General features: G+C 63.0%; 44 protein-coding genes and 1 tRNA gene (2 of these 45 only partly in view). 29 read left to right on the plus strand and 16 right to left on the minus strand.

Annotated features, from left to right (window positions below; all coding sequences use genetic code 11):
• Nucleotides 1-101 carry the final stretch of a hypothetical protein gene (locus MUO32_RS18770; RefSeq protein ID WP_257949883.1) on the plus strand. Its footprint begins 430 nt before the window's first position, so 101 of the gene's 531 nt are visible here — the last part of the coding sequence; its start codon lies off the left edge, out of view; its stop codon occupies nucleotides 99-101.
• A gap of 40 nt (nucleotides 102-141) precedes the next feature.
• Here the strand turns inward: MUO32_RS18770 and MUO32_RS18775 are convergent, their stop codons facing one another.
• On the minus strand, nucleotides 142-951 hold the full coding sequence (locus tag MUO32_RS18775) for a WecB/TagA/CpsF family glycosyltransferase (protein WP_257949884.1): 810 nt from the start codon (nucleotides 949-951) through the stop codon (nucleotides 142-144).
• A gap of 536 nt (nucleotides 952-1,487) precedes the next feature.
• On the opposite strand from MUO32_RS18775, the gene folD reads away from it, so the two are divergent.
• Nucleotides 1,488-2,387, plus strand: a complete 900-nt coding sequence (gene folD / locus MUO32_RS18780) for a bifunctional methylenetetrahydrofolate dehydrogenase/methenyltetrahydrofolate cyclohydrolase FolD (protein ID WP_257949885.1) — start codon at nucleotides 1,488-1,490, stop codon at nucleotides 2,385-2,387.
• Between the two features lie 37 nt (nucleotides 2,388-2,424).
• Here folD and MUO32_RS18785 read toward each other — a convergent pair whose 3' ends face one another.
• A complete protein-coding gene (locus MUO32_RS18785) occupies nucleotides 2,425-3,453 on the minus strand; it encodes a substrate-binding domain-containing protein (protein ID WP_257949886.1) in 1,029 nt (342 codons plus the stop codon).
• Between the two features lie 325 nt (nucleotides 3,454-3,778).
• On the opposite strand from MUO32_RS18785, the gene MUO32_RS18790 reads away from it, so the two are divergent.
• From MUO32_RS18790 to MUO32_RS18815, 6 genes are all read left to right on the plus strand, one after another.
• Entirely contained in the window at nucleotides 3,779-5,119 is a 1,341-nt protein-coding gene (locus MUO32_RS18790) for an ABC transporter substrate-binding protein (RefSeq protein ID WP_374708685.1), read from the plus strand.
• Nucleotides 5,120-5,294: 175 nt separating this feature from the next.
• Nucleotides 5,295-6,302 carry a carbohydrate ABC transporter permease gene (locus MUO32_RS18795; protein ID WP_257949888.1) on the plus strand — a complete coding sequence of 336 codons (1,008 nt, stop codon included), beginning with the start codon at nucleotides 5,295-5,297 and terminating at the stop codon, nucleotides 6,300-6,302.
• Nucleotide 6,303: 1 nt separating this feature from the next.
• Nucleotides 6,304-7,449 carry a carbohydrate ABC transporter permease gene (locus tag MUO32_RS18800; protein ID WP_257949889.1) on the plus strand — a complete coding sequence of 382 codons (1,146 nt, stop codon included), beginning with the start codon at nucleotides 6,304-6,306 and terminating at the stop codon, nucleotides 7,447-7,449.
• Nucleotides 7,450-7,529: 80 nt separating this feature from the next.
• Entirely contained in the window at nucleotides 7,530-9,185 is a 1,656-nt protein-coding gene (locus MUO32_RS18805; RefSeq protein ID WP_257949890.1) for an alpha-glucosidase, read from the plus strand.
• Nucleotides 9,186-9,218: 33 nt separating this feature from the next.
• The gene (locus MUO32_RS18810) at nucleotides 9,219-10,310 is read left to right on the plus strand and encodes an ABC transporter ATP-binding protein (protein WP_257949891.1); all 1,092 of its coding nucleotides are present in this window, start codon (nucleotides 9,219-9,221) and stop codon (nucleotides 10,308-10,310) included.
• Between the two features lie 100 nt (nucleotides 10,311-10,410).
• Entirely contained in the window at nucleotides 10,411-10,821 is a 411-nt protein-coding gene (locus MUO32_RS18815) for a hypothetical protein (RefSeq protein WP_257949892.1), read from the plus strand.
• A 34-nt stretch (nucleotides 10,822-10,855) separates the two neighbouring features.
• Here MUO32_RS18815 and edd read toward each other — a convergent pair whose 3' ends face one another.
• The 5 genes from edd to MUO32_RS18840 all read right to left on the minus strand — a co-directional run bounded on the left by edd (nucleotide 10,856) and on the right by MUO32_RS18840 (nucleotide 17,897).
• Nucleotides 10,856-12,676, minus strand: a complete 1,821-nt coding sequence (gene edd, locus MUO32_RS18820; RefSeq protein ID WP_257949893.1) for a phosphogluconate dehydratase — start codon at nucleotides 12,674-12,676, stop codon at nucleotides 10,856-10,858.
• Nucleotides 12,677-12,798: 122 nt separating this feature from the next.
• A complete protein-coding gene (pgl, locus tag MUO32_RS18825) occupies nucleotides 12,799-13,497 on the minus strand; it encodes a 6-phosphogluconolactonase (protein ID WP_257949894.1) in 699 nt (232 codons plus the stop codon).
• Between the two features lie 9 nt (nucleotides 13,498-13,506).
• Complete coding sequence (zwf, locus tag MUO32_RS18830) at nucleotides 13,507-14,979, minus strand: glucose-6-phosphate dehydrogenase (RefSeq protein WP_257949895.1); 1,473 nt, start codon at nucleotides 14,977-14,979, stop codon at nucleotides 13,507-13,509.
• A 96-nt stretch (nucleotides 14,980-15,075) separates the two neighbouring features.
• Nucleotides 15,076-16,359, minus strand: a complete 1,284-nt coding sequence (locus MUO32_RS18835) for an FAD-binding oxidoreductase (RefSeq protein ID WP_257949896.1) — start codon at nucleotides 16,357-16,359, stop codon at nucleotides 15,076-15,078.
• A 98-nt stretch (nucleotides 16,360-16,457) separates the two neighbouring features.
• Nucleotides 16,458-17,897, minus strand: a complete 1,440-nt coding sequence (locus MUO32_RS18840) for a glutamine synthetase family protein (protein ID WP_257949897.1) — start codon at nucleotides 17,895-17,897, stop codon at nucleotides 16,458-16,460.
• A gap of 168 nt (nucleotides 17,898-18,065) precedes the next feature.
• Here MUO32_RS18840 and MUO32_RS18845 point away from each other — a divergent pair, with 168 nt between their 5' ends.
• The 3 genes from MUO32_RS18845 (at nucleotide 18,066) to MUO32_RS18855 (ending at nucleotide 22,306) form a co-directional block, all read left to right on the plus strand.
• Complete coding sequence (locus MUO32_RS18845; RefSeq protein ID WP_257949898.1) at nucleotides 18,066-19,247, plus strand: NAD(P)/FAD-dependent oxidoreductase; 1,182 nt, start codon at nucleotides 18,066-18,068, stop codon at nucleotides 19,245-19,247.
• A gap of 163 nt (nucleotides 19,248-19,410) precedes the next feature.
• Nucleotides 19,411-19,545, plus strand: a complete 135-nt coding sequence (locus MUO32_RS18850; protein WP_257949899.1) for a hypothetical protein — start codon at nucleotides 19,411-19,413, stop codon at nucleotides 19,543-19,545.
• Between the two features lie 238 nt (nucleotides 19,546-19,783).
• The gene (locus tag MUO32_RS18855; RefSeq protein ID WP_257949900.1) at nucleotides 19,784-22,306 is read left to right on the plus strand and encodes a methyl-accepting chemotaxis protein; all 2,523 of its coding nucleotides are present in this window, start codon (nucleotides 19,784-19,786) and stop codon (nucleotides 22,304-22,306) included.
• A 7-nt stretch (nucleotides 22,307-22,313) separates the two neighbouring features.
• On the opposite strand, the gene MUO32_RS18860 is transcribed toward MUO32_RS18855, so the two are convergent.
• On the minus strand, nucleotides 22,314-22,766 hold the full coding sequence (locus tag MUO32_RS18860; protein WP_257949901.1) for an Lrp/AsnC family transcriptional regulator: 453 nt from the start codon (nucleotides 22,764-22,766) through the stop codon (nucleotides 22,314-22,316).
• A 118-nt stretch (nucleotides 22,767-22,884) separates the two neighbouring features.
• Here MUO32_RS18860 and MUO32_RS18865 point away from each other — a divergent pair, with 118 nt between their 5' ends.
• Nucleotides 22,885-23,859 (plus strand): nucleoside recognition domain-containing protein, encoded by a 975-nt coding sequence (locus MUO32_RS18865; protein WP_257949902.1) that lies wholly within the window; start codon nucleotides 22,885-22,887, stop codon nucleotides 23,857-23,859.
• A 70-nt stretch (nucleotides 23,860-23,929) separates the two neighbouring features.
• Here the strand turns inward: MUO32_RS18865 and MUO32_RS18870 are convergent, their stop codons facing one another.
• Both MUO32_RS18870 and aceA read right to left on the minus strand, forming a co-directional pair.
• Nucleotides 23,930-24,169, minus strand: a complete 240-nt coding sequence (locus MUO32_RS18870; protein WP_023516665.1) for a hypothetical protein — start codon at nucleotides 24,167-24,169, stop codon at nucleotides 23,930-23,932.
• 48 nt (nucleotides 24,170-24,217) lie between these two features.
• Nucleotides 24,218-25,507: an isocitrate lyase gene (aceA, locus tag MUO32_RS18875; RefSeq protein ID WP_257949903.1), complete on the minus strand. Its 1,290-nt coding sequence runs from the start codon at nucleotides 25,505-25,507 to the stop codon at nucleotides 24,218-24,220.
• Nucleotides 25,508-25,726: 219 nt separating this feature from the next.
• Between aceA and MUO32_RS18880 the strand changes: the two genes are divergently transcribed.
• From MUO32_RS18880 to MUO32_RS18900, 5 genes are all read left to right on the plus strand, one after another.
• Entirely contained in the window at nucleotides 25,727-27,142 is a 1,416-nt protein-coding gene (locus MUO32_RS18880; protein WP_257949904.1) for a helix-turn-helix domain-containing protein, read from the plus strand.
• 169 nt (nucleotides 27,143-27,311) lie between these two features.
• On the plus strand, nucleotides 27,312-28,421 hold the full coding sequence (locus MUO32_RS18885) for a polyamine ABC transporter substrate-binding protein (protein ID WP_374708686.1): 1,110 nt from the start codon (nucleotides 27,312-27,314) through the stop codon (nucleotides 28,419-28,421).
• Between the two features lie 81 nt (nucleotides 28,422-28,502).
• Nucleotides 28,503-29,645: an ABC transporter ATP-binding protein gene (locus MUO32_RS18890; protein ID WP_257949906.1), complete on the plus strand. Its 1,143-nt coding sequence runs from the start codon at nucleotides 28,503-28,505 to the stop codon at nucleotides 29,643-29,645.
• Between the two features lie 3 nt (nucleotides 29,646-29,648).
• Nucleotides 29,649-30,560, plus strand: a complete 912-nt coding sequence (locus MUO32_RS18895) for an ABC transporter permease subunit (RefSeq protein ID WP_257949907.1) — start codon at nucleotides 29,649-29,651, stop codon at nucleotides 30,558-30,560.
• A 4-nt stretch (nucleotides 30,561-30,564) separates the two neighbouring features.
• The gene (locus tag MUO32_RS18900) at nucleotides 30,565-31,383 is read left to right on the plus strand and encodes an ABC transporter permease (RefSeq protein WP_257949908.1); all 819 of its coding nucleotides are present in this window, start codon (nucleotides 30,565-30,567) and stop codon (nucleotides 31,381-31,383) included.
• A 24-nt stretch (nucleotides 31,384-31,407) separates the two neighbouring features.
• Here the strand turns inward: MUO32_RS18900 and MUO32_RS18905 are convergent, their stop codons facing one another.
• Nucleotides 31,408-33,255 carry an AsmA-like C-terminal region-containing protein gene (locus MUO32_RS18905; RefSeq protein WP_257949909.1) on the minus strand — a complete coding sequence of 616 codons (1,848 nt, stop codon included), beginning with the start codon at nucleotides 33,253-33,255 and terminating at the stop codon, nucleotides 31,408-31,410.
• A 181-nt stretch (nucleotides 33,256-33,436) separates the two neighbouring features.
• On the opposite strand from MUO32_RS18905, the gene MUO32_RS18910 reads away from it, so the two are divergent.
• Nucleotides 33,437-35,389: an acetoacetate--CoA ligase gene (locus MUO32_RS18910; RefSeq protein WP_257949910.1), complete on the plus strand. Its 1,953-nt coding sequence runs from the start codon at nucleotides 33,437-33,439 to the stop codon at nucleotides 35,387-35,389.
• A gap of 248 nt (nucleotides 35,390-35,637) precedes the next feature.
• On the opposite strand, the gene MUO32_RS18915 is transcribed toward MUO32_RS18910, so the two are convergent.
• Together MUO32_RS18915 and MUO32_RS18920 are read right to left on the minus strand one after the other, a co-directional pair.
• Nucleotides 35,638-37,215 (minus strand): iron ABC transporter permease, encoded by a 1,578-nt coding sequence (locus MUO32_RS18915; RefSeq protein WP_257949979.1) that lies wholly within the window; start codon nucleotides 37,213-37,215, stop codon nucleotides 35,638-35,640.
• A 271-nt stretch (nucleotides 37,216-37,486) separates the two neighbouring features.
• Nucleotides 37,487-41,080, minus strand: coding sequence for an ATP-binding protein (locus MUO32_RS18920; RefSeq protein ID WP_257949911.1), 3,594 nt, complete (start codon nucleotides 41,078-41,080; stop codon nucleotides 37,487-37,489).
• Nucleotides 41,081-41,324: 244 nt separating this feature from the next.
• Here MUO32_RS18920 and MUO32_RS18925 point away from each other — a divergent pair, with 244 nt between their 5' ends.
• Nucleotides 41,325-41,774, plus strand: coding sequence for a phasin (locus MUO32_RS18925; protein ID WP_257949912.1), 450 nt, complete (start codon nucleotides 41,325-41,327; stop codon nucleotides 41,772-41,774).
• Between the two features lie 146 nt (nucleotides 41,775-41,920).
• Nucleotides 41,921-41,997, plus strand: a tRNA-His gene (locus MUO32_RS18930).
• Nucleotides 41,998-42,113: 116 nt separating this feature from the next.
• Here MUO32_RS18930 and MUO32_RS18935 read toward each other — a convergent pair.
• Nucleotides 42,114-43,061: a hypothetical protein gene (locus tag MUO32_RS18935; protein ID WP_257949913.1), complete on the minus strand. Its 948-nt coding sequence runs from the start codon at nucleotides 43,059-43,061 to the stop codon at nucleotides 42,114-42,116.
• Nucleotides 43,062-43,241: 180 nt separating this feature from the next.
• On the opposite strand from MUO32_RS18935, the gene MUO32_RS18940 reads away from it, so the two are divergent.
• From MUO32_RS18940 to bcsN, 6 genes are all read left to right on the plus strand, one after another.
• Nucleotides 43,242-43,811, plus strand: a complete 570-nt coding sequence (locus MUO32_RS18940) for a TetR/AcrR family transcriptional regulator (protein WP_257949914.1) — start codon at nucleotides 43,242-43,244, stop codon at nucleotides 43,809-43,811.
• Entirely contained in the window at nucleotides 43,808-44,734 is a 927-nt protein-coding gene (locus MUO32_RS18945) for a DMT family transporter (RefSeq protein WP_257949915.1), read from the plus strand. Before MUO32_RS18940 ends, MUO32_RS18945 begins: the two co-directional genes overlap by 4 nt.
• A 158-nt stretch (nucleotides 44,735-44,892) precedes the next feature.
• The gene (gene bcsA / locus MUO32_RS18950; protein ID WP_257949916.1) at nucleotides 44,893-47,154 is read left to right on the plus strand and encodes a UDP-forming cellulose synthase catalytic subunit; all 2,262 of its coding nucleotides are present in this window, start codon (nucleotides 44,893-44,895) and stop codon (nucleotides 47,152-47,154) included.
• Complete coding sequence (locus MUO32_RS18955; protein WP_257949917.1) at nucleotides 47,147-49,507, plus strand: cellulose biosynthesis cyclic di-GMP-binding regulatory protein BcsB; 2,361 nt, start codon at nucleotides 47,147-47,149, stop codon at nucleotides 49,505-49,507. Before bcsA ends, MUO32_RS18955 begins: the two co-directional genes overlap by 8 nt.
• Entirely contained in the window at nucleotides 49,504-51,474 is a 1,971-nt protein-coding gene (locus MUO32_RS18960) for a hypothetical protein (protein ID WP_257949918.1), read from the plus strand. The genes MUO32_RS18955 and MUO32_RS18960 overlap by 4 nt, the downstream gene beginning before the upstream one ends.
• A gap of 7 nt (nucleotides 51,475-51,481) precedes the next feature.
• Nucleotides 51,482-52,393, plus strand: a complete 912-nt coding sequence (gene bcsN / locus MUO32_RS18965; RefSeq protein WP_257949919.1) for a cellulose biosynthesis protein BcsN — start codon at nucleotides 51,482-51,484, stop codon at nucleotides 52,391-52,393.
• A 3-nt stretch (nucleotides 52,394-52,396) separates the two neighbouring features.
• Here the strand turns inward: bcsN and MUO32_RS18970 are convergent, their stop codons facing one another.
• Nucleotides 52,397-53,278 (minus strand): LysR family transcriptional regulator, encoded by an 882-nt coding sequence (locus MUO32_RS18970; RefSeq protein WP_257949920.1) that lies wholly within the window; start codon nucleotides 53,276-53,278, stop codon nucleotides 52,397-52,399.
• A 103-nt stretch (nucleotides 53,279-53,381) separates the two neighbouring features.
• Here MUO32_RS18970 and MUO32_RS18975 point away from each other — a divergent pair, with 103 nt between their 5' ends.
• The 3 genes from MUO32_RS18975 to MUO32_RS18985 all read left to right on the plus strand — a co-directional run bounded on the left by MUO32_RS18975 (nucleotide 53,382) and on the right by MUO32_RS18985 (nucleotide 57,192).
• Nucleotides 53,382-54,878 carry a CoA-acylating methylmalonate-semialdehyde dehydrogenase gene (locus MUO32_RS18975; protein ID WP_257949921.1) on the plus strand — a complete coding sequence of 499 codons (1,497 nt, stop codon included), beginning with the start codon at nucleotides 53,382-53,384 and terminating at the stop codon, nucleotides 54,876-54,878.
• Nucleotides 54,879-55,019: 141 nt separating this feature from the next.
• Nucleotides 55,020-56,111, plus strand: coding sequence for a YjgN family protein (locus MUO32_RS18980; protein ID WP_257949922.1), 1,092 nt, complete (start codon nucleotides 55,020-55,022; stop codon nucleotides 56,109-56,111).
• Between the two features lie 7 nt (nucleotides 56,112-56,118).
• A complete protein-coding gene (locus MUO32_RS18985; protein WP_257949980.1) occupies nucleotides 56,119-57,192 on the plus strand; it encodes a M48 family metallopeptidase in 1,074 nt (357 codons plus the stop codon).
• A gap of 74 nt (nucleotides 57,193-57,266) precedes the next feature.
• On the opposite strand, the gene MUO32_RS18990 is transcribed toward MUO32_RS18985, so the two are convergent.
• Nucleotides 57,267-57,671: the end of a Fe(3+) ABC transporter substrate-binding protein gene (locus MUO32_RS18990; RefSeq protein WP_257949923.1), read on the minus strand. The gene runs 639 nt beyond the window's last position; only the last 405 of its 1,044 coding nucleotides appear in the window; its start codon lies beyond the right edge, outside the window — the gene reads right to left on this strand; its stop codon occupies nucleotides 57,267-57,269.

Raw genomic sequence — 57,671 nt, forward strand, 5'->3', positions numbered from 1 at the left:
CCACCGCATCCATCGAGGATCCGGCACCCAAGAAGGGCGTTACGCTTCTCAAGGGCGATGTGCCGGAGGTCAAGCCGGCAGAAAAAAGCGGCGGACACTAGGCCGCCGCTGAGGTGAGACAGTCTCTGAGAAGCCGGCCGCTCAATGTGTGCCGGCTTCTGCCGTTTCATCATGAGCGCGCTTCACCACCATGCCAGACAGTTTGTAGCGCAAGACGTGGTAGAGGAAGAGCGGATTGCCGATCACGTAGCGCCGCCACAGGCGCTTGGGCTCCTGCACGAGCCGGTAGAGCCATTCGAGACGCAGCTTGCGGATGCCGAGCGGCGCACGGCGCACGTCGCCGGCCACGAAGTCGAACAGCGCGCCGACGCTCAGCACCAGCCGCGCATGGCCGGGGCCGACATGGCGGTCGATCCACTTTTCCTGCGCCGGGCTGCCCATGGCGACCAGCAGGATATCGACATTGGCCTCGCGCACCCGTTCCATGATCTCGTCGGATTTCGCTCTGTCGAAGAAGCCGTCGGAAATCGGAATGAATTCATGCCAGGGGGCGTGGCGGCGGAAGTTTTCCGTCGCGCGCTTCAGCGTCGAGGGCAGCGTGCCGATCAGAGCGACGCGCATCGGCCTGGTGATGTAGGTCAGCAGCGCCGGCACGAAATCCGTACCGTTGAGGTTCGCCGGGAATTTGCGGCCGTGGAAGACCATGGACGCGATATCGACGCCATGGCCGTCGGGGAAAACGACCTGGCGTTCGAGCACGGCGCGATAGTCCCCGTCGCGCATCATCAGGTTCGCATTGTTGGCGTTGATGAAGGCGATCACGGTCTGGCCGAACGGCATTGACGCGACCTCTTCGGCGAAGGCGAAGGCGTCCGCCCAGCCGAGGTCGCAGACCGGAAGGCCCAGAATGTCGCGTTGGGCGCTGACGATGTTGCCTGACACGAGGTTCATGACAGGGCTCCTTGTGCGCCAACACCGCGCGTTGTGCGGCCGGACCGGCCGGCCGTCATGGCCTGGCGGCTGGCGCATTCGATGGGGAATGTGGGAAAGGGCTTCATGCTGCTCCCGCAATACTTGTGTTGCTGGAAGCCGGTGTAACAAGCGCGCCTGAAAGGGCTTTTAAGGAATTCCCTAGAAGGCGGCCCGATGCTTTTATGTTTTGCTAACCATAGGCTCTTCGGGGATGCTATCTCTATAAAAACATTTGATTTTTTCCGCTTCAAAGCAGTGGCGTTTCTGGCTTCCCGGCAAAAATATTTGCAGAGGGTGCTTCAAAAAAGGACTTTTCCGGATGGCTGACGGGTTCCCTCATGCCGCCAAAAGCGCCTTTCACGGCTGACAGGAAAACGGGTGTTAACGAATTGGGCCGGGTGTTTCCGAAACGGACGCTTGAAATTATGTGTTTTGGACAGCATAGGGCGTTAAGAGGCCATCCCATTTCGCGGACGCGCTCCTAAAGTGGGCGCAATTCATTCAGGGAGAGTAATGTGACCACCATTATCGATGGGAAGCAGGTTGCCGCTTCCGTGACCGACGCGGTGAAGTCCGCGAGCGCGACGCTGGAAATGGATGCCGGCTTTAAGCCCGGACTTGCGGTCGTCATCGTCGGCGAGGATCCGGCGAGCCATGCCTATGTCTCGGCGAAAAGCCGCATGGCCAAGGAATGCGGTTTCAACTCCATCCAGCACACGCTGCCCGAGACGACGACGCAGGAAGAGCTTGCGGCTCTTGTCGAGACGCTGAACGCCGACGAGAGCATCCATGGCATCCTCGTCCAGCTGCCGTTGCCGAAGCATTTGAATTCCGACCCGATCATCCAGTCGATCAAGCCGGAAAAGGATGTCGACGGCCTGCATGTGGTCAATGCCGGCAAGGTTGCGACCGGCGATCTCGATGGCGGTCTCGTTTCTTGCACGCCGGCCGGCGCCATGGTGTTCGTGCGCCGTACGCATGGCGAAGACCTTTCGGGTCTCAACGCCGTGGTGGTTGGCCGCTCCAATCTCTTCGGCAAGCCGATGTCGGCGCTGCTGCTTGCCGCCAATGCGACGGTGACGACGGCCCATTCGCGCACCAGGGACCTCGCGGGCGTCTGCCGCAACGCGGACATCCTCGTTGCCGCCGTCGGTCGTCCGCAAATGGTGAAGGCCGATTGGGTCAAGCCCGGCGCCACCGTCATCGACGTCGGCATCAATCGTATTCCCGCGCCTGAGAAGGGTGAGGGCAAGTCGCGCCTCGTGGGTGACGTCGCTTATGACGAGGTTGCCAGGGTTGCCGGCGTGATCACGCCGGTTCCGGGTGGTGTCGGTCCGATGACGATCGCCATGCTGATGGCCAACACCGTCATCGCCGCCTATCGCAAGGCCGGCAGGACGCCGCCGAAGTTCTGACGGCTCGAATGCGAAAGGCGCCCCGCGGGGCGCCTTTTTATTTGCCCGAGGGCGCGGGGCCGGTCGAGGCGCGCACGATGAGATCGGTCTTCCAGAGCTCCTGCTGCGGCAGGGTCTCCAGTTGAAGGATATCGGCGATCAGTCGGCGGGCGATGCGCTGGCCGGCGGCGCGCAGCGACGAGCGCGTCGTCGTCAGCGGCACCATGAAATTCTCCGGCTTCAGCATCGGCAGCACGTCGTCATGGGCAATCAGCGAGATGTCGGAGCCGAGCTTCAGTCCCGCCTGGTTGATCGCCCGCACGGCGCCGAGCGCCAGAACCGTACTGGAACAGAGTACGGCCGTCGGAGGCATTTCGAGTTGCAGGAAGCGCTCCATGGCGCGAAAACCATGCTCGTCGGTCATCTGCGAATTGGAAACGCATTCATCGCGCAGAACAAGGCCGTGTTCGGCCAGCGCCCGCACCGTGCCCTTTGTCCGCCGCTTCGAGAAGGTGAGATAGTCAGGGCCGTTGATGAGGGCGACGTGCCGGTGGCCGAGCTGCGCGAGCAGGCGCGCGGCATCATAGAAGGCACCCGTATTGTCGATATCCAGATAGGGATAGTCCGTCGCGATGCCCATCGAGCGGCCATGCACGACGAAGGGCGTCTTCAGCGACTTCATCATGGCGATGCGCGGATCCTGCTCGCGCATATAGGCAAGGAACAGCGCATCCACATTACCGCTTGCCACCAGGCGCCGGCAGGTCGCGACTTCGTCTTCCGGGTGGCTCGGATTGATGACGAAGTGGAAGTCGTGCTTGACCGCCTCGTCGCCAAGCCCGGCCAGGAACTCGCCGAAATGCACGTCGGACTCGATGCCGTCGGCTGTCGGCATGACGAGGCCGATCGAGCCGGCGCGGCCCGTCGCAAGGCGTTGCGCAGCCCGGTTCGGGCGGTAGCCCGTCTCCCGGACGGCGTCGAGCACCCGTTGGCGCGTCTCGGCATTGACCTCCGGATAACCGTTCAGCGCCCTGCTGACGGTTGTCTGCGAGAGGCCCAGCAATTGCGATAACTGCTTGAGATTCACATGCTTAGCTTTCTTGAAACATTAAAAGCGCTTTGGATATTTGTTCTGACGGTCCCCTGGATTTTCCCAAAGCGTTTTGGCATCTAACATCAGCCGTTCCAGCAGGAAAAGCGGATTTGGGCATTTTGCGGCGCGAAACTACGCTGCACTGCATCAAAAGCGGCGTTTTTATTTGAAATGATTTGGGGGTACTTGACGAAGGTGAGGGGGAGATGGGATGAAAGGAAATCCAAAGCGCTTTGAATTTTGGGGTATTTTAGAGAATGCCTGCCCCGGGAGGGCGGGTTTGCTATGGGAGGCAAATCACGTGAAAAAGACATTGCTGATGACAGCTGCGCTGGCACTTCTGATGGCGGGCGGCGCTGCCGCTGCCGATTTGAAGTTCAAGCCCGGTGAAGATTCCAAGTTCAACTGGCAGAGTTTTGAAGATTTCAAGAAGGGTCATGACCTCAAGGGCCAGACGCTGACCATCTTCGGTCCCTGGCGCGGCGAAGACGAGGCGCTCTTCAAGAACGTCTACGCCTATTTCGTCGAAGCGACGGGCGTCGACCTGAAATACTCCTCCTCCGAAAACTACGAGCAGCAGATCGTCATCGACACGCAGGCCGGCAGCCCGCCTGATGTCGCCATCCTCCCGCAGCCGGGCCTCATTGCCGACCTCGCGTCCAAGGGTTACCTGACGCCGCTCGGCGAGGAGACCCAGAAATGGCTTCTCGACAACTATGCCGCCGGCCAGTCCTGGGTCGATCTTTCGACCTACAAGGGCAAGGACGGCACCGCCGCGCTTTATGCCTTCCCCTACAAGATCGACGTGAAGTCGCTCGTCTGGTACGTGCCTGAGAACTTCGAGGACGCCGGCTACGAAGTGCCGAAGACCATGGAAGACCTGAAGGCGCTGACGGAAAAGATCGTCGCCGACGGCGGCACGCCCTGGTGCATCGGCCTCGGTTCGGGCGGCGCGACCGGCTGGCCGGCGACCGACTGGGTCGAAGACCTGATGCTGCGCACCGCAACGCCGGAAACCTACGACAAGTGGGTCAAGAACGAGATCCCGTTCAATGATCCCGCCGTGATCGGCGCGCTCGATGAATTCGGCTGGTTCGCCAAGAACGACAAGTTCGTCGATGGCGGTGCCGCGGCCGTGGCCTCCACCGACTTCCGCGACAGCCCGAAGGGCCTCTTCGCCTCGCCGCCGAAGTGCTATCTGCACCACCAGGCATCGTTCATCCCGTCCTTCTTCCCGGAAGGCACCGTGGTCGGCGAAGACGCGGACTTCTTCTACATGCCGCCCTATGCCAGCAAGCCGGAACTCGGCAACCCGGTCCTGGGTGCCGGCACGCTTGCCATGCTCACCAAGGACACGCCGGCTTCGCGCGCCTTCATCGAGTTTTTGAAGACGCCGATCGCGCATGAACTCTGGATGGCGCAGACCAGCTTCCTGACGCCCTACAAGAGCGCCAACAAGGAAGCCTATGCCAACGGCCCGATGAAGAAGCAGGGTGAAATCCTGCTGAATTCGACGACCTTCCGCTTCGACGGTTCCGACCTGATGCCGGGCAAGATCGGCGCGGGCGCGTTCTGGACGGGCATGGTCGACTTCGTCGGCGGCAAGTCCGCGGCCGATGTCGCCGGCGGCGTCCAGAAGGCCTGGGACGCAATCAAGTAACATCCTGGCGAACCGGCGGGTTTTGGCCCGCCGGTTTTCCCAAGCATGCCGACGTGCAGCCGGACCATGCGGTGCAAGCCGCGTGAACGATTCTCGCACCTCAAGTGCCTGATCTCCGTTCGGAATTGCGCGTGGAAAAGAGCGTCAGGGGAAGCATTCCTGGGGAGGAACTGCCATGCAGCAATTGTTATTCGCCATTTTCACGATGGTAGGGGGCGTGCTCGCCTGCGCCGCCTATTTCTTCGGTACGAACTGGCTGCTCGACACGATTTTCCCCTCCAAGGGGCTGACGGGCGCGCAGGCTTCCAGGAACCTGCGCATCACCAATGCCATCCGGCCCTGGCTGTTCATGGCGCCGGCGCTCTTCGCGCTCGCCATCTACCTCGTCTACCCGGTTTTCGAATCCGTGCGGCTCGCCTTTCATGACCGCTCCGGCCAGCAGTTCGTCGGCTTCAGCAATTTTGTCTGGATGTTCAACGACGGCGAGTTCCGCCAGTCGATCTTCAACAATTTCCTCTGGCTCCTCGTGGTGCCGGCGCTTTCCACCTTTTTCGGCCTCGTTATCGCGGCGCTGACCGATCGCATCTGGTGGGGCAATATCGCAAAGACGCTGATCTTCATGCCGATGGCGATCTCCTTTGTCGGCGCCGCCGTCATCTGGAAATTCGTCTACGACTATCGCTCGGAAGGCTCCGAGCAGATCGGCATCCTCAACGCCGTTGTGGTCGCTTTCGGCGGTGCGCCAGAAGCATGGATGACCATTCCCTTCTGGAACAACTTCTTCCTGATGGTCATCCTGATCTGGATCCAGACCGGCTTCGCCATGGTCATTCTTTCGGCGGCACTGCGCGGCATTCCGGAAGAAACCGTCGAAGCGGCTGTCATCGACGGGGCGAACGGTTTCCAGATCTTCTTCAAGATCATGGTGCCGCAGATCTGGGGCACCATCGCCGTGGTCTGGACGACGATCACCATCCTCGTCCTGAAGGTCTTCGACATCGTGCTCGCCATGACGAACGGTCAGTGGCAGACGCAGGTCCTGGCGAACCTGATGTTCGACTGGATGTTCCGCGGCGGCGGTGACTTCGGGCGCGGCGCGTCCATAGCCGTCGTCATCATGATCCTGGTCATACCGATCATGATCTGGAACATCCGCAACGCCACCAAGGAAATGGAGCGCTGAGATGATTGCTTCTTCCCGTTCACCGCTCATCATCGTCGTCCACCTCTCCGTCCTGCTGCTCGTGGCGCTCTGGACGCTGCCGACCGCCGGCCTGCTGATCTCGTCGCTGCGCGACAAGGACCAGCTCGCCGTCTCCGGCTGGTGGACCGCCCTTTCCACCTCCTCGCAAAACCTCACCGGCCGCGCTGCGTCACCGGAAGCGCAGGTCGAGAAGGATGGCAAGTTCGTCATTTCGGGTAATCTCCTCGAGGGCGGGAATGCCAAGGTCTCGGCCTTTGGCGTGCGCCCCTTGCAGCCGTCCGCCTTCGAAGCCGGCACGGCCGCCGACCTGGGCGACGGCCAGATGCTCACCGTCAACGAGGACGGCAGCTACGAGATCGTCTCGCCGACGAAGATGGAAGGCACGCGCGGCCAGCGCATCTTCTACACCGCCTCCGTGCCGCCGCGCTTCACGCTCGACAACTACCGCGAAGTGCTGAACGCCGCCGGCATCGGCTCGTCCTTCATCAACTCGCTGACGGTTGCGATCCCCTCGACGATCATCCCGATCCTCGTTGCGGCCTTCTGCGCCTATGCGCTCGCCTGGATGCCATTCCCGGGCCGGGCGATCTTGATCGCCGTCATCGTCGGCCTGCTCGTCGTGCCGTTGCAGATGTCGCTGATCCCGCTTCTGAAGCTCTATAACGGCGTCGGCGCTTTCTTCGGCGTGCCGGCAAAGACCTATGTCGGCATCTGGCTCGCCCATATGGGCTTCGGCCTGCCGCTCGCGGTCTACCTGCTGCGCAACTACATGGCCGGCCTGCCGCGCGAAATCATGGAATCCGCCCGTGTCGACGGCGCTTCCGACTTCGATATCTTCGTGAAGATCATCCTGCCGCTGTCCTTCCCTGCACTCGCCTCGTTCTCCATCTTCCAGTTCCTGTGGACCTGGAACGACCTGCTCGTCGCCATGGTCTTCCTCGGCACGGGCAATGACGAGCTGGTGCTGACCGGACGTCTTGTGAACCTGCTCGGTTCGCGCGGCGGTAACTGGGAAATCCTCACGGCCTCCGCCTTCATCACCATCATCGTGCCCCTGATCGTGTTTTTCAGCCTGCAGCGCTATCTCGTGCGCGGCCTGCTGTCGGGCTCGGTCAAGGGCGGTTGATGAAAGCAATTCCAGCAAAAGTGTGAAGCGGTTTTGCGTCCGGAATTGCGTAAAACAAAGTAAAAACAGGACATACGAGAATGACGACGACGTCGGATTCCACCCTTCTCATCCCGGACAAGGACTGGTGGCGCGGCGCGGTGATCTACCAGATCTATCCGCGCTCGTTCCAGGACACCAATGGCGACGGGATCGGCGACCTCAAGGGCATCACCGAGCGGCTTGCCCATGTCGCCTCGTTGGGCGCGGATGCGATCTGGATTTCGCCCTTCTTCACCTCGCCGATGAAGGATTTCGGCTACGACGTCTCGGACTACCAGGACGTCGATCCGATCTTCGGCGGACTCGCCGATTTCGACGCGCTGATCGCCGAGGCGCACCGCCTCAACATCCGCGTCATGATCGACCTTGTCCTGTCGCACACCTCCGACAAACATCCGTGGTTCGTCGAAAGCCGCTCGCGGCGCACCAACCCGAAGGCGGACTGGTATGTCTGGTCGGATTCCAAGCCCGACGGCACGCCGCCGAACAACTGGCTGTCGATCTTCGGCGGCTCCGCCTGGCAGTGGGATCCGACGCGTCTGCAATATTACATGCACAATTTCCTGACCTCGCAGCCCGACCTGAACCTGCACAATCCGGAAGTTCAGGATGCGTTGCTGTCGGTCGCCCGCTTCTGGCTGGAGCGCGGCGTCGATGGCTTCCGCCTCGACACGATCAACTTCTATTTCCACGACAAGGAGCTGCGCGACAACCCGTCGCTCGCCCCCGAGCGCCGCAATGCGCAGACGGCGCCGGCCGTGAACCCCTACAACTATCAGGAACATCTCTACGACAAGAACCAGCCGGAGAACCTGGAATTCCTCAAGCGCTTCCGCGCCGTCATGGAAGAGTTTCCGGCGATTGCCGCCGTGGGCGAGGTCGGTGACAGCCAGCGTGGTCTCGAGATCGCCGGCGAATACACCTCCGGCGGCGACAAGATGCATATGTGCTACGCCTTCGAATTCCTCGCGCCCGATCCGCTGACGCCGGCCTTCGTCGCCGAAACGCAACACGCGCTGGAAAAGGCTGCCCCCGAAGGCTGGGTGTGCTGGGCCTTCTCCAACCACGACGTGATGCGCCATGTCAGCCGCTGGGGCAATGCCGTCACCGACCACGAGGCCCATGCCAAGCTGCTGGCCAGCCTCTTGATGTCGCTGCGCGGTTCCGTCTGCATCTATCAGGGTGAAGAACTGGCGCTGCCGGAAGCGGAGCTCGCCTATGAGGACCTGCAGGATCCCTACGGCATCCAGTTCTGGCCGGATTTCAAGGGCCGCGACGGTTGCCGCACGCCCATGGTGTGGGAGGGTGACAAGCAGTCCGGCGGCTTCAGCCTCGGTAAGCCATGGCTTCCGGTTCCAAACGTCCATCTGGAGCGCGCCGTCAATGTGCAGGAGGGCGACGAGACCTCGGTGCTTTCGCATTACCGCCGTTTCCTCGCCTTCCGCAAGGAGCATGTGGCGCTGGTCAAGGGCGAGATCGAATTCCAGTCGGCCGAGGGCGCGATCCTCTCCTTCGTGCGCACGCACGGCAACGAGAAGGTCTTTTGCGCCTTCAACATGAGCCCGATCGCACGTCTCGCCGAGCTTCCGGCGGGCCAGCTGGAGGTGCTTGAGGGGCACGGCTTCGGCAGCATCATGCATGAGGAAAACATCGAACTTCCGGCCTGGAGCGGGTTCTTCGCCCGCTTCGCGTAACGGACTGAGAAATAGGACAAAGGGGAGAGAGACATGACAGGGCTGGTTCTCAAGGATATCCGTAAATCCTACGGCGCGGTGGACGTGATCCACGGCATCGATCTCGACATCAAGCAGGGCGAGTTCATCGTCTTCGTCGGCCCGTCCGGCTGCGGGAAGTCGACGCTGCTGCGCATGATCGCCGGTCTCGAGGAGATCACCGGCGGTGACATGACGATCGATGGCGAACGCGTCAACGACGTGCCGCCCTCCAAGCGCGGCATCGCCATGGTCTTCCAGTCCTACGCGCTCTATCCCCACATGACCGTCTACGACAACATGGCTTTCGGCATGCGGATCGCCGGCGAGAGCAAGGAGGAGATCGACCGCCGGGTGCGCGCGGCCGGGGATGTCCTCCAGCTCACCAAGTATCTCGACCGCCTGCCCAAGGCACTCTCGGGCGGTCAGCGGCAGCGCGTCGCCATCGGCCGCGCCATCTGCCGCAACCCGAAAGTGTTCCTGTTCGACGAGCCGCTGTCGAACCTCGACGCGGCGCTGCGTGTCGCCACCCGCATCGAAATCGCCAAGCTCAACGAGAAGATGGCCGACACGACGATGATCTATGTCACGCATGACCAGGTCGAGGCGATGACGCTTGCCGACCGCATCGTCGTGCTCTCGGCCGGCCATATCGAGCAGGTCGGCCCGCCGCTCGAGCTTTACGAACGCCCGGACAATCTCTTCGTTGCCCGCTTCATCGGCTCGCCCGCCATGAACATCATCCCCGCCAAGATCACCGCTGCCGGCGCATCGACGGCGGTGGAACTGACGGGCGGCCGGATTTCCAGCGTCGATATCCCGACGGCTGCCTCCGAAGCCGGCAAGACGGCAAGTTTCGGCGTCCGTCCGGAAGATCTTCAGATCTCGACCGGTGACGACTTCCTCTTCGAGGGCACGGTGTCGATCGTCGAGGCGCTCGGCGAGGTGACGCTGCTCTACATCGATGGTCTCGTGCAGGGCGAGCCGATCATCGCGAAGATCCCCGGCATCCTCGACGTCAAGCGCGGCGACAAGGTACGCTTCACGGCCGACAGGGCGAAGCTGCATCTCTTCAATGCGGCCGGACAGAGCTACCGCGCTGTTTGATTCTGCATCAGGGCGGCAGGAATTGGGCCTGCCGCTCAACCCGATGTTAAGTCTTGCTGCCTAGGCTTTTCCTGAAAAATGAAATGCCAGGGACAGGCAAATGGGCATCGGGCAGACACCGCGCAACAACTACCTGAACAAGGAAGAGTCCTTCATGTACGATCGGGAAAAGAGTTTCCCGATGGAGGATACCTGTAACGAGGCGCGCATCGAGTTCACCGAGAACGGCGGCCTCATGAATCTCGTTTCCCGTCGCGGCCTGATCGTCAAGCTCTCGCGCAGCGGCGCCGTCATCACCATGACGACGAAGTTTCAACTGCCGCGCAATTTCTACCTCGATATCGTCAGCGCCCGTCTGCCGATGGTGGGCTGCCTGACGCAACGGGTCTATCCCAACGACGTGGTCGAGGCTCGCTTCCTGCGCCTGCTTTCCGACAAGGACCTGCAGCGCATCTTCGTCTATTCGACGCACCGCAACCATCAGGGCCGGACGCTGGATATCTACAGCTGATGCAAAAAGAGGGGCGAAACGCCCCTCTTTCCCTTTATGCGAACAGCACGCTCGCCCCGTGATCGGCCGGCCCCGAAAGGGCGCGGAAGGAAGCGAAGAGCTCGCGGCCCATACCGAATTCGTTGCCGGAGAGATCGGCCGTCGCCTGCGGGCGGGCGGCGAATTCGGCTGCGTTGACCAGAACCTCGATCGTGCCATGGGTTGCATCCAGCCGGATCATGTCGCCGTTCCGGATACGGCCGATCGGGCCGTTATCGACCGCCTCGGGCGTCACGTGGATGGCGGCCGGCACCTTGCCGGATGCGCCGGACATGCGGCCGTCGGTGAGCAGTGCCACGCGCTGGCCGCGATCCTGCAAAATGCCGAGCACGGTGGTCAGCTTGTGCAGTTCCGGCATGCCATTCGATTTCGGCCCCTGGAAGCGCACGACGGCGATGAAATCGCCGGTTAGCTCGCCGGCCTTGAAGGCAGCGTTGAGTTCCAGCTGATCGTGGAAGACCTTTGCCGGCGCCTCGATGACATGGCGTTCCGGCTTGACGGCCGAAATCTTGATGACGGCCTTGCCGACATTGCCGGTCAGCATCTTGAGGCCGCCCGTCGCCTGGAAGGGGGTCTCGATACTGGCAAGCACCTTCGGGTCGTGGCTGACCTTCGGCGATCGTTCGCGCACGACCGTGCCGTTCTCGCCGAGCCTGGCATCGACCGTATAGGATTTGAGGCCCTGGCCATACACCGTGCGTACGTCGTCGTGCAGCATGCCGGTCTTCAAGAGTTCCTGGATGAGGAACCCCATGCCGCCGGCGGCATGGAAATGGTTTACGTCGGCAAGGCCGTTCGGATAGACGCGGGCCAGCAGCGGCACGACGTCGGACAGTTCGGAAATATCCTGCCATGTCAGCACGATGCCGGCGGCGCGCGCCATGGCGATGAGATGCAGCGTGTGGTTGGTCGAGCCGCCCGTGGCGTGCAGGCCGACGACGCCGTTGACGACGGAACGCTCGTCGATCATCTCGCCGGCCGGCGTGAATTCATTGCCCTGCGCGGTGATGGCAAGCGCCCGCTTGGCGGCTTCCTTGGTCAGCGCATCGCGCAGCGGCGTGCCGGGATTGATGAAGGAGGCGCCGGGCATGTGGAAGCCCATGATCTCCATCAGCATCTGGTTGGAATTGGCGGTGCCGTAGAAGGTGCAGGTGCCGGGGCCGTGATAGGACTTGGATTCGGCTTCGAGAAGCTCCGCCCGGCCGGCCTTGCCTTCGGCGAAGAGCTGGCGCACGCGCGCCTTCTCGTCGTTCGGCAGGCCCGAGGTCATGGGACCGGCGGGAATGAAGACGGCAGGCAGGTGGCCGAAGGTCAGCGCCGCGATCGTCAGGCCCGGCACGATCTTGTCGCAGACGCCGAGATAGACGACCGAATCGAACATGTTGTGCGACAGGCCGATACCGGCCGCCATGGCGATGAGATCGCGCGAGAACAGCGACAGTTCCATGCCCGGCTGGCCCTGGGTGACGCCGTCGCACATGGCGGGTACGCCGCCGGCGACTTGCGCCACGCCGCCCGCTTCCCGCGCGGCGTCACGGATCAGCGCCGGATAAGTCTCGAACGGCTGGTGAGCCGAGAGCATGTCGTTGTAGGAGGTGATGATGCCGAGGTTGGGGACGCGATCACCGGCGAGCGCATCCTTCTCGGCGGGGGAACAGACCGCAAAGCCATGCGCGAGGTTGCCGCAGGAGAGCACCGAGCGGTGCACGCCCTTGGAGATGGCGGCGCGAATGCGGCCGAGATAGGGCTCGCGGTGCGGCTTCGAGCGTTCGACGATGCGGGCGGTGATGGCTTCAATGCGCTTGTCGGCGGACATGGGATTATCCTGACTTCCTCGATTGCATTTGTGCACGGCAAGGCGAGCGGGAGCGCTGCGCCATCCGCGGGTAAAACGGCGCCTCGCGCCGCGGCATGTTCGGCTTCAGCCGGCTGGACGTGCTAGGGCGCCCAGTAGATATCGACCGGCGTTGCCGCGCGCCGCAGAATGGCGCGGATCGGCATGTCGGTTTCGGGACCATCCGCTTTCGCGGCGGCCAGAACGTCCTTCTTGCCCTGGCCTTCGATATGCAACACCAGAAGGCGGGCATCCTGAAGGCTGGCGAAGGTAAAGGTGAGGCGGGTCTCGCCTGCACCCTCGGCTTCCATGGTGATGACGCCGCGCGGCGTGGCAGCCGAGATCGCCTCGTCAAGCTTGCTGCCACCGGGGAAGAACGAGGCCGTATGGCCGTCCGTTCCCATGCCGAGAATGGCGACGTCGAAGGGAGCGCCGAGCGAGGCGGCATCCGCCGACACGATCTTCGCCGCCTCTTCCGCGCTGCCGGCTTCCCGGTAGAGCGGCAGGAAGCCAGCGGCCTTCGCCTTGTCCTGAAGCAGGTTGTCGGAAACGAGCAGGTGGTTCGAGCGCGGGTTATCCGCCGGCACGAAGCGCTCGTCGACAAGCGTGACCGTCACCTTGGCCCAGTCGATGTCGCGGCTGGACAGCGCCTTGAAGAAGGCCTTTGGCGTCGAGCCGCCGGAGACGGCGATGGTCGCCTTGCCGCGTGCGGCGATAGCCTCGGCAAGCGTGGCGGAAACCGTGTCCGCCAGACCTTCGGCCAGGGCCGCACCGTCCTTGAATTCGTGCAGTCTCGCGCTCATCGGGCTTCCTTACGATTCATGCCAGGTGCGGCCGTCGCGCTCGATAAGCGCGATCGACTGGCTCGGACCCCAGGTGCCTGCCGTGTAGCCCTGCGCGAGCTGGCCCGTCGCTTCCCAGGCCTTGAGGATCGGATCGACCCAGCGCCATGCGGCTTCCACTTCGTCGCGGCGCATGAAGAGCGTCTGGTTGTTCCTGATGACGTCGAGCAGCAGACGCTCGTAGGCATCCGCGTTGCGGGCGTCGAAGGCCTCGGCGAAGCTCATGTCGAGCGAAACGTTGCGCAGGCGCATGCCGCCCGGACCGGGGTCCTTGATCATCAGCGACTGCTTGACGCCTTCATCCGGCTGCAGGCGGATGATGAGCTGGTTGGCCTCGATACGGCCCGCCGTCGGGTCGAAGATCGAATGCGGGATCGGCTTGAAGGTGATGACGATCTCCGACATGCGCGCGGCAAGGCGCTTGCCCGTGCGGATGTAGAAGGGCACGCCCGCCCAACGCCAGTTGCCGATCTCGGCCTTGATGCCGACGAAGGTTTCGGTGTTGGAGACACCGCCTTCCAGTTCCTCGAGATAACCCTTGACCGGGCCGCCGGCCGAAGCGCCGGCGCGGTACTGGCCGCGCACCGTCAGGCGCTCGACATTGTACTGGTCGATCGGCTTGAGGGCGCGCAGCACCTTCAGCTTTTCGTCGCGCACGGCTTCCGCATCCATGGAGGAGGGTACTTCCATCGCGACAAGGCAGAGCAGCTGGAGAATGTGGTTCTGCACCATGTCGCGCAGCGCGCCGGCCTTGTCATAGTAGCCGGCACGGCTTTCGAGGCCGACGGCTTCGGCCACCGTGATCTGCACATGGTCGATATGGGCGGAGTTCCACAGCGGCTCGTAGAGCGCGTTGGCAAAGCGCAGCGCCATCAGGTTCTGCACCGTCTCCTTGCCGAGATAGTGGTCGATGCGGAAAATCTGCTCTTCGCGGAACACCTTGCCGATCGTGTTGTTCAGCTCGTTGGCGGAGGCAAGGTCGCGGCCGATCGGCTTTTCGACGACAATACGGGTCTGCTTGGTGATCAGCTTGTGGTCGCGGATTTTTTCCGAGATGTCGCCGAAGATCGCAGGCGCCACAGCCAGATAAAAGGCGCGCACGCGTTCCTTGCCCTCGTCGAGCAGGTCCTTCAGCTTGTCCCAGCCCTGGTCGGACTTGGCATCGACGGCGACGTAGAACAACCGGTCGCAGAAAATCCTGATCTGCTCGTCGTCGAGCTCTTCGGCCTTCAGGTGCTCCGTCAGCGCATCGACGGCGAACTTGCGGTATTCCGCGTCCGTAAAGGCGGTACGCGACGCGCCGATGATGCGCGTCGGATCGGAAAGCTGGCCCGCGAGCTGCCGGTGGTAGAGGGCCGGAAGGAGCTTGCGTTCCGCAAGATCGCCGGTTCCGCCGAAGACGACATAGTCGAAGGGTTCAACAGGAATGATCTGGCTGCTCATCGGATATCTCGATCTCGTTCTGTTGCCGGGTGTTATAATCTAATCGATTTAAAAACACCAGCGTGCAACGCAACAAAATCGGTGTTTCCGAACAGATCAGAGCTTGTCGCGTAGCGCGTACCACGTCATGGCGAGGAACAGAAGCGGCGTGCGGAACCTCGGGCCACCGGGAAAGGCCGGGATTTTCAGAGCCTTCAACTGGTCGAGTTCCTTGGCACCGCCGGTCACCTCCTCGGCGTAGAGCTTGCCACAATAGTTTGACAACATGACACCATGGCCGGAATAGCCGCCGATCGTCGTGATGCCGGGCATGACCTCGCGCACATAGGGTTTGCGCGGCATGGTGATGCCGACGGAGCCGCCCCAGGCATGGGTGAGCTCGATGCCCTTCAGTTCAGGATAGACTTCCTCGATCTGCCGGCGGATGGGCGGTGCCATGTCGTCGAGATTTTCCGAATAGGCCTCGCGCCCGCCAAACAGCAGGCGGCCGTCGCGGGTCTTGCGGAAATAACGCACGACGAAACGCGTGTCGGCAATCGATTCACCGCCGGGAATGATCGAGGGGAATTTGTTGAGCGGCACGGTTGCGCCGATGAAGGAGCGGATCGGCATGACATGCGATGCGGTTTTGGGTTCGAGATTGCCGATATAGGCGTTGCAGCAGATCAACGCCTTGTCGGCGCGGATCGTACCCCTGGCGGTGGTGATGACCGCCTTGCCGCCCGTCCGCTCGATCTTCAGGGCAGGGGTCTTTTCATGCAGGCCCGCACCGGCGGCCTGCGCTGCGCGGGCAATACCGACCAGGAGCTTCATCGGGTGGATATGGCCGGTGCCGATATCGCGCATGCCGAAGAAGAAGCGTTTCGAACCGACGCGCTGTTCGGTCTCCGCCCGGTCCATGTAGCTCAGATGGTTGTAGCCGAAGCGCGTCGCGGCGATCTCGATGTGATCGCGAAACTCCTTCTCGTAGCTCGCCTTGTGGCTCACATTGAGCTGGCCGGGCACGTAGTCGATGTCGAGGCTGTGATCTGTGGCGAAATCGTGAATATGCTGTTTGGCATTTTCCGCAAGGTCGAACAGCGCCTTGGCGCGCTCGAAGCCGAGTTCCGCTTCAAGGGTTTCCGCGTCGGAGCGCTGGCCGGTTCCGAGCTGGCCGCCGTTGCGGCCGGAGGCGCCGTCGCCGAAGCGATGCGCCTCGATGAGCGTGACACGCACGCCCTTCTTCGCAAGGTTGTAGGCGGCCTGCAGGCCGGTGAAGCCACCGCCGACAATGGCGACATCGGTCTCGACGGAGCCGTCGAGCGGGGCATATTCGGGCCGGTCGCCGACGCTGGCCTCATACCAGGAGACACCGGGGGAAATCGGGCTTTGCCAGGGCATTGCACACACTCATTCGGTCAAGAGGGTGCGGCGGCGCGCCGGGGCGCCGGCCGCTTCTCAGGGACTGATCGTTTCGGCGGCCCGGACCGCCTGATAGCTCAGACGTTGAGCAGCAGGAACTCACGTTCCCAGGGGCTGATCACCTGCATGAAGGTCTCGAACTCGCCGCGCTTGACGCCGGCATAGAGGCCGATGAACTCCGGGCTCAGAACCTCCGCAAGCGCAGGATCGGATTCCAGCAGCGAAACGGCCTCAAGCAGACCGCGCGGCAGATCGATCGACCCCTCGTTTGCGGTGTCTCCCGTCGGCTCGCTCGGCTCGATCTGGTTCATGATGCCGAGCAGGCCGCAGCCGAGCGAGGCCGCGAGCGCCAGATACGGATTGGCATCCGATCCCGGCAGGCGGTTCTCGACGCGCCGTGCGGCGGCGTCCGACACCGGCACGCGGAAGGCCGTCGTGCGGTTGTCGTAGCCCCAGGCATTGTTGACCGGCGCCGACATGTCGGGCGTCAGGCGGCGATAGGAGTTCACATAGGGCGCCATCATCACCAGCGTCTTCGGCACATAGGTCTGCATGCCGCCGATGAAGTGGAAGAACTCCTTCGAAGCCGATCCGTCCGGATTGGAGAAGACGTTCTTGCCCGTCGCGATCTCGACCACCGACTGGTGGATGTGCATCGCCGAACCCGCCTGGCCCTGCATGGGCTTTGCCATGAAGGTCGCGTAGATGTCGTGCTTGAGCGCGGCCTCGCGGATCGTGCGCTTGAAGAGGAACACCTGGTCGGCGAGTTCGATCGGATCGCCGTGGCGCAGGTTGATTTCGAGCTGCGCGGGACCCTCCTCGTGGATCAGGGTGTCGATCTCGAGACCCTGCTTTTCGGAGAAGTGATAGATGTCGTCGATCAGTTCGTCGAATTCGTTGATCCCCGCGATGGAATAGCCCTGGCCGCCCTGGATGGCGCGGCCGGACCGGCCCTTCGGCGGATGCAGCGGATAGTCCGGGTCCTCGTTCATCGCGACGAGATAGAATTCGATTTCCGGCGCGACGACCGGTTTCCAGCCACGGTCGCTATACATCTTGACGACGTTCTTGAGAACGTTGCGCGGGGTATAGGGCACATTCTCGCCGGTCGAACCGACGATGTCACAGATGACCTGCGCGGTTGGATCGCTTTCCCACGGTACGACGGAGAGCGTCGAGAGATCCGGCAGCAGCTTCAGGTCGCTGTCGCGCGGCTCATAGCGGAAATTACCGGTCTCTTCCGGGTAGTCGCCTGATATCGTGTGGCGGTAGAGAGCGGAAGGCAGCGCCAGCGAGGTGTTCGATGTGAACTTCGACGACGGCATCATTTTTCCGCGCGGGACGCCTGCAAGATCAGGCGTGATGCATTCGATATCCTCGATACCGCGGGCCCGAAGCCAGTCTGCGGCGTCCTTCCAGGTCTTTACCCCTCGTGGCACGCTGATGGAGGGAGGTATTTTTGCAGAGCGTGCGGCTTTCTCGATGGTGGGGGTAACGACTTTCTTTTTGGACGGCATGGCACACCGGGTTTGTTGATGATGGCGCCATCATAGACAGAGTTAAACCCTTTACTAGCTCCCCCCGGGGGGTAGAAAACGCGATTTTTGCGGTATTTTTTGTTTTTCCTGTCCCGATTGACTTTCTGGCGCGATAGCAGAAAGGAGAGGCGAACGGGGATTATGGACGTGGCAGAACGGCGGGACGTCGTAATTATCGGGGCCGGTGCGGCAGGCATGATGTGCGCCATCGAGGCGGGCAGGCGGGGTCGCCGCGTGCTTGTGCTCGATCACGCGAAGGCGCCGGGCGAAAAAATCCGCATCTCCGGCGGCGGGCGCTGCAACTTCACCAATATCCATGCCGGCCCGAAGAATTTCCTGTCGACCAACCCGCATTTCGCCAAGTCGGCGCTGGCCCGCTACACGCCGCGCGATTTCCTCGATCTCGTCGAGCGCCATCGTATCGCCTGGCACGAGAAGACGCTGGGCCAGCTTTTTTGCGATAATTCGGCCAGGGACATCATCGCCATGCTGCTGGCCGAGATGAAGGCGGCGGGCGCGGACCTGCGCCTTTCGACGCCGGTCGGTGACATCTCGCATGACGGGCATTCCTTCCGGATCGCCACGGAGCACGGCCTCATCGAGGCGGCCTCGCTGGTGATTGCCACCGGCGGCAAGTCGATCCCGAAGATGGGCGCGACGGGTTTCGCCTACCGCATCGCCGAGCAGTTCGGCGTGCCGGTGACGGACACCCGCGCCGGCCTGGTGCCGCTGATGCTCGATCCCGCAACGTTAGCCGCGCATGACGGCCTGCCTGGCGTCGCCGTGGATGTCATCGCGCGCCACGGCAAGACGGAATTTTCGGAGGCGGCCCTCTTCACCCATCGTGGCCTCAGTGGCCCCGCCATCCTGCAGATCTCCTCCTACTGGCGCGAAGGCGAGGAAATCTCGCTCCACATCCGCCCCGATCTCGACTTTGCCGCCGTCATTGCCGCCGCCCGCAAACAGAACGGCCGACAGGCGGTGCAGACGGTGCTGGCCGAGCATATCCCGAAGAAGCTGGCGCAACTGCTCGTGACCGAACTCGCCATCGACGGGACGCTCGCCGAGCAGCCGGGAAAACGCATCGAGGCGCTGGTGCAGAAACTACGGGACTGGCGTTTCCGTCCGCCGGGTTCCGAAGGGTATCGCACGGCGGAGGTGACGCTTGGCGGCGTCGATACGGCGGCACTCGATTCCCGCAGCATGGCGGCAAAGGCGGTGCCGGGGCTCTATTTCGTCGGCGAGGCGGTGGATGTGACCGGCTGGCTCGGCGGTTACAATTTCCAATGGGCCTGGGCCTCCGGCCATGCGGCGGGCCAGGACGTCTGAAACCGGGACGCATGAATAGCGATTGGGTCTTTACCGCCCGTTAAGACCTCGCGGCGGATGCTGCCGGAATGTCGGCGTTTCCCGGTTTTGGGAGACTACATGATGTGCGCCGGCTGGCCGGATCATCCGGGTTACCTGTTCTCGCGTAACGGAGTACCGCCGCATGCCTGAAAAAAACCGCCCCGCCCGCGCTATTGCCATCGCCGCTGAAGAGAGCCGCCGCCGTTTCGTGGCTATCGGCATCAATTGCGGGCTTGCCGCCCTCCTTGTCGCAGCCCTTGCTGTCGCTGTGCTCTGACATTTTGGACCGTCATAAATCGGTTTAAATTGGTGATGGAATTTTAAAGATTGCCGCCGATGATCCCGTCATAGGGTTCCGGAAGCCGCGTCCCATGACGGATGTATGCGGCGTGCAATGACTGCTCCCCCGGATGCGCGGCATTGCAGCCGCATGAAGTCGGTAATCCGGCGTCCGAATCCCGGGGAGGCCCTAAAAAGGGCAGGGGTGGAGCACGCCGACAACGGATGTTCCGCCAATGTTTATTGATCGTATTCTCGCACGCTTCAAGATCCAGACGAAGGTGCTGGTCTTCATTCTGCCCTTCGTGCTCTCCATCTGCGCCGTGGGCTTTACCGGGCTTTACGCCTCCGGCCTCCTGCAGGGCCGCATGGAAATTTCCAACAGTGTCCTCCAGTCGCTGAGCGGCTTCAAGGACGTTTATGCCGGCATGAACCGGTTCCTTCAGAACACCAGCGAGGAAACGCGCGATGCGGTCAACGCGCGGCTGAAGGCGCAGGTCGCTCTGCTGCGCCAGACGATGGACGGCCTGACGCCCGACGTCGATGCGTCCAAGCTGTTGGACGCCCAGAAGCAGACCAAGGATATCGAAGCGCGCATGGACGGGCTGTGGCTTCTCTATGTCAATGAGAACAAGCTGCACGACAAGATGGTCAAGAACCTTGGCACGCTCTCCAGCGAGCAGGTGAAGATCCTGGACGAGGCGACGAAGCTGCAGCGCACCGTGCGGCAGAACGAAAATGCCGCAAAGAGCATGCTGCGTGAAGCCGAGCGCCTGACGACGGCCAGCAAGTTCTTCGGCGATCTTCTCTCCGAATTCAGCCGCGGTGCGACACCGGAGGATCAACTGAAGGTCATCAAGGAACGTTATCCGTTCATTTCGAAGACCGAGCGCTCCATCTCGACGATCCTGCCGAAGAGCCAGAAGGTCGTCTCGATCACCATCCGCAACACGATCGACGAACTGGGCGGCTTCCTGTCGTCGTCGGATCCGGCCGCCGTGACGGTGCCGGAAATCGCGCGTCGCGTGAACCGCTTCCGCCAGGTGACCATCCAGCTTCAGGGGGCTGCGGCCGAAAAGATGCGCGAGGCGACCCGCATCTTCGGCGAGTTGGACGAGCCGATCATCAAGTCCGAGGCGGTTCTCTCCTCGACGCGCAAGCTGGTCTCGTCGATCGATGATATCGAAGTGGCGGCTGTGCGCTTCCTTGGCCAGACCTCGGAGGACAACCGCGTCAAGCTGCTCGGCAACCTGTCGATGCTGCAGCTCGACATCAAGGGCCTGCGCGGTACGGCGAGCGGCCTGCCGTTCTTCGACAAGGTCGATGAAACGCTGTCGCCGGTGCTGGAGCGCATTCAGGCCGACAGCGATGCGCTGGTCAAGATCAGCGCGCAGCGCAATGCCGACTTCGATGCCGCAGGCCAGTCCATCGATTCGATCTGGAACCTGCTCAGCCAGTTTGCCGAGGAACAGAAGACAAGCGCCGGCACGGAACGCGAAAAGGCCAATCAGGTCTCCGTTCTTGCAACTATCGTCGGTGCGGCCATCGCCATTCTCGCCGGCATCGCGCTGGTGCTGACGCTGAAGGGACCGATCGGCCAGATCACCGGCGCCATGCGCCGCCTGGCCGATGGTTTCCTCGACACCGGCATCTCCGGCGAGGGCCGTGCCGATGAAATCGGCGACATGGCCCGCGCGCTCGGCGTCTTCAAGGAAAACGCCCTGTCGAAGATCCGCGTGGAAGCCGAAAGCGAGCAGCAGCGCGCCGAAGCGGATGCCGAGCGTATCCGCAACGACGCGGAGAAGCAGGCGCTCGACCGGCAGATCGACTTTGCCGTGAACGCGCTTGCGGCCGGCCTCGGCCGTCTGGCGCAGGGCGACCTGTCGCGCCAGATCGAGACGCCCTTCACCGGTCGCCTCGAGCAGCTGCGGCAGGACTTCAACGTCTCGCTCGAACGCCTGCAGGATACACTCGGCCAGATCCGCACCAATGCGCTGTCGATCCAGCGCAGCGGTTCGGACATGCTGCAATCGGCCGATGCGCTTTCCAAGCGCACCGAATCGCAGGCCTCCTCGCTGGAGGAGACCGCCGCCGCCGTCGAGCAGATCACGGCGACCGTGCGCTCCTCCGCCGAGCGGGCGCATGAAGCCAATGTCGTCGTCGGCGCCACCAAGCGCAGCGCCGACAGTTCCGCCTCCGTCGTCAACAACGCGATTGCTGCGATGGGTCGTATCGAGGGTGCCTCGCGCCAGATCGAGCAGATCATCGAGGTCATCGACGACATCGCCTTCCAGACCAACCTGCTGGCGCTGAACGCCGGTATCGAAGCGGCGCGTGCGGGCGAGGCCGGCAAGGGCTTTGCAGTCGTGGCGCAGGAAGTGCGTGAACTCGCCCAGCGTTCGGCGAGTGCCGCGCGCGAGATCAAGGGGCTCATCGAGAAGTCGACGAGCGAGGTCAGCGCCGGCGCGCATCTCGTGCAGGAGACCGGCTCGGTGCTCGCCTCGATCAGCCAGCAGATCGTCTCCGTCAGCCACCATGTGGACATGATGGCGACGGCCAGCCGCGACCAGGCGGCGGCGCTGCAGGAGGTCAACGGCTCCGTCAACCAGATGGATCAGATGACCCAGCAGAACGCCTCGATGGTGGATCTTACCACCACCGCCAGCCGCAAGCTTGCCGGCGATGCCGACACGCTGATGATGCTGGTCGAGCAGTTCCGCCTGGAGGCGGACGAACACGCGGTCTATCGCGCGGCGTAAGGTACGCTCAAAGCCGGATGGCGGTTTCCTCTTTCGCCGTCCGGATGACCACCATGGTAAAGTACCGGGCGACGTTGTTCTGATCGCTGAATAGCCTGTCGCAGAGGGGCACATACTCCTCCATATCGCGCAGGCGCAGCATCAGAACGACGTCGGTCTCGCCGGTCACGGCATAGGCCTGCGAAACGGCCTCTTCGGTAACGGCAATATCCAGGAAGCGGCGCATATGCTGCTCGCCGTGCAGTTTCAGTTCCACCGTGACCAGCGCCTTGATCGTGCGCCCGGCCTTGGCCGGGTTCAGGATTGCGACGATGCGGTCGATCACGCCTGATTTCCGGAGCCGCTGCGTCCGGCGCAGGCAGCTGGAAGGGGACAGGCCCACCTCGTCCGCCATATCGACATTGGTGCGCGCTGCATCGCGCTGCATGAGGTTCAAAAGCTTCTTGTCGATGCGGTCCATTGGCCGAGCATATTTGTCGGCGCGATCTTTGCAATAAAATTGCATTCAGGTGCAATATTTGACCGAAACTGCGAAACGGTTCGGGCTAGGAATCGAGGCAACGGAAGAGGAGCCTGCCATGCCGTTCTTGATTTCAGTCCTGCACAAAACCAGGGATACACTCGCGATCTACTGGGTGCTTGTTCGAATAACCGTCCCCATCGCGCTCGTCACGGAGCTGCTCTCGCGGATGGGGGTCATCGAGGTGATCACGCCCGCCTTCGCACCTGTCATGGGCCTCGTCGGGCTTCCCCCGGAACTGGGACTGGCGTGGCTGACCGGCATGCTGATCGGGATCTGGGGCGCCGTTCCGCTTCTTTTCACCCTCGTTCCCGTCTCCTCGCTCAGCGTGGCGGATGTCACGGTCTTCTCCTCGCTCATCCTGTTTGCACATGCGCTTCCCATCGAGCAGAAGATCATCCAGCAGGCCGGCCCGAGCCTGATCGCCACGACAGCGCTGCGCATGGCAGGCGGCCTGCTCTACGCCTTCCTGCTGCACCATGTGCTCGCCGCCACCGGCTGGCTGTCGGCCGCGGTCGATCCCGCCTGGATCCCGATCAGCGCGACGCCGGACTGGATCGAATATCTTCGCGGCCTTGGAGAGACGTTAATCTGGATGCTGGTCATCCTCGTCGCTCTGTCCTGGAGCCTTGAAATCCTCAAGGTGACGGGAATCCTCGGCCTGCTGATGAAGGCGCTTTCGCCGGTGCTGCGGCTGGCCGGCATCCGGGGCGAGGCGGAACACCTCACCGCCGTCGGGTTGTTCCTCGGCATTTCCTACGGTGCGGGCCTGCTGATCCGCGAGGCGCAGTCGGGCGGTGCGTCACCGCGCCAGATCTTTTTGTCCTGCGTCTTCATGGGTTTTGCGCATAGCGTGATCGAAGACACTCTCATCGTACTCGCCCTCGGTGCGGACGTTTACGGCGTGCTCGTCGGGCGGGTCGTTTTCGCCATCGCGGCGACGGCCGTCATCGCCGCCCTGCTTCGCCGCCTTTCGGACCGGACGTTCTTCGCGCAGATGTTCCGGCCGGCTGCCGCGAGGGTCGAGGGGTGACAAGCCACCCGCAACGAAAAATCCCCGGCGCAGGGAACGCCGGGGATTTTCTTTGACTGGATTTTGCCTGTCAGCCGCGACCCTGCGTCACGATGACCGGGATCAGCAGGTCGCCCCAGTTGCCCTCGCCACCGTGGTGGCGGGCGGAGCGGACGAGTTCGACCGAGACGCCGGCCTCAACCGCCTTCATGACGGACTGGTTGAGGCGGTGCAGATCGTTTGCGACCATGCGGATCATGGCCTGCTGGTCGGGGGTCATGGCGGACGCCTGTTCTTCGGCGCGTTCCTTGACTCGGGTCTGGACTGTCATGGCATTTCTCCTCTTTTAATCGGGGTTCTTGAAGGTTGACGTTCAGGGTTACTCGGCGGCCGGGCGGAACTGTTCGTGCTCGGTCGATTCGTGCATGGCGGTCGTCGAGGACTGGCCGCCGGTGATGGCCATGGAGACGGCATCGAAATAGCCGGTGCCGACTTCGCGCTGGTGCTTGGTCGCGGTGTAGCCGTTGACCTCGGCGGCGAATTCAGCCTCCTGCAGCTCCGAATAGGCCGCCATCTGGCGATCCTTGTAGCCGCGGGCCAGTTCGAACATGCCGAAGTTCAGCTGGTGGAAGCCGGCAAGCGTGATGAACTGGAACTTGTAGCCCATCGCGCCCAGCTCGCGCTGGAACTTGGCAATCGTCGCGTCGTCCAGGTTCTTCTTCCAGTTGAACGAGGGCGAGCAATTGTAGGCGAGCAGCTTGCCCGGATGGACCTTGTGCACCGCTTCGGCGAATTTGCGGGCCTGTTCGAGGTCCGGCTTGCCGGTTTCCATCCAGATCAGGTCGCAGTGCGGCGCATAGGCGATGGCGCGGGCAATGCACGGCTCGATGCCGTTCTTGACCTGGTAGAAACCCTCGACCGTGCGGCCCTTGTCCCTGTCGACGAAGGGCTGGTCGCGCTCGTCGATGTCGGAGGTGAGCAGTTTTGCGGCCTCGGCGTCGGTGCGGGCGACGACCAGCGTCGAGGTGCCCATGACGTCGGCGGCAAGGCGCGCGGCATCGAGGTTGCGGATATGCGCCGCCGTCGGGATCAGAACCTTGCCGCCGAGATGGCCGCACTTCTTTTCCGATGCCAGCTGGTCCTCGAAGTGAACACCGGCAACACCCGCCTCGATGAAGGCCTTCATGATCTCGAAGGCGTTGAGCGGCCCGCCGAAGCCGGCCTCTGCGTCGGCGACGATCGGCGCGAACCAGGTGTCGACCGAAAGGCCATTACCTTCCGCCGTCTCGATCTGGTCGGCGCGCTGGAGCGTGCGGTTGATGCGCTTGGCAAGCTCCGGTGCGGCATTGGCCGGATAGAGCGACTGGTCGGGATACATGGCAGATGCCGTGTTGGCATCGGCGGCAACCTGCCAGCCGGAGAGGTAGATCGCCTTCAGGCCGGCGCGGACCATCTGCATGGCCTGGTTGCCCGAGAGCGCGCCGAGCGCATTGACGAAATCTTCTTCGTGGATGAGCTTCCACAGACGGTTCGCACCGTTTTCAGCCAGCGTATGGCGGATCTGGACCGAGCCGCGCAGCTTCTCGACCGTCTCGGCCGTATAGGGGCGCTCGATGCCGTCGAAGCGGCCCTTCGGTGCGCTCGGGACGAGGTTGTAAAAATCGGTCATAATATCCTCCAATGCGATGTCTCGGGATCGGGCTGGTATCATTTCGTTGCCCGATTTCATGTGACAGTATTTACATCGCAGCGCACAATAGGGCGAGAGAAAACCGGAAAATCAGCGATGCAATCGGGTAATGATGTCTTGTCTTTGACAATTCTGGTCTGTAAAAAAGTAAAGATTGTAAAATTGAAATTCGATCGATCTGTGTAAAGGATGTGACACATGGCGGAGAACAAAATCTTTGCCGGCCCGAAAGTGCGACGCATCCGCAACGCGCTCGGCCTGACCCAGACGGCCATGGCGGAAGGCCTGTCGATCTCGCCCTCCTATCTCAACCTCATCGAACGCAACCAGCGGCCGCTGACGGTGCAGCTCCTGCTGCGGCTCTCCTCCGTCTACAAGGTGGATCTCGACGACCTCCAGGGTGAAAGCGCCGGCAATGCACGCCAATTGCGCGAGGTCTTCGCCGATCCGCTGCTGTCAGGCGAGTTGCCGGGCGATCAGGAACTGGTGGAGATCGCCGATGCGGCGCCGAACGTGGCGAGCGGCATCTTGAAACTCTACCGCGCCTATCGCGAACAGGCTGCCCGCCTCACCGATCTCGCTGACCTGCTTGCCCGCGAAGGCCATGCAACGACACTCTCCGGCGCGCTCTTGCCGATGGACGAGGTGCGCGACAAGCTGGAGAGCCGCCCCAACTATTTCGGCGCGATCGATGAGGCTGCGGAACGGTTTCACGCAGCCCTTGCGCCGGGAGACGATCTGGCGGTGGCGCTGAAGGGATGGCTGCGCAAGGAGCATGGTGTCGTCGTGCGCTCGCTGCCCGTCCACACGATGCCGAATCTGCGGCGCCGCTTCGACCGGCACTCCATGCGCCTTTTCCTGTCGGAGCGCCTGTCGCCCTTCGACCAGCTGCGCGAAATCGCCATGGAGACGGTGCAACTGGTGCTTCAGGATGAAATCTTTGCGGAGCTCGACCTGCTCGCCTTCTCGACGGCGGAGGCAAAGCGTATCGCCCGTTTCGAGCTGGCGCGTTATGCCGCTCATGCCTTGATGATGCCCTATGAAGCTTTTCATGCGACGGCGCAGCGTGTGCGTTACGATATCGACGTGCTGCGCTCGCGTTTCGGCGTCTCCTACGAGCAGGCGGCGAATCGCCTGACCATGCTGCAGCGGCCCGGCAAGACAGGCGTGCCCTTCTTCATGCTGGAGATCGACAATGCCGGCCACCGTTTTCGCCGGGCCGGTGCGCAGGGTTTTCCGCAGGCGCGCTTCGGCGGGGGCTGTCCCAAGCTCGGGGTGCATTCGGCGTTCTCCCAGCCGGGCCAGATCCTCGTCGACCGCGTGGAAATGCCCGATGGCGCCGCCTTTCTGACGGTGTCGCGCACGCTGGACGGCCCGCAGGGCGTCTTTGCCGAGCGGGTGCGCCGCACGGCGCTGCTCATTGGCTGCGATGGCGCCCATGCCGAGGAGACGGTTTACGGCGAGGCGGTGCGCCGCGAGGGGGCGGTTGCGGTCGGAACGGCCTGTCGGCTGTGCGAACGCCAGGGCTGTCTCGCCCGCGCCGAACCGCCCGTCACGCGGCCGCTCGGGCTCGACGAAATGGTCGCCGGCTTGAGCCTTTTCGACTTCCAGTAAATTTCCACTTGATTTCCATCGCCGATAGGTTTTGAAATCTGATAGGAATGGGAACAATGTGATATCAAAATTCGCCCTAGATTTGCGTAGAATGCAGCTTGTCGCCTCCAGAAAAACAACCATAATCGGCACCTGTTCTTCATACCAACTCATAGGCCCGCAAAAAAAACTGGGAGATAAATCAATGAGAAGACGTACTCTTTTGGCGACCGCCGCACTTTTCGCGGTGCTGGGTGCCAACGGCGCGCTCGCGCAGGAGAAGGTTGTCAACGTCTACAACTGGTCGGATTACATCGATAGCTCGATCATCGACGACTTCACCAAGGAAACCGGCATCAAGGTCATCTATGACGTCTACGACTCGAACGAGATCCTCGAGACGAAGCTGCTGGCCGGCGGCACGGGCTACGACGTCGTGGTGCCGACCAACACCTTCCTGCAACGCCAGATTTCCGCGGGCGTCTATCAGAAGCTCGACAAGTCGAAGCTGCCGAACCTGAAGAACATGTGGGACATGGTTGCGACCCGCATGCAGCCGTTCGACCCGGGCAACGAATATTCGATCAACTATATGTGGGGCACGATCGGCATCGGCTACAACAAGGCCAAGATCAAGGAAGCGCTCGGCACCGACCAGATCGACAGCTGGAATGTGATCTTCGATCCGGCAAATGCCGAAAAGCTCAAGGATTGCGGCATCAACCTGCTGGATTCTCCGACCGACATCATCCCTGTCACGCTGGCCTATCTGGGCCTGAACCCTGACAGCCACGACCCTGCCGATCTCGCCAAGGCCGAGGAAGCGCTCCAGAAAATCCGCCCCTTCGTTCGCAAGTTCCACTCGTCGGAATTCATCAACGGTCTTGCAAACGGCGACATCTGCATCGCGGTCGGCTGGTCGGGCGATATCTTCCAGGGCCGCGACCGCGCGGACGAAGCCAAGAACGGCGTCGAGATCGGCTATGCGATCCCGAAGGAGGGCACGCAGATGTGGTTCGACCAGATGGCGATCCCCGCAGACGCGCCGCATGTCGAAGAGGCGCATATCTTCCTCGACTACATGATGCGCCCGGAAGTGATCGCCAAGGCGTCGACCTACATCCACTACGCCAATGGCAACAAGGCGGCGCAGGCCGTCATGCCGGAGGAAATCATCAAGGACACGACGATCTATCCGGATGACGAGACGCTGAAGAAGCTCTTCACCAATACGACGCTCGATCCGAAGACGCAGCGCCTGTTCACACGCGCCTGGACCAGGATCGTGACCGGCCAGTAACCGGTCCAAAGCGAATTGCCCGGAAGTCTCTTCCGGGCATTTTTCTTAAGAGTGCCTAAAAATAAGAGATGGGGACAGGCAATGAAATCTCTCGGCAATATCCGTCGTTCCTTCGCGCCGTGGACGGATCCGGACGCAAAACCGTATATAACGTTCCGCAATGTCACGAAGAGGTTCGGCGATTTCACTGCCGTCGACGATCTCACCCTCAATATCTACCATCGCGAGTTCTTCGCCCTGCTCGGTGCATCGGGCTGCGGCAAGTCCACGCTCTTGCGCATGCTTGCCGGTTTCGAGCGCCCGACCTCGGGTGAAATCATTCTCGACGGCCAGGATATCGCCGGTATCCCGCCCTACAAGCGGCCGGTCAATATGATGTTCCAGTCCTATGCGCTCTTCCCGCACATGACGGTGGAGAGCAATATCGGTTTTGGCCTCCGGCAGGACGGCATGCCGAAGAACGAGATCGCCGATCGCGTCACGCAGATGCTCAAGCTGGTGAAACTCGAAAAATTCGCCAAGCGCAAGCCGCACCAGCTCTCCGGCGGCCAGCGCCAGCGCGTGGCGCTCGCCCGCTCGCTTGCCAAGCGCCCGAAGGTGCTGCTTCTCGACGAGCCGCTCGGCGCGCTCGACAAGAAGCTGCGCGAGGAGACCCAGTTCGAACTGATGGACCTGCAGCAGGAACTCGGCCTGACCTTCGTCGTCGTGACGCACGACCAGGAGGAGGCGATGACCATGGCCGACCGCATCGCCGTGATGAGCCACGGCAAGGTCATCCAGGTGGCGACACCAGCCGAAATCTACGAAGCGCCCAATTCCCGCTTCGTGGCCGACTTCATCGGCGACGTGAACATTCTCGACGGCAAGGTTTCGGCGAGCGGCAACGGCAAGATCGAGCTCGCCGTCAACGAGGGCTTCACCGTCCGCACCGCGACCGGCAACACACCGGCAACCGGCTCGTCGGCCGGTTTCGCCATCCGCCCGGAAAAGCTGAAGGTGACGCGCGCGGCACCGGTCGACGCCTCCGTCAATGCGGCCGAGGGCGAGATCTGGGATATCGGCTATCTCGGCGACATGACGGTCTTCTACGTCAAGCTGGCCAGCGGCAAGGTGGTCAAGGCCTCCATGCTGAATGCCCAGCGCGAGGTCGAGGATCCGATCGCCTATGACGAGAAGGTCTGGGTCTCCTTCGGCGAGACCGCCGGCGTCGTCTTGAAGGATTGACCGATGAACAAGCTCGGCTCCGCCATCTTCAGCCGCCTTGTCATCATCATTCCCTATGCGTGGCTGCTGTTCTTCTTCCTGATCCCCTTCTTCATCGTCTTCCGCATCTCGCTGTCGACCACCGCCATTGCCCAGCCGCCCTACGAGCCGGCTTTCGCGTGGTCGGACGGTCTGTCCGGCATCTGGGAGAAGATGGGGCAGTTCAGCTTCGACAACTACATCTGGCTGACCGAGGATTCGCTCTATTTCAACGCCTATATGTCGAGCATCTGGATTGCCGGCGTCTCGACCCTTGTCACGCTCTTGATCGGCTATCCCATCGCCTATGGCATGGCGCAGGCGCCGCGCACCTTGCGCCCGACGCTGCTGATGCTGGTCATCCTGCCGTTCTGGACGAGCTTCCTCATCCGCGTCTACGCCTGGATCGCGATCCTGAAGCCGGAGGGGCTGCTCAATCAGTTCCTGATGAACATCGGCATCATCGACCAGCCGCTGATCATCATGAACACCAACTGGGCGATCTATATCGGCATCGTCTATTCCTACCTGCCCTTCATGGTGCTGCCGCTCTATTCCGCGCTCGAAAAGATGGACAACACGCTGATCGAGGCGGCGCAGGATCTCGGCTGCCCGCAGATCTCCGCCTTCTGGAAGATAACCTTCCCGCTTTCCATTCCGGGCGTGGTGGCTGGCTGCATGCTCGTCTTCATTCCGGCGGTCGGCGAGTTCGTCATCCCCGATCTGCTCGGCGGGTCGCAGACGCTGATGATCGGCAAGACGCTATGGAACGAATTCAACGCAAACCGCGACTGGCCGGTCTCGGCCGCCGTCGCCACCATCCTGCTCCTCATCCTGGTCGTGCCCATCGTGTTCTTCCAGAATGCGCAGGCCAAGGCCGAAGAGCAGGGGAGGTAAGCCCATGAACACCTGGTCCCGTTTCAATATCGCGTCGGTCGTTCTCGGCTTTTCTTTCCTCTACCTGCCGATCGTGCTGCTGGTGGTCTTCTCCTTCAACGAGTCAAAGCTCGTGACGGTCTGGGCCGGCTTCTCGCTCAAATGGTACGTCTCGCTGTTTCAAAACCAGGGTCTGATGGACGCCGCCTGGGTGACGATCCGCGTGGCGCTGATCTCGGCAACGGTGGCGACTGCGCTCGGCACCATGGCGGCGCTGGCGCTGACGCGCTACACGCGTTTTCGCGGCCGGCTGCTGTTTTCCGGCATGGTCTATGCGCCGCTCGTCATGCCCGAGGTCATCACCGGCCTGTCGCTGCTCCTGCTTTTCGTCGCCATCGGCTTCGACCGCGGTTTCGTGACGGTCACGCTCGCGCATATCACCTTCTCGATGTGCTTCGTCACCGTCGTGGTGCAGTCGCGCCTGCTCTCCTTCGATCGCTCGATCGAGGAGGCCGCGCTCGATCTGGGTGCTACGCCGGTAAAGACCTTCCTGGAGGTGACGCTGCCGGTCATCGCGCCGGCCGTCCTGTCCGGCTGGATGCTGGCGCTGACGCTGTCGCTCGACGACCTCGTCATTTCCTCGTTCACGTCAGGTCCGGGTGCCACGACGCTGCCGATGAAGATCTACAGCCAGGTGCGTCTCGGGGTGACACCGGAAATCAACGCGGCCTGCACCATCCTCATCGGCTTCGTCGCCATTGGCGTCATCATCGCCTCGATCATGACGAAGCGACGTGAGGTGCAACGCCAGCGTGACGAACAGGCGGCCTTCGCAGGCCGCTGAGCATTCCGGGAAATCCGGACGAGATTACTGGCGGGGCTGCTGCCCCGTCAGAATCGAAACCGGCGAGATCACCGGCTCCGGCCAGGAGCCGCCGACGAAGAAGCTGACGGCCGGATTGACCACGGTCGCATCGGCCTGCGGGCGGTCCGCAAGCGTCCCGGCAAGGGCCAGACTTGCCGAGCGATAGGGGATCATGCCGGACAGCGTGAGAAGCTTCTCGTTCCCTTCGATTTCCGCCTTGGTGAGTTCGGCGATACCCCGGTCGAGCCGCGCCTCGACATCGGCGCGCACGAAATCGAAGGAGCCATCGGCGGCCTCGGAAAAATTGAAGAAGGCGTTCTTCGCCGCCATTTCCTCGAAAGCCTGACGATTGAAATGGGTAAGCGTGCCCGGTCCCATGCGCAGACGGAACTGGCCGGACATATCGGACACCGTGGTTGTCCAGAGCGCCTGGTCCGTCGAAAGCTCGAAATCGGCCGAACCGTGGCCCGACGGCAGCGGCCCCGGCAAGGCGAGCGTGCTGACGATCGCGCCGATATCGACGTTGCTCAGCGACATCTGCAATTTCGCACCGCCCCTTAAACCCTGTTCGTTGAGCGCGATGCGGCCGGTCATGCGGCCGTCGAGAAGAGTGCTGTCGCCGACATCGAAGGAGGCGCGGCCGTTCTCGATGCGCATGCCTGCCGCGAGACCTTGCAGCGAAAAGGGTGCGAAATCCGCTGTCTTGGCGGAAAGCCTGATATCCATGCCGAACTGGTGCAGGAAGGCCGTGTCGAAGGGTGTCGCGGTTTCCTTGCTGTCCGGCAGCGGCGAAAAGGCCGTGAGAAGGGCTTTGAGGTCGATATGGTCGAAGGCGAGCGTGCCGCCGATCTGGGGTACGCCGTCGGGTGGCAGATTGATATCAAGCACACCGCTCGCCTCGGCGTTGTCGAGCCCGAGCTTCACGTTCTCAAGCTTGGCCGAATAACCTGCCGTCGTCACTTTCGCTTCGACATTCACCTGTCCGACTTCGCCGATGGCAGAAATTTCCTTGCCTTGCCAGGCGAGCAGCTGAGTGAGCGAGGGTGTCGAAAGCTGCATGGTGCCGGCGACGAAGGCGTTGTGGGAAAGGTTGGCCATGCCTTCGAAGTTGACGGTTGCCGGATCGGCGGAGAGGCTGGTGCGGGTATTGGCGTTGCGCCCGGCCAAAAGTGCCAGCGGCTGGTCGCAGCCGAAGGTCCAGTGCGTCATCTCGCCGTTGACGATGCCGGAAAGGGAAAGGTCCATCGGCTGGCGAAGCGACGGCCAGGTGACCGTGCCGTTGATGTCGGAGATGCGATAGGCTTTTGGCTCGCCGGCGCTTGCGACTTTAAGGATACCGTCGGTGATGGTGATGGCGCCGAGACGCTCGCTCGGCAGGGCCGGGATCGCCTGTCCGTCGGGCGCCGACGCTGTCGCGTCGATCGCCTGTGTAAGCCATCCGCTATGCTTCCAGTTGAAGACGCCCGCCGGGCTCCAGCCGACAAGGACGGTCGGGCGTACGAGTTCGAGATCGCTGAAGACGGGCGCTCCGCGCACGGCGCCGACCAGGTCGAAGGTCGCCGATACCGCCTCGATGGACGCCAGCGCCTCGCTCTTGCCGTTTACTTCCGGGCTGGTGATGCGCACATTTTCGAGCGTCACGCGCGGATAGGGCCAGAAGGAGAATTCCGGTGGCGCGCCGATATGCACGTCCGCGCCCGTCCAGGCCTCCAGCGTCTCCTCGATCGCCTTGCCCACCGCGTCCGTCTGCAGGAGAAAGGGAAAACCGACGCGCAGGCCGAAAAGCAGCACGAGCGCGACAAGGATACCCCGCACCAGGTGCTTCGATCGGATGAAACGGGACGGGGTCATTCGGGTACGGATCCTCTGCCGTCGGCTCTCATATAGGGTCGCGCGATGGGGATAGGCGCTCGAGGCGAAGAAATCAAATGCCGCCATGGCGGAATTGCGTTCGCCGGTGCCGCGAACCGGCCGCCGGCGCTTTATATTGCGACGCAACATGTTATAGAAATGCGATGGAGTGGAGGAAAGAATGACGTCAGAATTGCCCCTGTGGGAACCTTCGGCCGACATCCTGGCGACAAGCCCGATGGCCCTGTTCATGAAGGCCGCCAGCCGCATCGCTGGGCGAGAACTCAAGTCCTATGACGCGCTTCACGCATGGTCCGTCGAAGACCGTGCCGCCTTCTGGACGGCGGTCTGGGATGAATGCGGCGCTGTCGGCGAAAAGGGCGACACGGCGCTGGAGAACGGCGAGCGCATGCTGGAGGCCCGGTTCTTTCCCGAGGGACGGCTGAATTTCGCAGAAAACCTTCTCAAGAAGACCGGTGCCGGCGATGCCATCGTCTTCCGCGGCGAGGACAAGGTCTCCTATCGCTGGTCGTGGGATGAGCTTCGCGCCCGCGTCTCGAAGCTTCAGCAGGCCTTTGCCGCAATGGGTATCGGCGAGGGCGACCGCGTCGCCGCCATGATGCCGAACATGCCGGAAACCATCGCCTGCATGCTCGCCGTCGCCTCGCTCGGTGCTATCTGGTCCTCCTGTTCGCCGGATTTCGGCGAGCAGGGCGTGCTCGACCGCTTCGGCCAGATCACGCCGAAACTGTTCATCGCCTGCGACGCCTACTGGTATGCCGGTAAGCTGCAGGATGTCTCGGGGAAGGTTCGGGCCGTCGCCGACAAGCTCGGCGTGCCGGTTCTCGTCGTACACTATGCCGGCGACGCGGACGCGCTCGCCAGCACCCTGCCGGATGGCCGCACGCTCGATGCGCTGACGGCGCCCTATGAGGCAAAGCCGCTCGCTTTCGTGCAGCTGCCCTTCCGCCACCCGCTCTACATTCTCTTCTCCTCGGGCACGACGGGCGTGCCGAAATGCATCGTGCACTCGGCCGGCGGCACGCTGCTGCAGCACCTGAAGGAACACAGCCTGCATTGCGGCCTCGTGGAGGGCGATCGCCTGTTCTATTTCACCACCTGCGGCTGGATGATGTGGAACTGGCTGGTTTCGGGCCTTGCGGTCGGAGCCACGCTCGGCCTGTTCGACGGCTCGCCCTTCCACCCGGATGGCAACGTGCTGTTCGATTATGCGCAGGACGAGAAATTTGCCGTCTTCGGCACCTCGGCGAAATATATCGACGCCGTGCGCAAGGGCGGCTTCACGCCGCGCACGACGCATGACCTGTCGAGCCTGCGGCTCCTCACCTCCACCGGCTCACCGCTGTCGCCGGAAGGTTTTTCCTTCGTCTACGAGGGTATCAAGCCCGACGTGCAGCTCGCTTCCATCTCCGGCGGCACGGATATCGTCTCCTGCTTCGTGCTCGGCGTGCCCCTGAAGCCCGTCTGGCGCGGCGAAATCCAGGGTGCGGGCCTCGGTCTGGCCATGGATGTCTGGGACGAGGACGGCCATCCAGTGCGCGGCGAAAAGGGCGAACTGGTCTGCACGAAGGCCTTCCCCTCCATGCCGGTCATGTTCTGGAACGATGCCGACGGCGCCAAATACCGCGCCGCCTACTTTGAGCGTTTCGACAATGTCTGGTGCCACGGCGACTTCGCCGAGTGGACCAGCCATGACGGCATCATCATCCACGGCCGCTCGGATGCGACGCTGAACCCCGGTGGAGTGCGCATCGGCACGGCCGAGATCTACAATCAGGTCGAGCAGCTCGAGGAGGTGGTCGAAGCCCTGTGCATCGGCCAGGACTGGGACGATGACGTGCGCGTCGTGCTCTTCGTCCGCCTCGCGCCCGGCAAGGTGCTCGATGACGCGCTGGAAAAGACGATCAGGACCAAGATCCGTACCGGCGCTTCGCCTCGGCATGTGCCGGCAAAGATCGTCCAGGTTACGGACATCCCGCGCACCAAATCCGGCAAGATCGTCGAGCTTGCGGTGCGCGAGGTCGTGCACGGGCGGCCGGTGAAGAACAAGGAAGCGCTCGCCAATCCGGACGCGCTGGATCTCTTCGCCAACCTTGCGGCGCTCCAGTCCTGAGCGCCGCCGGCATGAACGGATTTCGACCGGCCGCATTAACCAAACACACGAAGTTGTGAACAAAAGGTTTGTGCCGGAACGGGGCGGGTAAGGAATTGTTAATCCGCAATGGCGCAAGGTCGTCCCAACTTGAGCACGCCCGATGAGAGGGCGTACCGGTCGCACCCGACCCGATGGCATGAGGCCGTTCACCCTGGCTTTTGTTGGACAGCATTCAAACTATCGGGGCGGCTCATGCCGCCCTTTTTTTATGCGCCGGTCTTGTCCAGCGAGCGCGACACCAGGAAGACCGGAATGAGCCCGACCGCGACGATGATGATCGCGGGCACGCCGGCATCCTCCACCTTCGCCCGCGAGGCGTCCTCATAAACCAGCGTTGCCAGCGTGTTGAAGTTGAACGGGCGCAGCATGATCGTCGCCGAGAGTTCCTTCATGGTCTCGATGAAGACGAGGAGGGCGGCCGTCAGCGTAGCCGGACGCATCATGGGGAGAAGAACGGTCCAGAGCGTCTGGCTGCTGGTCCGCCCCAGCGTGCGGGCGGCCATGTCGAGATGCGGCGAGAGCTTGTGGAAGCCGGCATCGATCGTGCCCTCCGCCATGGTCAGGAACCGCACCGTGCAGGCGTAGATGATGGCAAAGCCGGTGCCGGAAAGAAGAAGTCCCGTCGAAATGCCGAGATTGGCCCGCAGGAAGGCATCGACCGCATTGTCGAAAGTGGCAAGCGGGATGAGCACGCCCATCGCCAAAACGGTGCCCGGCACGCCATAGCCGAAGGAGGCGAAGCGCCCGGCGGCGGCATTGAGGCGCGAGCGGGTCGTGCGCGCGGCATAGGCGAGCAGGAAGGCGAGAAGAACGGCGACGATTGCCGTCGCGCCGGAGACGAACACGCTGTTCCACAGCGCCGAAAGCAGCCGCGTCGAGGCGAACGCCTCCAGTCGCCGCGCGGCGTAGCCGCCGAGCACATAGACCGGAATGGCAAAACCGATGGCGGGCGGGAGCAGGCAGGCGAGGCTTGCCGCCCATTTTTTCCAGCCCACGAGTTTCAGGCGCACGGAATCATGCACCGCGGCCGTCGTCTTCTGGCTGGCGAAACGCTGGCGGCGGCGGGCCGCGCGTTCCACCATCATGAGGCAAACGACAAAGACCAGCATGATGCAGGCGATCTGTGCTGCACCGGCAAGGCTGCCGCGGTTGAGCCAGGTATCGAAGATCGAGAAGGTCAGTGTCTGCACGCCGAGATATTCGACCGCGCCGATATCGTTCAGCGTTTCCATGGCAACAAGCGTCAGTCCCACCATGATTGCCGGGCGCGCCATCGGGATCTGGATCCGTGCGAAAACCTTCAGTGGTCCGGCGCCGAGCGTGCGCGCCACATCGGCAGCCGCGCGCCCCTGCATGAGGAACATCGAACGGGCGGCGAGATAGATGTAGGGATAGAGCACGCTCGACAGGACCAGCATGGCGCCGCCTGTCGTGCGCACTTCCGGGAACCAGTAGTCGCGGCTCGTCTGAAAGCCGAAGAGGGCGCGATACGCCGTCTGCACCGGGCCGGTGAAGGAGAGGAATTCGGCAAAGGCATAGGCGCCGAGATAGGCGGGAATGGCAAGCGGCAGGACGAGCAGGCCCGAGAGCATCCGGCGGCCGGGGAAATCGCAGCTCGCCACCAGCCAGGCGGTGATGACGCCGACGACGGCGGTGATGGTGGCGACGCCGGCGAGCAGGATGAGAGTGCGCAGCGTCGCGCGCGGGATGACGTTGCTGAGGAGATGCGGCCAGTCGTCCACTCCGCCGGTCGCCGCGATGACGACAATGGCGATCGCCGGCATCAGCACGATGGCTGCTGCAAGTATCGCGGAGGCGGAAAGAAGCGGGTGGCGGGCGGCACCGGAGCGGCGATGCGCACGCGGCGCGCTTTCGAAATGGACCTGCAAGGCGTTCCCCCGACGATGCGGAAATCCCATTCACGTTCTGGGACTGCCGAAAGGCGTTTTTGCCGGTCTAGAGCATTTTGCATCCGGGCGAAATCACCTGGCGTCGTACAAATGCGGGAAACGAGGGTGATGCCGACGGACAATCGGCGTCACCTGGCCATCAGCCTCAATCTGCCAGCACGCGCGGCGAGGGAAAGCTCACCTCGACCAGCGTGCCTTCGTTCGGTGTGGAGCTGATCGAAAAGCTCGCCCTGTTGGCATCGACCATCGCCTTGGTCAGCGGCAGGCCGAGACCGGTGCCGTCGCCGCGCTTGCGCGCGCCGGTCGTCACCTGCCGGAAAGGCTTCATCGCCTGCTCCAGCTCGCTGCGCGTCATGCCGACCCCGGTATCGCGGATGCGCAGCACCACGCTGCCATTCGCCTCATAGGCGGTGGAGACGACGATCTGCCCGCCCGAGGGCGTGAAGCGGATGGCGTTCGACAGGATGTTGAGGGCGATCTGCTTGATGGAGCGCAGGTCCGCGACGATCTGCGGCACGTTGTTGGAGAGCGACGTGCGGATGATGACGCGTTGGCCGTTGGCCTGCGGCTGCACCAGCGAGACGGCTTCCGAAATCGTTTCGTTGAGGCCGACGGCGGTGAATTCGAGATCCATCTCGCCCGCCTCGATCTTGGAAATGTCGAGCAGGTCGTTGACGATATCGAGCACATGGCGGCCCGAGCGGCCGATGTCGTTGGCATATTCGATGTAGCGCGGATGGCCGATCGGCCCGAAGCGTTCCGTCGCCATCATGTCGGAAAAGCCGATGATGGCGTTGAGCGGCGTGCGGATCTCATGGCTGACGCGGGCGAGAAAATCGCTCTTGTGGGCGTTCGCCGTCTCGGCAGCGCGCTTGGCGCTGCGCAGTTCCTCTTCCGTGCGCTTCCACTGGGTGATGTCGCGGATGACGGCGCAGAAACCGGAGGAGGACGACAGGCGCCCCATCGTCATGAAGAGCGGAATGAAGCCGCCAGCCGCCTCGCGGCCGATGACTTCGCGGCCGTCATTCAGCACGCTTGCGACCCCATGGCCCGAGAGGCCGGCGAGATAGTCGAGCACGGCCTTCTGGCTTTCATGGGCAAACAGCATGGCGAACGGCCGGCCGCGCGTCTCGTCCTCGTCATAGTTGAAGAGGGCGCTGGCCGAGCGGTTCATCGAGCGGATGTCGCCATCCTGGCCGACGACCACGACGCCGTCTGTCGCGGTTTCGAGGATCGAGCGCAATTCGCTGATCTCGATTCGCAGTGCTGCGGCAGCGGCCTGGTCGGCCGTGGGCTCATCGGTGTCCACCACCGGCGCGGGCACGGATTCGACGAGTGTCAGCGCGGGCTTCTCATGCGCGGGGGTCAGCGCCAGCATCAGGGCGGTGCCGTCCTCCCAGCGGATCGACTGGAGGCGGGCGCGCACCGCGCTCGTGCTTTCGCCGTCGGCATGGCGCAGCGCCATGGTGCCGTCGCCGTCTTCGGTGTCCTCATCCGGGGCGGCCAGCAGGATATCGAGCCCGCCCGAGGCTTCTAGGTCTTCCAGGCTGCGATAGCCGCTGAAACGGAAGAATTCCGGATTGGCATGGATCAGCCGGTCGCCGACATGCACGAGCAGCGCGACGGGCAGGGCATCGACCACGGTAGCGTTCAGGCCGTAGTCCATCTGCGTGCGCGGCGGCGCGATGGCCGTGCGCTCGCCGCCATGGTCGTCAGTCAGGAGATCATCGGCATGGGGGCCTATTTCGAGGCCGGGCATTTCCGCTTCGGTCTCATCCGTGTCGATGAGGATCGTATCGACGGTGTCTTCGTTCACATCTGCCGATTCGGCAGGAATGTTTGCGGGTGTTTCATTCGCAGCGTCATCCACCGGGCGGTCTTCCGGCTTGCGCTTTCCAAAGGACTCGCCGAGCTGGCGGGCGATTTCGCGGAATGCGGCCTGCTCGCCAGTCGACAGGCCATCGAACAGGCCGCCGCGATTGCGTCGGGTTTCGAGCTGCACCACCTTGTCGGAATGACGGCGGTTGGGTGTTTCCACGAGGCGCAGCGCCGGGCGCTCGCCGCGAAATGCGTCCGGTTCGTCGTCGCCGACCAGGGGTGTTGCGCCCGTCTCGATGTCAACAGATGCGTCGGCCGTATTGTCATCTTGTTCGGAGGCGGAGGGTGCGTCGATCTCGCCGTTTGTTTCCTCGGATACGGCTGGCGTTTCGTCCACGGCAGCTTCGGCCGTCTGGTCGGCCTCATCGAGCCGGTCGACCATCACCTCTTCCTGCGTCTCAGCAACATCGCCGAGCATCAGTCCGCGCGCATGGGCATCCTCGACGGCATCGGCGATGCGCACGATGCCGAAGCCGCGAAAACCATCGAATTCGCGGTTGCGGGAATAGGTCGGGAGCGCGGCGAGATCGACCGGGACGACAAGGGAGGTGCCTTCGACCGGCCAGAAGATCGTCTTGCCAGACCACGTGTCGCGGCGGCTGAGCAGGTCGCCGATCTTGCCATCCAAATCGAGATCGAAACGGGCGGCGACATCGACGAAACGCGCGCCGGAAATCGCTGCGGCCTGCGGCCCGACGGCGGCGGCGAACTCTTCCGAAATCTCGCTGAACCGGCCTTCCGCATCGATCTTCCAGACGAAACGGATCGGCCTGCCCTGGCGGTTGAAGAGAAAGCCCGACGCCGTCTCGTCCGTCGTCGCGACGTTGGTTTCTTCGCCTGCGGTTTCGTGCGCGATCTCTTCCACTGGCTCGGTGGGCGCGTCTTTTGAAGAGAGATCCACAAGCTCGGCGATCGGGTTCGCAGGTTCGTGCGCATGCTGCGGCGTCGCTTCGTCGATGACAGTCTCTTCCACTCCGCCGGGCGTTGCGGTCGGGTCTTCGATCCCGGCTGCGATTTCAGGCTCGGCCTCGTTGGGGATCGGCTCCAGTTCGGCTTCCATCTCTACCGTCTCGGCGAGAGGCTCGTCCTGCGCCGGGAACGTTTCGGTTGCGGAGGGTTCGACCGCGATTTCCGGCTCGACCACGTCCTGCAGTACGGCGGGGGCGGCTTCCTCTTCATCCGGATCGAGATGCCCGAGGATCGTTTCGACGGCAAACAGCAGATGCAGGGCCGGGTCGCTGGATATGCGGCCGATGGCGGCCGGGAGATGACCGCGACCCGTTGCGACGGGGCGCTTTACAAGATGCTCGGGACTGCGGCCCGCCGCCTGCACGAGCGCACGACGCGTTTCGATGCTGATGGCGAGGCGATCGAAGCCGTCGGAGCCGGCAATCACGGTGCCCTCTTCGTCGAGCACGGCCATATGCGTGTCGGGATCGTCGAAGCCGGCAAGCATGGCGACGGCCGTTTCCTCCTGGCTCTGGCGGCCACCGGCGACGGGGGTGTGGAAAAGGATGGCCTCGTCACCGGGGCGAATGGTGATCGCCTCGACCGTGGCGGTGACGGGCATGCTGCGAAAGCCGCTGCCGATGCGCATGACGAGGCTGCGCCGGTCTCCAGGCAGTTGCACCTGTCGGGCGGTGGCGGAAAGCTGACGGAAGGTAATATCGCCGCGATCCGGGCCGGCATCGAGGAAATCGTAGATATTCTCTTCGCCGAAAAGGGCCGCGCCCCGGCCGTTCGACCACAGCACGCGGCTCATGTCCTTTGAAAACAGCACGACGGCTTCGCCCCGTGCGAAGGGCAGGCGCACCCGCTCGTGGACGGCAACGTCGATAAAGGGATACTGCTTTGCGGACATGTTCAGGCCTGTATCTGGCTTCCGGCGTCCCGGTTTTCAATTAACGCTTTATTAATAGCCGTGGTGCCTCGGGGGGTCCAGCGCCGGGGCCTGAAACGCGGCGGCTTTCGGGCGGAAGGGTTAACGTCCCAAGGATTTATTGTGCAGCGCACAAAATTGTTGCAATGCGAAATAAGATCGGCTATATAGGGCTCATCCAAGAACACGGCGCCTCTAGAGAGGGCCAAACCAAGGAGCGCATGCAATGGCTACCAAGAAGACCGACGACGTATTCTCGATCGCTTCCATCGATCCCTCCAAGATTTCCGAAAGCTTCCGCGACTTCGCCGAAAAGGGCGCCGCACAGACCAAGGAAGCCTATGCCAAGATGAAGGAAGCCGCCGAAGACGCGACCAAGACCGTTGAAGCGACGCTCGAAAGCGCGCAGGCCGGCTCCGTCGAACTCGGCCTCAAGGCAATCGATGCGCTGCGCACCAATGCCGAAAACTCGCTTTCCCATATGGAAGCCCTGCTCGGCGTGAAGTCCGTTGCCGAACTCTTCGAACTGCAGACCGCGTTCATGCGCAAGCAGGCCGAAGTCGTCGTCGAACAGGCCAAGTCGCTTCAGGAAACCTCCAAGAAGGTTGCCGAGAAGGTTTCGGCTCCGGGCAAGTCGGCCACTGAGAAGGCCATGAAGTCCTTCAAGACCGTCTAAGCTGCAGATAGTGCGGATTTCGATCCTGTGATAGAATGGCCGGGCGGATCGTCCGGCCATTTTCGTTCGGAGCGTCGCAAAAAACGCTTGAAAAATGGTGCGGCTGCCCGTATGTGACGCACCAAGCGCGGTCAACGCGCCCTTGTGCGGTTGTAGCTCAGTTGGTTAGAGCGCAGGTTTGTGGCACCTGAGGTCGGTGGTTCGACCCCACTCAACCGTACCATTCCTCTCTCCTGATAAGTTGTTTCGATAGGACTTATCGGGAGAGAGGAAACATTCTCCCAATCGTATCATTTGCCTTCCACATCGTGATCCGGTTGCCGTGCCGGTGGCGTGCTGTCAGTCGCCCCAGCTCACGAATTTCAGTGTCGCGTTTCCATTCATCTTGTAGCCGATGACTGCGCATCCATTCTTCGCGCGGACAGGTGCGGCGCCCTTCAGCACCAATGTGTGCCAGCCCTCCTGCCGTCCCGCCACGTTGTACGGCGCCGGCTCGCAGCCTTTCTTGAAGACATATGCCGTGCCCTTGATCGTCGCCCTGTCGTCATAGGGATCCCATGGCGCGCTGGCTTTGAACAGCAGCATGCCGGCCTTCACCGTGCCTGCAATCTTTGTCTTGGGCTTTTCGTAGACGATCGTGCCAGCGCCCGGATCGATGCGGACATCGGAGCCGTTGTGGTCGAACAGGCTGCGCATGTCGATGGCATCGCTGGCCTCGAATGAAGCGGTCTCGGCCTGTATCGTCTCGCCGTCGCGCGGTGCGACACTCGACTTGTCAGCGATCCATGGTGCCGCGTCGGCGAAAAACTGCTGGTTGCCGTCGCAGACTTTCCAGTATCGATATTCGCCGCGATCATAGCGATGGACCGGGAAACAGAAGCCGGGGCCGGTCATCTCGATATCCGGCATCCCACCCGTCTTGCGGGGATGGAAGATCAGCCCCTGCGTATTGTCAGCCTCGATCAGCATCGTCCAGTTCCCGCCGGACTTGGACAGGAGAAAGACATTCTGGCCAGTCATGCCGTAACAGCCGGTGACGCCGTTCCCCAATTTGGCGGGAGAACTGCTGACAAGCACCTCGTTGACGCCGTCGGCATCGATATCGCGCTGCGTGGCAATGTAGGCGACCGTGGTGCCGGCCGAGGTCACGCATTCCTCGATGCCGCTGTCCTTCTCTCGCGCCGTGACGATCTGAAGGGCCGCATCGACATCGGCCTGAGGCCAGTCTGCCGCGACTGCCGGCAGGGTGGTGGCGAAAACGGCGGATGCGGCAAAAATGAACTTCATGAAAATCGCTCCTGTCATTGCCCTCAGGGTTGTAAGGCGAGGGTGTTGCGACCCTGTTGACGCGGCTGCTGCAAGTTTACCGATCTGCACATCGCGACAACGAAAAATCCCGGTGCTGCCGAGCCTCTTGACAATCATCTAAAATAGGTAGATCGGTCTACATAAAGATGAGGTGCGATGATGAGTGAGCGGGTACCGGCGCGGGAGCGGTTGCTGAAAGCGGCTGCGGAGCTGTTTTATCGCGATGGGGTGGGTGCGACGGGGATCGATACGATCACCGCCCATGCCGGCGTCGCCAAGATGAGCCTCTACAACAATTTTGCCTCCAAGTCGGATCTCGTGAAGGCCTATCTCGATGCGCGGCTGGAAGAGTGGCATGTGCTCTACCGCGAGCGGCTCGCCACGGCCGCGACACCGCGTGAAAAGTTGCTGGCTGTCTTCGATTCCTATGTCGACCATGCCGAGCTCGCCTACGGGTGGGGGTTTCGCGGCTGCGGACTGCTCAATGCCGCCGCCGAACTGCCCGTCGGTGACGCCGGCCGGGCGACGGTTGCCTTCCAGAAGGAAGAGGTCGAGCAGCTCTTCAAGGACTACCTTCGCCAGATGAAACCGGCTGCTGCAATCGACGAGACGGCCGAGCATCTCTCCTTTGTACTCGAAGGCGCCATGGCCCGCGCGGGTCTGGACGGCCATGACGGGCGGCTGAAGGCGGCCCGCCGGATCGCCATTTCAATCGTGGACCAGCTATGACCTCTTCCGATCTCGCCTTGCCCTTGCGCCGGCCGAACCGGTTCACGGCACTTGCCGTTCTCATCCTTCTGGAGGCTGCGCTCGTCGTGTGCTGGAGCGCCGGCTTTATCGGTGTGCGCTTTGCCAGCGACCATGCGCCGATCTTCCTGATCCTGCTGTGGCGCAGCCTCGTTTCCGGCCTCGTGCTGCTGCCTTTCGCCCTTACCATGGGGCCGAAGATCCGGGGCAGGGACGTGCTCTTCCAGATGCTGCTCGGCGCGCTTGCCATGGCCGGCTATCTCTCGGGCTTCGCGCTGGCGATCGGGCTCGGTGTTCCGACCGGCCTCGTCGCGCTCATCACCGATATGCTGCCGCTTGCCGTCGCCTTCCTCTCCTGGCCCATTCTGGGGCAGGTCCTGACGGGGCGGCAATGGATCGGCTCCTTCATCGGCCTTGCCGGCGTCATCATCGCCTCGGCCGGATCGCTCGATTGGGGCAATGTCCCGCTCTGGGCCTATGGACTTCCCGTGCTCGGCACGCTGTCGCTGGCGCTCGCAACACTCCTGCAAAAACGCAGCGCGGTGAACGCCATGCCGGTTTACCAGAGCCTGTGCTTCCAGTGCCTGTCGGCCGCCGCGATTTTTTCCGTGCTCGCCTGGAACGAGGGCGGGGTGATGCCGGTCCTGGATCGCAGCTTCATCGGCGGCTTAATCTGGCTCGTCTTTGTCGCGACCTTCGGCGCCTGGAGCCTCTACTATCTCGCGCTGCGCAAGTCCTCACCGGCGCGGGTGACGGCGATCCTCTATCTCAGCCCGCCCGTCACGATGATCTGGGCCTTCGTGATGTTCGGCGAGCCGCTGTCCTGGGCCATGGCGTTGGGCCTTCTCGTGTCGCTCGGCGGTATCGTCCTCGTGGCACGGGCGCGGCCGGTGCTGCACGACTAGCTGGCTGTAAACCCTTCATTTACCACGCCTTTGACCGGCTTCCCGATTTGGGACTGTATTAGGAATCCGTTGACCAATGAATCCCTAGGGTCATCCCGTTCCCATGACGGGGGCCGGTTCGCATGACGCGCTGCCGCGATGCAAATGGGGTTCTTCAAATGCACATGACGTGCGTCAAGTGGCTGGCTGTGCCCGCCGGCTTCGTCGGGCTGTTCCTTCTCTGGCTGCCGCTCAGCCTCCAGGCCCAGCTTATTCTGAGTTTCGCCGTGCTCGGCGTGATGTTCCTGGCGATGACTCGTCCCGAGAACACCACCCTGCGGCTCGTCACCTTCATCTTTGCCGGCATTCTCGCCATGCGCTACGCGTTCTGGCGCACCACCGAGACATTGCCGAGCATCTACGAACCGCTGAATTTCATTCCCGGCCTGATCCTGTATCTCGCCGAGATGTATTGCCTCGCCATGTTGGCGATCAGCTTTTTCATGCTGGCCGATCCCCTGAAGCGCAAGGCGCCGGAGCTTGGCGATACCGCCGATCTCCCGACCGTCGACGTCTTCATCCCGTCCTACAACGAGGAGCCGGAGCTTCTGGCCGGCACGCTCGCGGCCGCCAAGTCGCTGCACTACCCGAAGGACAAGCTGACCGTCTATCTGCTCGACGACGGCGGTACCGAGGCGAAGCGCAACCATAGGGATCCGCGCATCTCGATTGCCGCCATCCGCCGCCACGAGCAGCTGAAGGCGCTGTGCGCCTCGCTCGGCGTCGTCTACCACGCCCGCAAGCAGAACGACCATGCCAAGGCCGGCAACCTCAACGAGGGTCTAAAGGTCTCGCATGGCGAACTCGTCGTCGTCTTCGATGCAGACCATGCTCCAGTGCGCGAGTTCCTGCGCGAGACCGTCGGCTATTTCGCCAAGGACAAGAAGCTCTTCCTTGTCCAGACGCCGCATTACTTCCTGAACCCGGACCCGCTGGAAAAGAACCTCCAGACCTTCGCGCGCATGCCGTCGGAAAACGAGATGTTCTATTCGATCCTGCAGCGCGGGCTCGACAAATGGAACGCCTCGTTCTTCTGCGGCTCGGCGGCGGTACTCAGACGCTCGGCGCTGGCCACGGCAAACGGTTTTTCCGGCCAGTCGATCACCGAGGATTGCGAGACGGCGCTGGCGCTGCATTCCAAGGGCTGGCACAGCCTCTATGTCGACAAGCCGCTGATCGCCGGCCTCCAGCCGGAGACCTTCGTCTCCTTCATCGGCCAGCGCGCCCGCTGGTGCCAGGGCATGCTGCAGATCCTGCTCCTGAACCGTCCGTTCCTCGCCAAGGGCCTGACGCTTTCCCAGCGTATCTGCTACGCGGGCATCAACCTGTTCTGGCTGTTCCCGCTGTCGCGTCTTGCCTTCGTCTTCTCCCCGTTGCTCTACATCTTCTTCTCGCTGGAGATCTACCAGGCGAACATTCTCGAATTCGCCTCCTATGCGGTGACCTATCTCATCGGCTCCTTCGCCATGCAGAGCTACCTCTACGGCCGCGTACGCTGGCCCTGGGTCTCCGAACTCTACGAATATATCCAGTCGGTGCTGCTCTTCGGCTCGATCGTCAGCGTGATCCGCAATCCAAGGAAGCCCACCTTCAACGTGACGGCCAAGGGCCAGACGCTCGACCGCAGCATGCTGTCGCCGCTGGCACGGCCCTATTTCATCATCTTCTTCGTCCTGCTCGCGGCTGCCCTCTATTCCGGCTACCGCTTCCTGACGGAGCCGGTCGCGACCGAACTGCTCACCATCGTCGCCGGCTGGAACCTCATCAATCTCGGTCTGGCCGGTGCCGCCCTCGGCGTCGTCGCCGAGCGCCGGGAACTGCGCCGTAACCAGCGCCTGCCGGTCAAGCGTCATGCCCTGATGAAGGTCGATGGCAAGCTCCACAACATCATCATCCAGGATGCCTCCTCGGGCGGCATTTCGGTGGAGTTCGTCGAACAGGCTCTGGCGCTCGATCTCGACAATCCGCTCGAAGCGACGATACAGCTGCGCCGCGCCGGCCAGATCATCGCCTTCGACGTGATCTGCCGCTCCAGCCGCGGCGAAGGCGAAGGCGCCGTCTACGGCTTCGCCTACAAGGAGCGCACGCCGGAAACCTTCATGGCCATCGCCGAGCTGATGTTTTCCGACCAGGCAGTCCTGCAGGAGCGCCTCGTGCGTCGTCAGGTGCGCGGCAGCTTCTTCTGGGGCACCTCGCGCTTCGCGCTCTGGAGCATCCGCGAGACGTTCCGGGCATTGCGCTACTCCGCCGGCCTCATCCGCGAGAACGCCGTCAAATCGTCCGCTGACGCCCCGATCGTCGTCAAGGAGAACAACGCCCAGATTCCCGGTCGCGCAGCCGAGCTGCCGCCGGTCCTCACAGGAACCCAGGCCTATGGCTAAGACCTCTCTTCTCGGAATGCTGGGCCTGGCCCTCCTCGTCGCCTCGGCCGATGCCGGCCGGGCGGAAGGGCTGGTTGCCGATGCCGTCAAGCCGCTGCTGGAAAGCACGACGCTGTCAGGCGGCCTCCTGCCGCAACCCGTCGAGGTTAGAACGCAGAAGGGGCAGGCCGTTGCCTCCGGCAATAGGCTCGTCCCCTTCGAACAGTCGGCCGACGCCTACACGCTGTCGGGCGAAGACGATGTCGCGACCTTCACCTTCGCGCTCGACGGGCCGCAGGTTTCCGCCGGGGGCACCCTGAACCTCGCCTATATCAACGCCGTCTCTGTGCTTCCGGATACCGCGAAGATGGATATCGAGGTCAATGGCCGCGATGCCGGCAGCTTCGCCATCGCCTCGCCGAATGGCGTGTTGACGGAAAAAATCGCCATCGCTTCTGACCTTCTCAAGGCTGGCCGCAATGTGGTGCGCATCCGCGCGCGCCAGCACCATCGCGTCGATTGCTCGCTGGACGCGACCTACGAACTCTGGACGAAGCTCGATCCCGCGCAAAGCGGTTTTGCCACGTCGTCCTCCGCGTCGTTCTCCGATTTCGACAGCCTGCTCGCCGTCCGTCGCAACGCCAACAGTCGCACGGATGTGCGCGTCGTCGTGCCCGGGGCTCTCAGCACCGAAGCGCTGAATGAGGTCGCGCCGATCCTGCAATCGCTCATCCTTTTTCTCAACCGTGACGATGTGACGATCTCGGTGGACGACAAGCCCGGCACGGGAGCGGGCGTCGATCTCGTCATGGCCATGGACCGCGGCGGGTCGGCGACGCTCGCAAAGCTCGGCATCGCCAATGTCCCGCGCGGACTGTCGGTACAGGCCGGCGCAACGCCGGACCGCGCGACCGTCGTGCTGCACGCCGCCAATCTCGGCGATGTCAATGCCGCCGTCCTGGCAGCCGTGAAGGGGCCGATGGCCGATGGCCTCAAGTCGGGCGTCTTCGCAAAGGGCAGGGGCGCTCTGGTGGTCGATGCCGGTGAACGGCGCATGCTGAAAGAGACCGGCTACGAGACCCGCGTCTTCTCCGGCCGCCTGTCGCGCACCGATTTCACCGTCGACATGCCCGCCGATTTCTATCCGGCGGAATATGCCACGCTCGACCTTCGCCTCCATGCGGCGACGTCACCCGGGCTGGAACAGACCGCGCAGCTTCTCGTACGCGTCAACGACAAGGTCGTGAAAAGCTATCCCTTCCGCAACCGCGAGGGCGAGCAGTTCGACGGCAAGCGCATAGAGCTGCCGCTGCGTGCCTTTCGCCCCGGCGCCAACCGCGTCGAACTGCTGGCCGAGCTGCCGACGGTCGCGGACGCCGCTTGCCGGCCGGAAGAGCGTGACGACGGCAAGCCGCGTTTCATCCTGCTCGACACGACGGCGATCGAGGTCCCGGCGCTTGCCCGCATCGGCCGGCTGCCGGATCTCGCGGCGCTTGCCGGCAAGGCCTATCCCTATGGCGGCGGCAAGCCGTTCGATCTGGTGATCGACCGTGCCGACAGCCAGTCCGCCGCCGCCGGCCTCTCCATGCTGACGCGCCTCGCGCTGTCGGCCCGTGCACCCCTGACGGCGAAGATCGCCATCGGTGCCCCGGCGCAAGGCACAGGGCGCGATGCGCTCATCGTTTCCTCGCAGAACGACTTCGCCGAACTCGGTGCGTCCAGCAAGGCGGCCTTTCCTGATGCCGGCGATATCAACGCCTCTGTCGCCGATCTGCTGAAGCCCGATCCGGTCAGCACGGCTTCGGTGTCGGATGCCGCCGCCGGCACCGGCAACGACACCGCCGACCTGCTTCAGGCCTTCCACAATTCGACGGCTGCCGACGAGGGCGAGCTTTCCTTCGGGTCACGCGCGCAGCTCTGGCTTTCGGCTGCGTCGCGCAGCTTCGGCCGCTGGCTGAGCTACGAGGGCGAAAATGCGACGCGCGTGGTCCCGCATGGCGAGGGCTCGCTGGTAACGCTGTCGCAGATGCGCTCGCCCGATGGCCTCGCCACCTGGACGGTTCTTCAGGCGAACTCGCCGCGCGATATCGATGCCGGCGTGCAACGGCTCGTCGAACCGGCGGTCTGGCGCGATCTTCAGGGCGGCACGGCGACGATCGAGACGGCAAGCCTGTCGCTCGTCAGCCTTCCGGCGGCGGATCGCTATGTCGCCGATCTCGCCGATCGCAGCCCCGGTAACCTGCGTCGCGTCGCGGCCGCCTGGTTCTCCGACAATTTCCAGATTTATGTCGTGCTCGTTCTCGCCTGCCTCGGCCTCTTCGCCGTCTGGCTTGGCCTGACGGTGCCGCGCAAGGGCGTGAGGTCCGACCGATGAGATCATCTCTTTTTCTGACCGCCCTGCTGCTCGGCTCCTCGGCGCTTTCGCCTTGCGCGCTGGCGGAGGAAACCAAGTCCGGCCCTGGCGAAGTCGAGCTTGCTGCGCTTTACTACTATGCGGAACAGCAGCAGCAGGACCGGCTTGAGGCCGAGACGAGCCGGCTTCGGCTGAAATATCCGGACTTCGTCGTACCGGCCGATGTCTATGCGCCGGTGGCACAGCAGGTGGATGAAACCACGCTCTGGGCGCTCTACGAGAAGAACGATTTCGTCGGCATCGCCGCCGAAATCGGCCGCCGCCAGACGGAGAATCCGCAGTGGAGCCCGAGCGAGGATTTCTCCGGCAAACTTGCCCGCCGCAAGCAGCGCGTCGAGATGATGGCCGCCACCGCGCGAAAAGACTGGATAGGTGTTATCGAGGCGGCCAAGGCGCTCGATCCGTCGACGGAAACGGAAGTCGATCTCGTCTGGATGCTGCTCGACGCCTATGCCGAGACGGGCGCCAAGGATGCGCTGACCGGTGCCTATCGCGGCCTACTCTTCCGCGAGGGCGACAAGCGCCTGCCGGATGCGCGGATCCTGACCACGCTGCAGAAGTCGACCCGCGACTTCTCCTCCGAGGATGTGCGCAAGGCGATGGGCGTGCTGGCGACGTCCCCCATGCTCCAGGCCGGTCTTCAGCCCGTCGAACTCGACCTGACGCGCAAGGACGTCGCGGATTTCAACGCGGATGAAAAGCGCCAGACGCCGATCGCCGAAGGCGAGGTCGCCAAGCTGCGCGCGCTGGCCGAGAAAGGTGAGCGCCTCGAAGACCTGTCGCTGCTCGGCTGGTACGACTTGAAACTGAAGGCGCCCGAGAGCGCCGCACGCTGGTTCAAGGCCGCATTGGTCAAGCGCCGCGACGAGGAGAACGCCAAGGGCCTGTATCTCTCGCTTGCCGCAGAAAACAAGCAGGAGGAGGCCTATGCGGTCGCGGAAGACTATATCGAGGAGTTTTCGGACGATCCGGAATTCCTGATGAACGCGCTGTCACTGCGCTTCTCGAAGCCCGACCAGCCGGATGCCGACATCAAGACGGTGACGGCCTACAGCAACGCGATCCTTGCGACCTCGGATGCCGACCACGCGGAAATCCTCGCCTGGTATGCCTATAATTCCAGCCAGTTCGAGGCTTCAAAAGCCTGGTTCGAGAAGTCGCTCGATTGGGAAAGCGCACCGGTGCGCGTCAAGGGGCTTGCCCTCAGCCTGCTCCGTCTCGGCGCGAAGAAGGACTATGCGGCGCTGGAGGACGAGTACCGCGATATCTATCCGGAGATCTGGGTCGAGATAAAGGTCGCGACCCCGCCGAAGGGGCGCCGCAGCGTGGCCGTCGAGATGCCGGTCGCCACTGCGTCGTCCACCGGCGGTGGCGGGACCAGCTACCTCGCGCATTTCAAGGCCAAGCGTTACAGCGCCTGCGTCAAGGATGTTTCCGCCCTGGAAGCGCGCGGCAAGGTTTCGGCCGATGCCATGCTGATCAAGGGCTGGTGCTATCTGGAACTCAGCCGCCTCGCGGACGCCCGCAACGCCTTCGAATCCGCGCTGAACAACAGCCGCACGCAACAGGATGCCGCCTATGGCGCTGCCCTCACGCTGCTGCGCGGCCGTCTGACGGACGACGCCGAAGCCATGGTCGCGACCTATGCGATGTCGGAAAAGCGCGAGCGCGAGGTCCGGGCTGAAATCTACTGGCAGCGCGCCCGCTCGGCCTTCGATCACAAGCAGTATCAGAACGTTCTGGATGCGCTGAACGCTCGCGCCAGCCTCGTTGCCGAACCGGCGGATCTCAGCCAGCTGCGCGGCTGGTCCTATTACCATCTCGGCAATCGCGGGCAGGCCAAGGCCGTTTTCGCCCGCCTGAACATGCAGTTCTACGATCCGGCGTCCGCCGTCGGTCTTTCCGCCTCCAATACCACCCTCCGATAGGACCCTCATGCGCTGGCTGATCCTCGCCGCACTCCCTTTCCTCGCCGCCGGCTGCTCCACGACGGTGCAGGACCCGTTTCTGGAAACCGGCGCTATCCATCCGGATGCGCCGCCGCTCTCGACCGAGGTTTCTCCTGATTTCGCGGTGGCCTATCTGCCATCGGCCTCGGGTCGTATCCAGAGCGTGCGGCAGACGGCGCGCAGCGGCTTCTTCGAGCAGGCGATCGTCTATTCCAACGCGACGGCTTCGGCCGGCGAGAACGTGTTGACGGTACGGGTGGGCCAGCCCTCCGAAGGCATGACCTTCCTGCGCGCACCGACACGCCGCGCCGTCATCGCCGAGATGCGCCAGGCGCTGCCGGGCGTCGCCATGCGGATCAGTGACGTGCCGGGACAGAACGGGCAGGGCGTCTATGGCTACGCGACCGGCCCGCTCGGCACTTCCGGCAGCTGCCTCTATGCCTGGCAGCTCGCCAAGCGCGTTTCGGCCGAGCGCGTGAGCGCTTATGCGGCGCAGGTGCGCCTGCGTTTCTGCCATCCGGCGATGTCGCAGGAGCGCATCGCCGCCGTCATGGGCGGGTTGCGCATGAAGCCGGTGACGCGCAACACGTTCGACATGCTGCAATATGCAGGCGGTAGCGGCTACTCGCAGACCCAGCCAGTGCTGGTTCGTGCCGAGCCCGTCGTCGTGGCCGATGACAGCGTCGAGATCGAGCCGCGCCGTTTGCCGAAGCGCCGCGTGGTGGAGGAAAGGCCGGCGGAGGAGCGGGTTGTCATCCGCAATGCCGTGCGCGTTCCCCTGCCGGGCGAAAAGAAGGTGAAGGTCGCCGTCTTGGAAGAGCCGATCGAAAAGCCGAAGACAAAGGCAAGGAGCGCGCTGGTGCCGATGCCCGGGACCATTGCGCTCAACGCCGAGTGATCCTCACAGGAAGATGGCGTGTTCCTGTCGAACGAGTTCCTGCACGAACTCGGCGACGGTGCGCACGCGGGCAAGGTCGCGCGCGCTTTCGTGCCACGTCGTCCAGTAGGCGCGGCGAATGGTGTTTGCCGGCAGCAGCCGCACCAGTTCGGGATATTGCCGGGCGATATAGTCATGCAGGATGCCGACGCCGGCGCCGGAGCGCACCGCCTCCGTCTGGCCGGTGGCGCTGGAAATCTCGAAACTCGCATCCCAGCTGCGCATGATCTCGCCGGTGAAATTCAGCGATGCCGTGAAGATCAGGTCTTCCACATAGCCGACGCGGCGATGGGCCTTCAGGTGCTCGACGTTCTCGGGCGTGCCATTCTCCTCGAGATAGTCGCGGGAGGCATAGAGGCCGAGCGTATAGTCCGTCAGTTTCGACGAGACGAGCCGTCCCTGTTCCGGCCGCTCCAGCGTGATCGCGATATCGGCCTCGCGCTGCGAAAGCGAGAAGGAGCGGGGCACCGGCACAAGCTGGATCTTCAGTTCGGGATGCCGCGCCGTCAGCCGCCCGAGGCGCGGTGCGAGGAACGACACGCCGAAGCCGTCGGGCGCGCCGACGCGCACGGTGCCGGCAACGGCCGTGTCGATGCGGCCGATGCTCGCCTGCATGGCCAGCATCTCCGTCTCCATCCGCTCGGCGGCCCGCAAGAACGCCTCACCCTCGGCGGTAAGGTCGCATCCATTGGTGCGGCGGATGAGCAGACGGGTCTTCAGCGCCTCCTCCAGCGCACTGACGCGGCGGCTGAGCGTCGCGTGGTTGACGCCGAGGCGGCGGGAGGCGGCGAGGATCTGGCCGGTGCGGGCAACCGCCAGGAACAGCCGTGCGTCATCCCAGTTCATCGGGCCTCCGACTTTGATTTTTGCACAACGGTTCCTTACATGAGGCGATTGAGTTGTGCAAATTGAAGTGCGATGATCTCTCCATAACCACGGAGGACTCCCCATGTACCAGATCGGTCACTTCATCCACGGCAAGCAGGTGCCCGGCACCAGCGGCCGCACCGCCAATGTCTTCAACCCGGCAACCGGTGAAGTTCAGGCGCAGGTCGCGCTTGCCAGCGATGCCGATCTCCAGGCCGCCATCGACAGCGCGAAGTCCGCGCAGCCGAAATGGGCCGCCACCAACCCGCAGCGCCGCGCCCGCGTCTTCATGAAGTTCGTCGAGCTCCTGAACACGCATATGGACGAACTGGCCGTGCTGGTTTCCAAGGAACACGGCAAGACGGTCGAAGATTCGAAGGGCGACGTCATTCGCGGCCTCGAAGTCTGCGAATTCGTCATCGGCATTCCGCATCTCATGAAGAGTGAATTCACCGAAGGCGCCGGCCCGAACATCGACATGTACTCGATCCGCCAGCCGGTCGGCATCGGCGCGGGCATCACGCCGTTCAACTTCCCGGGCATGATCCCGATGTGGATGTTCGCACCCGCCATCGCCTGCGGTAACGCCTTCATCCTGAAGCCTTCCGAGCGCGATCCGTCGCTGCCGATCCGCCTTGCCGAACTGATGATCGAAGCCGGCCTGCCCGCCGGCATCCTCAACGTCGTCAACGGTGACAAGGGTGCGGTCGACGGCATCCTGGCGCATCCGGATATCGCCGCCGTTTCCTTCGTCGGTTCCACGCCGATCGCCCGCTACGTCTATGGTACGGCCGCTGCCAACGGCAAGCGCGCCCAGTGCTTCGGCGGTGCCAAGAACCACATGATCATCATGCCCGATGCCGATCTCGACCAGGCCGCCAACGCCCTGATGGGCGCCGGCTACGGCTCGGCCGGCGAGCGCTGCATGGCGATCTCGGTTGCCGTCCCGGTCGGTGAGGAAACCGCAAACCGCCTCATCGAAAAGCTCACCCCGATGATCGAGAGCCTGCGCATCGGCCCCTACACCGACGACAAGGCCGATATGGGTCCTGTTGTCACGAAGGAAGCCCAGGCCCGCATCCTTGGCCTCATCGACAAGGGTATCGAAGAGGGCGCCAACCTCGTCGTCGATGGCCGCGGCTTCAAGCTGCAGGGCTATGAAGACGGCTATTTCGTCGGCGGCTGCCTGTTCGACAACGTTACGCCGGACATGGAGATCTACAAGACCGAAATCTTCGGTCCGGTTCTCTCCGTCGTTCGCGCCAAGAACTACGAGGAAGCCCTCGACCTGCCGATGAAGCACGAATACGGCAACGGCGTCGCGATCTACACCCGTGACGGCGACGCCGCCCGCGACTTCGCCAGCCGCATCAACATCGGCATGGTCGGCGTCAACGTTCCGATCCCGGTTCCGCTCGCCTATCATTCCTTCGGCGGCTGGAAGTCCTCGTCCTTCGGCGATCTCAACCAGCACGGCACTGACTCGATCAAGTTCTGGACCCGCACGAAGACGATCACGAGCCGCTGGCCGTCCGGCATCAAGGACGGTGCCGAATTCGTCATGCCGACGATGAAGTGATCCTCCGAGAGGATTGACCAAGGAAAGGGCTCCCGCATGGGGGCCCTTTTTGCATTGCCAGTTTTTTGTGCTTTGCGAAGAATAGGCCGCAAGCGCGGCCCGTTACTCCCTCGTGCTTTTTGTATTTTGAAGGGGGCAACCATGTCTTTGGCAGGATCGCCGCAACCCGCAGGGCAGGCGGGCGGCTTTCATCGCGTTACTTTTACCGGCAAGGCGTCGGAATATTTCGGCATCTGGATCGTCAACGTTCTCCTGACGATCCTGACGATCGGCATCTATTCCGCCTGGGCGAAGGTCCGGCGTAACCGTTACTTCTTCGGCAACACCGTGCTGCTCGGCCGGTCCTTCGAATATCATGCGAGGGGCGTGCAAATCCTCATCGGTCGACTGATCGTTCTCGGCGCCTTCGTCGTGCTCAACATCATCGCAGCCGTCTTGCCCATCCTTGTTCTCCTGCCGACGCTGGCCGTGCTGATCGCGCTGCCGTGGCTCGTCGCCAAGGGCTTGCGCTTCAGTGCACGCGTCACGAGCTACCGCAACGTACGTTTTGATTTCGTCGGCGGCGCGGGTGGGGCCTTCAAGGCTTTCATCCTCGGTGGTCTCCTGGCCGTTATCACGCTCGGCATCCTCACGCCGCTCGCCAGCCGCTGGGTCTCGCGCTACATCGGCTCGAATCTGCGCTACGGCGGCAAGGCCTTCGATACGGACCCGAAGCTGGGCGCCATCTACAAATCCTGGTTCCTGTCGTTCCTGATCGCCGTCGTCGGCCTCGGCATTGTGGCGCTTCTCGTCGTCGCGAACCTCTCCCTCATCCTGCCGATGATTGAAACGCCCGGCTCTCTGACGCCGGAGCAGCAGATTCCGGTCTTCATCAGCATCGCCGTCGGCTACGTCGTGCTGTTCTCGACGCTGGGTATCGCCGGCCTGTTCTACCGTGCCGGCGTGCGCAACATCGCCTGGTCGGCAACGACCTTCGACGCCAAGCACCAGCTGATGAGCGACCTGTCGCGCACCCGCTACACCTGGATCGCCATCAGCAACGTCATCGTCACGCTCCTCACCTTCGGCCTGATGCGGCCCTGGGCGGCGGTTCGCATGGCGCGCTATACCTGGGAGCACACAGGCATTACCTTCAACGGCGATGTCGGCGAGCTGTTTAGCACGCTCGAGGCGCAGGGTTCGGCCGTTGGGGCCGAGTTCATGGACTTTGAAGGTTTCGACTTTGGCTTCTGAGAATGCAATTGCCGCCGACGGGGCCATCGCCAGTGGAGATTGGCACCCCGCCGGCTCAAGCCGCTCGATCGAGGCTCGCCTCGTCGAGCGCGCCGGGGAGATTGCCGCGCTGCCGGTGGCGGGCGAAAAGCCGCTCGCCGGTGCAGGTCTTTCCTGGATAGAAATTTCCGCTCGCGTCGGCTCGATCCCGCGCCGGGTGACCTTTCCGGATGGCTCGGTCTTCGAGACCTGGGACAATGACGGCGTCGACCGCTATCTCGCGGCGCGCGGCAAGGGCGGGGCGGGGCTGGTGCACTGGCTGGAGCAGTTCCGTCTGCGCCTCATCGTCATCGTGCTCGCTGCCTTCGTGCTCGGCGGCATCGTCTATCGTTGGGGTGTGCCGGCGCTGGTCGAGGTCGCGATCCTCACCACGCCGCCGATCGTGCCTGAACTGATGTCGCAGGGCACGCTGCAGGCACTCGACAAGACGACCTTCTCGCCGACCAAACTCCCCGATGACAAACGCAAGGAGATCGCCGACGGCTTTGCGCGCATCGCCGCGCAGTCGCCGCGCGGGACCGGCGCCTACACGCTCAATTTCCGCGATGGCGGCTTTATCGGGCCGAACGCCTTCGCGCTGCCGGACGGCACGCTTGTCGTCACGGACCAGCTGGTCGAGATGGCTGGCAAGGACACGGAGATGATCGTCGGCGTTCTGGCGCACGAGATCGGCCATGTCGAACTCGAACACAGCCTGCGGCAACTCTATCGCGCCGCGGGCATGACGGGCCTCATCATGCTGATTGCCGGCGATGTCGGCTCCAGTGTCGAGGACGTGCTGGTGCAGGGCGGCGGTCTTCTGGCGCTGTCCTATTCGCGCGATGCCGAGAGCGCCGCCGACCGCCGCTCGGTCGAGCTGATGGCCAAGGCCGGATACGACCCGACGGCGATTGCCCGCTTCTTCACGCTGCTGGAGGAAAAGCTCGGCGACAAGTCGGATACCAGCCTTCTTTCCACCCATCCCGGTACGCCGCAGCGCAAGAAGGAGATCACCGATTACGCCCGGATCATCTCCGGCCAGTCGGATCCGGACCTGCAATAGGGCGGACAGCAGGCGGAAATGAAAACGGCGGCCCGAGAGCCGCCGTTTCCGTGTTTGCCTTGGGAGGCTGGTTGTTACTGCGCCGGACCGTCGTTGTAGCCGACCTTGTCGACCAGCTCGGAGGCCTTCTTGCGGTTGGCCGCGATGTCGATAAGCGGCAGCGCATCGGCCTTCAGCGTTCCGAAGGATTTGACGACGGCGGAGGGCTCCGCGCCCGGCAGGACCGGATATTCGTAGACCTGTTCGGCGTAGATCTGCTGCGCGGTGCCGGCAGACAGGAATTCCATCAGCTTGAGCGCATTGTCCTTGTTCGGCGCGTTCTTGGCCAGGGCCATGCCGGAAACGTTGACATGCGCGCCACGGTCGTTGGCGTTCGGGAAAAGCACCTTGATGGCGGCCGCCCAATCCTTCTGCTCCGGCTCCTTCTCGTTGGTCTGCATGAGGCCGACATAGTAGGAATTGCCGAGCGCGAGATCGCA

Source organism: Shinella sp. CPCC 101442, assembly GCF_024704725.1.
Taxonomy (GTDB): Bacteria; Pseudomonadota; Alphaproteobacteria; order Rhizobiales; family Rhizobiaceae; genus Shinella.

What these genes read in the sequence shown, in the direction of transcription:
- MUO32_RS18775 (WP_257949884.1), bottom strand. Translation starts at nt 951, where the DNA reads ATGAACCTCGTGTCAGGCAACATCGTCAGCGCCCAACGCGACATTCTG.
- MUO32_RS18790 (WP_374708685.1), top strand. Translation starts at nt 3,779, where the DNA reads ATGACAGCTGCGCTGGCACTTCTGATGGCGGGCGGCGCTGCCGCTGCC.
- MUO32_RS18795 (WP_257949888.1), top strand. Translation starts at nt 5,295, where the DNA reads ATGCAGCAATTGTTATTCGCCATTTTCACGATGGTAGGGGGCGTGCTC.
- MUO32_RS18800 (WP_257949889.1), top strand. Translation starts at nt 6,304, where the DNA reads ATGATTGCTTCTTCCCGTTCACCGCTCATCATCGTCGTCCACCTCTCC.
- MUO32_RS18805 (WP_257949890.1), top strand. Translation starts at nt 7,530, where the DNA reads ATGACGACGACGTCGGATTCCACCCTTCTCATCCCGGACAAGGACTGG.
- MUO32_RS18810 (WP_257949891.1), top strand. Translation starts at nt 9,219, where the DNA reads ATGACAGGGCTGGTTCTCAAGGATATCCGTAAATCCTACGGCGCGGTG.
- MUO32_RS18815 (WP_257949892.1), top strand. Translation starts at nt 10,411, where the DNA reads ATGGGCATCGGGCAGACACCGCGCAACAACTACCTGAACAAGGAAGAG.
- edd (WP_257949893.1), bottom strand. Translation starts at nt 12,676, where the DNA reads ATGTCCGCCGACAAGCGCATTGAAGCCATCACCGCCCGCATCGTCGAA.
- pgl (WP_257949894.1), bottom strand. Translation starts at nt 13,497, where the DNA reads ATGAGCGCGAGACTGCACGAATTCAAGGACGGTGCGGCCCTGGCCGAA.
- zwf (WP_257949895.1), bottom strand. Translation starts at nt 14,979, where the DNA reads ATGAGCAGCCAGATCATTCCTGTTGAACCCTTCGACTATGTCGTCTTC.
- MUO32_RS18835 (WP_257949896.1), bottom strand. Translation starts at nt 16,359, where the DNA reads ATGCCCTGGCAAAGCCCGATTTCCCCCGGTGTCTCCTGGTATGAGGCC.
- MUO32_RS18840 (WP_257949897.1), bottom strand. Translation starts at nt 17,897, where the DNA reads ATGCCGTCCAAAAAGAAAGTCGTTACCCCCACCATCGAGAAAGCCGCA.
- MUO32_RS18850 (WP_257949899.1), top strand. Translation starts at nt 19,411, where the DNA reads ATGCCTGAAAAAAACCGCCCCGCCCGCGCTATTGCCATCGCCGCTGAA.
- MUO32_RS18855 (WP_257949900.1), top strand. Translation starts at nt 19,784, where the DNA reads ATGTTTATTGATCGTATTCTCGCACGCTTCAAGATCCAGACGAAGGTG.
- MUO32_RS18860 (WP_257949901.1), bottom strand. Translation starts at nt 22,766, where the DNA reads ATGGACCGCATCGACAAGAAGCTTTTGAACCTCATGCAGCGCGATGCA.
- MUO32_RS18865 (WP_257949902.1), top strand. Translation starts at nt 22,885, where the DNA reads ATGCCGTTCTTGATTTCAGTCCTGCACAAAACCAGGGATACACTCGCG.
- MUO32_RS18870 (WP_023516665.1), bottom strand. Translation starts at nt 24,169, where the DNA reads ATGACAGTCCAGACCCGAGTCAAGGAACGCGCCGAAGAACAGGCGTCC.
- aceA (WP_257949903.1), bottom strand. Translation starts at nt 25,507, where the DNA reads ATGACCGATTTTTACAACCTCGTCCCGAGCGCACCGAAGGGCCGCTTC.
- MUO32_RS18880 (WP_257949904.1), top strand. Translation starts at nt 25,727, where the DNA reads ATGGCGGAGAACAAAATCTTTGCCGGCCCGAAAGTGCGACGCATCCGC.
- MUO32_RS18890 (WP_257949906.1), top strand. Translation starts at nt 28,503, where the DNA reads ATGAAATCTCTCGGCAATATCCGTCGTTCCTTCGCGCCGTGGACGGAT.
- MUO32_RS18895 (WP_257949907.1), top strand. Translation starts at nt 29,649, where the DNA reads ATGAACAAGCTCGGCTCCGCCATCTTCAGCCGCCTTGTCATCATCATT.
- MUO32_RS18900 (WP_257949908.1), top strand. Translation starts at nt 30,565, where the DNA reads ATGAACACCTGGTCCCGTTTCAATATCGCGTCGGTCGTTCTCGGCTTT.
- MUO32_RS18905 (WP_257949909.1), bottom strand. Translation starts at nt 33,255, where the DNA reads ATGACCCCGTCCCGTTTCATCCGATCGAAGCACCTGGTGCGGGGTATC.
- MUO32_RS18910 (WP_257949910.1), top strand. Translation starts at nt 33,437, where the DNA reads ATGACGTCAGAATTGCCCCTGTGGGAACCTTCGGCCGACATCCTGGCG.
- MUO32_RS18915 (WP_257949979.1), bottom strand. Translation starts at nt 37,215, where the DNA reads ATGCCGGCGATCGCCATTGTCGTCATCGCGGCGACCGGCGGAGTGGAC.
- MUO32_RS18920 (WP_257949911.1), bottom strand. Translation starts at nt 41,080, where the DNA reads ATGTCCGCAAAGCAGTATCCCTTTATCGACGTTGCCGTCCACGAGCGG.
- MUO32_RS18925 (WP_257949912.1), top strand. Translation starts at nt 41,325, where the DNA reads ATGGCTACCAAGAAGACCGACGACGTATTCTCGATCGCTTCCATCGAT.
- MUO32_RS18935 (WP_257949913.1), bottom strand. Translation starts at nt 43,061, where the DNA reads ATGAAGTTCATTTTTGCCGCATCCGCCGTTTTCGCCACCACCCTGCCG.
- MUO32_RS18940 (WP_257949914.1), top strand. Translation starts at nt 43,242, where the DNA reads ATGAGTGAGCGGGTACCGGCGCGGGAGCGGTTGCTGAAAGCGGCTGCG.
- MUO32_RS18945 (WP_257949915.1), top strand. Translation starts at nt 43,808, where the DNA reads ATGACCTCTTCCGATCTCGCCTTGCCCTTGCGCCGGCCGAACCGGTTC.
- bcsA (WP_257949916.1), top strand. Translation starts at nt 44,893, where the DNA reads ATGCACATGACGTGCGTCAAGTGGCTGGCTGTGCCCGCCGGCTTCGTC.
- MUO32_RS18955 (WP_257949917.1), top strand. Translation starts at nt 47,147, where the DNA reads ATGGCTAAGACCTCTCTTCTCGGAATGCTGGGCCTGGCCCTCCTCGTC.
- MUO32_RS18960 (WP_257949918.1), top strand. Translation starts at nt 49,504, where the DNA reads ATGAGATCATCTCTTTTTCTGACCGCCCTGCTGCTCGGCTCCTCGGCG.
- bcsN (WP_257949919.1), top strand. Translation starts at nt 51,482, where the DNA reads ATGCGCTGGCTGATCCTCGCCGCACTCCCTTTCCTCGCCGCCGGCTGC.
- MUO32_RS18970 (WP_257949920.1), bottom strand. Translation starts at nt 53,278, where the DNA reads ATGAACTGGGATGACGCACGGCTGTTCCTGGCGGTTGCCCGCACCGGC.
- MUO32_RS18975 (WP_257949921.1), top strand. Translation starts at nt 53,382, where the DNA reads ATGTACCAGATCGGTCACTTCATCCACGGCAAGCAGGTGCCCGGCACC.
- MUO32_RS18980 (WP_257949922.1), top strand. Translation starts at nt 55,020, where the DNA reads ATGTCTTTGGCAGGATCGCCGCAACCCGCAGGGCAGGCGGGCGGCTTT.